The 55,097-nt window shown below is 62.6% G+C and carries 62 protein-coding genes and 1 tRNA gene; 30 read left to right on the top strand and 33 right to left on the bottom strand.

What is annotated here, in order from left to right; translation table 11 throughout:
- The 8 genes from QZ964_RS05055 to QZ964_RS05020 all read left to right on the top strand — a co-directional run.
- On the top strand, positions 1-1,610 hold a 1,610-nt coding region (locus QZ964_RS05055; RefSeq protein ID WP_292529444.1), incomplete at its 5' end, for a DUF3631 domain-containing protein.
- A gap of 425 nt (positions 1,611-2,035) precedes the next feature.
- Positions 2,036-2,302, top strand: a complete 267-nt coding sequence (locus tag QZ964_RS05050; RefSeq protein WP_292529441.1) for a hypothetical protein — start codon at positions 2,036-2,038, stop codon at positions 2,300-2,302.
- A complete protein-coding gene (locus QZ964_RS05045) occupies positions 2,299-2,508 on the top strand; it encodes a hypothetical protein (RefSeq protein ID WP_292529439.1) in 210 nt (69 codons plus the stop codon). Before QZ964_RS05050 ends, QZ964_RS05045 begins: the two co-directional genes overlap by 4 nt.
- Before the next feature lie 400 nt (positions 2,509-2,908).
- On the top strand, positions 2,909-3,661 hold the full coding sequence (locus QZ964_RS05040) for a hypothetical protein (protein WP_292529436.1): 753 nt from the start codon (positions 2,909-2,911) through the stop codon (positions 3,659-3,661).
- A complete protein-coding gene (locus tag QZ964_RS05035; RefSeq protein WP_292529433.1) occupies positions 3,639-3,953 on the top strand; it encodes a hypothetical protein in 315 nt (104 codons plus the stop codon). Before QZ964_RS05040 ends, QZ964_RS05035 begins: the two co-directional genes overlap by 23 nt.
- Before the next feature lie 485 nt (positions 3,954-4,438).
- Positions 4,439-4,645, top strand: a complete 207-nt coding sequence (locus QZ964_RS05030; protein ID WP_292529430.1) for a hypothetical protein — start codon at positions 4,439-4,441, stop codon at positions 4,643-4,645.
- A 5-nt stretch (positions 4,646-4,650) separates the two neighbouring features.
- Positions 4,651-4,884 (top strand): hypothetical protein, encoded by a 234-nt coding sequence (locus tag QZ964_RS05025; RefSeq protein WP_292529428.1) that lies wholly within the window; start codon positions 4,651-4,653, stop codon positions 4,882-4,884.
- 92 nt (positions 4,885-4,976) lie between these two features.
- Positions 4,977-5,186, top strand: a complete 210-nt coding sequence (locus QZ964_RS05020) for a hypothetical protein (RefSeq protein WP_292529426.1) — start codon at positions 4,977-4,979, stop codon at positions 5,184-5,186.
- 952 nt (positions 5,187-6,138) lie between these two features.
- Here the strand turns inward: QZ964_RS05020 and QZ964_RS05015 are convergent.
- Both QZ964_RS05015 and QZ964_RS05010 read right to left on the bottom strand, forming a co-directional pair.
- Positions 6,139-6,216, bottom strand: a tRNA-Pro gene (locus QZ964_RS05015).
- Between the two features lie 47 nt (positions 6,217-6,263).
- The gene (locus tag QZ964_RS05010) at positions 6,264-6,815 is read right to left on the bottom strand and encodes a MerR family transcriptional regulator (RefSeq protein ID WP_292529422.1); all 552 of its coding nucleotides are present in this window, start codon (positions 6,813-6,815) and stop codon (positions 6,264-6,266) included.
- 161 nt (positions 6,816-6,976) lie between these two features.
- Here QZ964_RS05010 and QZ964_RS05005 point away from each other — a divergent pair, with 161 nt between their 5' ends.
- From QZ964_RS05005 to QZ964_RS04990, 4 genes are read left to right on the top strand one after another with little or no spacing between them, the layout of a single operon-like run.
- Positions 6,977-8,086 carry a COX15/CtaA family protein gene (locus QZ964_RS05005; RefSeq protein ID WP_292529420.1) on the top strand — a complete coding sequence of 370 codons (1,110 nt, stop codon included), beginning with the start codon at positions 6,977-6,979 and terminating at the stop codon, positions 8,084-8,086.
- Between the two features lie 9 nt (positions 8,087-8,095).
- Positions 8,096-9,013, top strand: coding sequence for a TIGR04222 domain-containing membrane protein (locus QZ964_RS05000; protein ID WP_292529417.1), 918 nt, complete (start codon positions 8,096-8,098; stop codon positions 9,011-9,013).
- The gene (locus QZ964_RS04995) at positions 8,997-9,836 is read left to right on the top strand and encodes a DUF692 domain-containing protein (RefSeq protein WP_292529414.1); all 840 of its coding nucleotides are present in this window, start codon (positions 8,997-8,999) and stop codon (positions 9,834-9,836) included. The genes QZ964_RS05000 and QZ964_RS04995 overlap by 17 nt, the downstream gene beginning before the upstream one ends.
- Positions 9,827-10,420, top strand: a complete 594-nt coding sequence (locus QZ964_RS04990; protein WP_292529411.1) for a hypothetical protein — start codon at positions 9,827-9,829, stop codon at positions 10,418-10,420. The genes QZ964_RS04995 and QZ964_RS04990 overlap by 10 nt, the downstream gene beginning before the upstream one ends.
- A gap of 73 nt (positions 10,421-10,493) precedes the next feature.
- Here QZ964_RS04990 and QZ964_RS04985 read toward each other — a convergent pair whose 3' ends face one another.
- The gene (locus tag QZ964_RS04985) at positions 10,494-10,898 is read right to left on the bottom strand and encodes a flagellar export protein FliJ (protein WP_292529409.1); all 405 of its coding nucleotides are present in this window, start codon (positions 10,896-10,898) and stop codon (positions 10,494-10,496) included.
- Positions 10,899-11,065: 167 nt separating this feature from the next.
- Between QZ964_RS04985 and QZ964_RS04980 the strand changes: the two genes are divergently transcribed.
- Positions 11,066-11,536 carry a cupin domain-containing protein gene (locus tag QZ964_RS04980; protein WP_292529406.1) on the top strand — a complete coding sequence of 157 codons (471 nt, stop codon included), beginning with the start codon at positions 11,066-11,068 and terminating at the stop codon, positions 11,534-11,536.
- Between the two features lie 25 nt (positions 11,537-11,561).
- Here QZ964_RS04980 and pqqE read toward each other — a convergent pair whose 3' ends face one another.
- The 3 genes from pqqE to pqqB are packed head-to-tail and all read right to left on the bottom strand — an operon-like array spanning position 11,562 to position 14,723.
- A complete protein-coding gene (gene pqqE, locus QZ964_RS04975; RefSeq protein ID WP_292529403.1) occupies positions 11,562-13,034 on the bottom strand; it encodes a pyrroloquinoline quinone biosynthesis protein PqqE in 1,473 nt (490 codons plus the stop codon).
- Positions 13,027-13,797, bottom strand: coding sequence for a pyrroloquinoline-quinone synthase PqqC (pqqC, locus tag QZ964_RS04970; RefSeq protein ID WP_292529400.1), 771 nt, complete (start codon positions 13,795-13,797; stop codon positions 13,027-13,029). Before pqqC ends, pqqE begins: the two co-directional genes overlap by 8 nt.
- Complete coding sequence (gene pqqB / locus QZ964_RS04965) at positions 13,794-14,723, bottom strand: pyrroloquinoline quinone biosynthesis protein PqqB (RefSeq protein ID WP_292529456.1); 930 nt, start codon at positions 14,721-14,723, stop codon at positions 13,794-13,796. The genes pqqC and pqqB overlap by 4 nt, the downstream gene beginning before the upstream one ends.
- 286 nt (positions 14,724-15,009) lie before the next feature.
- Between pqqB and QZ964_RS04960 the strand changes: the two genes are divergently transcribed.
- From QZ964_RS04960 to QZ964_RS04950, 3 genes are all read left to right on the top strand, one after another.
- Positions 15,010-16,155 (top strand): alpha/beta hydrolase, encoded by a 1,146-nt coding sequence (locus QZ964_RS04960; protein ID WP_292529398.1) that lies wholly within the window; start codon positions 15,010-15,012, stop codon positions 16,153-16,155.
- Between the two features lie 61 nt (positions 16,156-16,216).
- Positions 16,217-16,447: an AbrB/MazE/SpoVT family DNA-binding domain-containing protein gene (locus tag QZ964_RS04955; RefSeq protein WP_292529395.1), complete on the top strand. Its 231-nt coding sequence runs from the start codon at positions 16,217-16,219 to the stop codon at positions 16,445-16,447.
- A 14-nt stretch (positions 16,448-16,461) separates the two neighbouring features.
- Positions 16,462-16,815 carry a type II toxin-antitoxin system VapC family toxin gene (locus QZ964_RS04950; RefSeq protein ID WP_292529453.1) on the top strand — a complete coding sequence of 118 codons (354 nt, stop codon included), beginning with the start codon at positions 16,462-16,464 and terminating at the stop codon, positions 16,813-16,815.
- Positions 16,816-16,818: 3 nt separating this feature from the next.
- Here QZ964_RS04950 and QZ964_RS04945 read toward each other — a convergent pair whose 3' ends face one another.
- From QZ964_RS04945 to QZ964_RS04880, 14 genes are all read right to left on the bottom strand, one after another.
- Positions 16,819-17,667, bottom strand: a complete 849-nt coding sequence (locus QZ964_RS04945) for a phosphatidylcholine/phosphatidylserine synthase (protein ID WP_292529392.1) — start codon at positions 17,665-17,667, stop codon at positions 16,819-16,821.
- Between the two features lie 8 nt (positions 17,668-17,675).
- The gene (locus QZ964_RS04940) at positions 17,676-18,446 is read right to left on the bottom strand and encodes a phosphatidylserine decarboxylase (protein WP_292529450.1); all 771 of its coding nucleotides are present in this window, start codon (positions 18,444-18,446) and stop codon (positions 17,676-17,678) included.
- Between the two features lie 12 nt (positions 18,447-18,458).
- Positions 18,459-19,661 carry a gephyrin-like molybdotransferase Glp gene (glp, locus tag QZ964_RS04935; RefSeq protein ID WP_292529389.1) on the bottom strand — a complete coding sequence of 401 codons (1,203 nt, stop codon included), beginning with the start codon at positions 19,659-19,661 and terminating at the stop codon, positions 18,459-18,461.
- Positions 19,662-19,669: 8 nt separating this feature from the next.
- Positions 19,670-19,855 (bottom strand): hypothetical protein, encoded by a 186-nt coding sequence (locus QZ964_RS04930; RefSeq protein ID WP_292529387.1) that lies wholly within the window; start codon positions 19,853-19,855, stop codon positions 19,670-19,672.
- Positions 19,852-20,808, bottom strand: coding sequence for a hypothetical protein (locus QZ964_RS04925; protein WP_292529384.1), 957 nt, complete (start codon positions 20,806-20,808; stop codon positions 19,852-19,854). Before QZ964_RS04925 ends, QZ964_RS04930 begins: the two co-directional genes overlap by 4 nt.
- A gap of 67 nt (positions 20,809-20,875) precedes the next feature.
- Entirely contained in the window at positions 20,876-21,355 is a 480-nt protein-coding gene (gene moaC / locus QZ964_RS04920; RefSeq protein ID WP_292529381.1) for a cyclic pyranopterin monophosphate synthase MoaC, read from the bottom strand.
- A gap of 1 nt (position 21,356) precedes the next feature.
- Positions 21,357-22,196 carry an indole-3-glycerol phosphate synthase TrpC gene (gene trpC / locus QZ964_RS04915; protein ID WP_292529378.1) on the bottom strand — a complete coding sequence of 280 codons (840 nt, stop codon included), beginning with the start codon at positions 22,194-22,196 and terminating at the stop codon, positions 21,357-21,359.
- Positions 22,197-22,313: 117 nt separating this feature from the next.
- Positions 22,314-23,336, bottom strand: a complete 1,023-nt coding sequence (gene trpD / locus QZ964_RS04910; protein WP_292529447.1) for an anthranilate phosphoribosyltransferase — start codon at positions 23,334-23,336, stop codon at positions 22,314-22,316.
- Between the two features lie 67 nt (positions 23,337-23,403).
- On the bottom strand, positions 23,404-24,018 hold the full coding sequence (locus QZ964_RS04905; protein ID WP_292529375.1) for an aminodeoxychorismate/anthranilate synthase component II: 615 nt from the start codon (positions 24,016-24,018) through the stop codon (positions 23,404-23,406).
- A gap of 71 nt (positions 24,019-24,089) precedes the next feature.
- A complete protein-coding gene (locus tag QZ964_RS04900; RefSeq protein WP_292529372.1) occupies positions 24,090-25,202 on the bottom strand; it encodes a site-2 protease family protein in 1,113 nt (370 codons plus the stop codon).
- A gap of 279 nt (positions 25,203-25,481) precedes the next feature.
- Positions 25,482-25,991, bottom strand: coding sequence for a winged helix DNA-binding protein (locus QZ964_RS04895; RefSeq protein ID WP_292529369.1), 510 nt, complete (start codon positions 25,989-25,991; stop codon positions 25,482-25,484).
- Between the two features lie 199 nt (positions 25,992-26,190).
- The gene (locus tag QZ964_RS04890) at positions 26,191-26,697 is read right to left on the bottom strand and encodes a DUF6163 family protein (RefSeq protein ID WP_292529366.1); all 507 of its coding nucleotides are present in this window, start codon (positions 26,695-26,697) and stop codon (positions 26,191-26,193) included.
- Positions 26,698-26,745: 48 nt separating this feature from the next.
- The gene (gene trpE / locus QZ964_RS04885; protein WP_292529362.1) at positions 26,746-28,275 is read right to left on the bottom strand and encodes an anthranilate synthase component I; all 1,530 of its coding nucleotides are present in this window, start codon (positions 28,273-28,275) and stop codon (positions 26,746-26,748) included.
- Positions 28,272-30,179: a SurA N-terminal domain-containing protein gene (locus QZ964_RS04880; protein ID WP_292529359.1), complete on the bottom strand. Its 1,908-nt coding sequence runs from the start codon at positions 30,177-30,179 to the stop codon at positions 28,272-28,274. The genes trpE and QZ964_RS04880 overlap by 4 nt, the downstream gene beginning before the upstream one ends.
- Positions 30,180-30,424: 245 nt before the next feature.
- Here QZ964_RS04880 and ppk2 point away from each other — a divergent pair, with 245 nt between their 5' ends.
- Positions 30,425-31,426: a polyphosphate kinase 2 gene (ppk2, locus tag QZ964_RS04875; protein ID WP_292529356.1), complete on the top strand. Its 1,002-nt coding sequence runs from the start codon at positions 30,425-30,427 to the stop codon at positions 31,424-31,426.
- A 15-nt stretch (positions 31,427-31,441) separates the two neighbouring features.
- Here the strand turns inward: ppk2 and QZ964_RS04870 are convergent, their stop codons facing one another.
- On the bottom strand, positions 31,442-32,002 hold the full coding sequence (locus QZ964_RS04870; RefSeq protein WP_292529354.1) for a hypothetical protein: 561 nt from the start codon (positions 32,000-32,002) through the stop codon (positions 31,442-31,444).
- Between the two features lie 249 nt (positions 32,003-32,251).
- Between QZ964_RS04870 and QZ964_RS04865 the strand changes: the two genes are divergently transcribed.
- Entirely contained in the window at positions 32,252-32,668 is a 417-nt protein-coding gene (locus tag QZ964_RS04865) for a ferritin family protein (protein ID WP_292529351.1), read from the top strand.
- Positions 32,669-32,698: 30 nt separating this feature from the next.
- Positions 32,699-33,427, top strand: coding sequence for a ZIP family metal transporter (locus tag QZ964_RS04860; RefSeq protein ID WP_292529348.1), 729 nt, complete (start codon positions 32,699-32,701; stop codon positions 33,425-33,427).
- A 17-nt stretch (positions 33,428-33,444) separates the two neighbouring features.
- Here QZ964_RS04860 and QZ964_RS04855 read toward each other — a convergent pair whose 3' ends face one another.
- Positions 33,445-34,575, bottom strand: coding sequence for a glutaredoxin family protein (locus tag QZ964_RS04855; RefSeq protein WP_292529345.1), 1,131 nt, complete (start codon positions 34,573-34,575; stop codon positions 33,445-33,447).
- 353 nt (positions 34,576-34,928) lie between these two features.
- Here QZ964_RS04855 and QZ964_RS04850 point away from each other — a divergent pair, with 353 nt between their 5' ends.
- Positions 34,929-35,366, top strand: a complete 438-nt coding sequence (locus tag QZ964_RS04850) for a hypothetical protein (RefSeq protein ID WP_292529341.1) — start codon at positions 34,929-34,931, stop codon at positions 35,364-35,366.
- A gap of 3 nt (positions 35,367-35,369) precedes the next feature.
- Here QZ964_RS04850 and arsB read toward each other — a convergent pair whose 3' ends face one another.
- The 3 genes from arsB to QZ964_RS04835 are packed head-to-tail and all read right to left on the bottom strand — an operon-like array spanning position 35,370 to position 37,306.
- The gene (arsB, locus tag QZ964_RS04845; protein ID WP_292529339.1) at positions 35,370-36,440 is read right to left on the bottom strand and encodes an ACR3 family arsenite efflux transporter; all 1,071 of its coding nucleotides are present in this window, start codon (positions 36,438-36,440) and stop codon (positions 35,370-35,372) included.
- Between the two features lie 3 nt (positions 36,441-36,443).
- Positions 36,444-36,971, bottom strand: a complete 528-nt coding sequence (locus QZ964_RS04840) for an arsenate reductase ArsC (RefSeq protein ID WP_292529336.1) — start codon at positions 36,969-36,971, stop codon at positions 36,444-36,446.
- On the bottom strand, positions 36,968-37,306 hold the full coding sequence (locus QZ964_RS04835; RefSeq protein WP_292529332.1) for a helix-turn-helix transcriptional regulator: 339 nt from the start codon (positions 37,304-37,306) through the stop codon (positions 36,968-36,970). The genes QZ964_RS04840 and QZ964_RS04835 overlap by 4 nt, the downstream gene beginning before the upstream one ends.
- Positions 37,307-37,430: 124 nt before the next feature.
- On the opposite strand from QZ964_RS04835, the gene tpiA reads away from it, so the two are divergent.
- From tpiA to ndk, 3 genes are all read left to right on the top strand, one after another.
- Positions 37,431-38,183 (top strand): triose-phosphate isomerase, encoded by a 753-nt coding sequence (gene tpiA / locus QZ964_RS04830; RefSeq protein ID WP_292529330.1) that lies wholly within the window; start codon positions 37,431-37,433, stop codon positions 38,181-38,183.
- Positions 38,184-38,273: 90 nt separating this feature from the next.
- Positions 38,274-39,359, top strand: a complete 1,086-nt coding sequence (locus QZ964_RS04825) for a hypothetical protein (protein WP_292529327.1) — start codon at positions 38,274-38,276, stop codon at positions 39,357-39,359.
- A gap of 73 nt (positions 39,360-39,432) precedes the next feature.
- The gene (gene ndk / locus QZ964_RS04820) at positions 39,433-39,855 is read left to right on the top strand and encodes a nucleoside-diphosphate kinase (protein WP_292529324.1); all 423 of its coding nucleotides are present in this window, start codon (positions 39,433-39,435) and stop codon (positions 39,853-39,855) included.
- A gap of 94 nt (positions 39,856-39,949) precedes the next feature.
- Here the strand turns inward: ndk and QZ964_RS04815 are convergent, their stop codons facing one another.
- Genes QZ964_RS04815 through purM form a run of 3 tightly spaced genes read right to left on the bottom strand, consistent with a single transcriptional unit; the run spans position 39,950 to position 42,392 of the window.
- Positions 39,950-40,663: a glutathione S-transferase family protein gene (locus tag QZ964_RS04815; RefSeq protein WP_292529323.1), complete on the bottom strand. Its 714-nt coding sequence runs from the start codon at positions 40,661-40,663 to the stop codon at positions 39,950-39,952.
- Positions 40,660-41,331, bottom strand: coding sequence for a phosphoribosylglycinamide formyltransferase (purN, locus tag QZ964_RS04810; RefSeq protein WP_292529322.1), 672 nt, complete (start codon positions 41,329-41,331; stop codon positions 40,660-40,662). The genes QZ964_RS04815 and purN overlap by 4 nt, the downstream gene beginning before the upstream one ends.
- Positions 41,328-42,392: a phosphoribosylformylglycinamidine cyclo-ligase gene (gene purM / locus QZ964_RS04805; protein ID WP_292529320.1), complete on the bottom strand. Its 1,065-nt coding sequence runs from the start codon at positions 42,390-42,392 to the stop codon at positions 41,328-41,330. The genes purN and purM overlap by 4 nt, the downstream gene beginning before the upstream one ends.
- 148 nt (positions 42,393-42,540) lie before the next feature.
- Here purM and QZ964_RS04800 point away from each other — a divergent pair, with 148 nt between their 5' ends.
- From QZ964_RS04800 to QZ964_RS04790, 3 genes are all read left to right on the top strand, one after another.
- A complete protein-coding gene (locus QZ964_RS04800; protein ID WP_292529318.1) occupies positions 42,541-43,620 on the top strand; it encodes a hypothetical protein in 1,080 nt (359 codons plus the stop codon).
- A 173-nt stretch (positions 43,621-43,793) separates the two neighbouring features.
- Entirely contained in the window at positions 43,794-44,507 is a 714-nt protein-coding gene (locus QZ964_RS04795) for a DUF1013 domain-containing protein (RefSeq protein ID WP_292529317.1), read from the top strand.
- 261 nt (positions 44,508-44,768) lie between these two features.
- Positions 44,769-46,427 carry an acyl-CoA synthetase gene (locus QZ964_RS04790; RefSeq protein ID WP_292529315.1) on the top strand — a complete coding sequence of 553 codons (1,659 nt, stop codon included), beginning with the start codon at positions 44,769-44,771 and terminating at the stop codon, positions 46,425-46,427.
- A 131-nt stretch (positions 46,428-46,558) separates the two neighbouring features.
- On the opposite strand, the gene QZ964_RS04785 is transcribed toward QZ964_RS04790, so the two are convergent.
- Positions 46,559-46,726: a hypothetical protein gene (locus QZ964_RS04785; protein ID WP_292529314.1), complete on the bottom strand. Its 168-nt coding sequence runs from the start codon at positions 46,724-46,726 to the stop codon at positions 46,559-46,561.
- 311 nt (positions 46,727-47,037) lie between these two features.
- Here QZ964_RS04785 and QZ964_RS04780 point away from each other — a divergent pair, with 311 nt between their 5' ends.
- Entirely contained in the window at positions 47,038-48,864 is a 1,827-nt protein-coding gene (locus QZ964_RS04780; protein ID WP_292529312.1) for an ABC transporter transmembrane domain-containing protein, read from the top strand.
- Positions 48,865-48,906: 42 nt separating this feature from the next.
- Here QZ964_RS04780 and QZ964_RS04775 read toward each other — a convergent pair whose 3' ends face one another.
- From QZ964_RS04775 to QZ964_RS04760, 4 genes are all read right to left on the bottom strand, one after another.
- A complete protein-coding gene (locus QZ964_RS04775; RefSeq protein ID WP_292529311.1) occupies positions 48,907-49,608 on the bottom strand; it encodes a YdcF family protein in 702 nt (233 codons plus the stop codon).
- 110 nt (positions 49,609-49,718) lie between these two features.
- The gene (locus tag QZ964_RS04770) at positions 49,719-50,678 is read right to left on the bottom strand and encodes an ABC transporter permease (RefSeq protein WP_292529308.1); all 960 of its coding nucleotides are present in this window, start codon (positions 50,676-50,678) and stop codon (positions 49,719-49,721) included.
- Between the two features lie 16 nt (positions 50,679-50,694).
- Positions 50,695-51,357: a cell division ATP-binding protein FtsE gene (ftsE, locus tag QZ964_RS04765; RefSeq protein WP_292529307.1), complete on the bottom strand. Its 663-nt coding sequence runs from the start codon at positions 51,355-51,357 to the stop codon at positions 50,695-50,697.
- Positions 51,358-51,571: 214 nt separating this feature from the next.
- Positions 51,572-52,681, bottom strand: coding sequence for an ATP-binding protein (locus QZ964_RS04760; RefSeq protein ID WP_292529305.1), 1,110 nt, complete (start codon positions 52,679-52,681; stop codon positions 51,572-51,574).
- Positions 52,682-52,808: 127 nt separating this feature from the next.
- Here QZ964_RS04760 and pyrC point away from each other — a divergent pair, with 127 nt between their 5' ends.
- From pyrC to QZ964_RS04745, 3 genes are all read left to right on the top strand, one after another.
- Entirely contained in the window at positions 52,809-54,110 is a 1,302-nt protein-coding gene (gene pyrC, locus QZ964_RS04755; RefSeq protein WP_292529304.1) for a dihydroorotase, read from the top strand.
- A 376-nt stretch (positions 54,111-54,486) separates the two neighbouring features.
- Positions 54,487-54,831: a hypothetical protein gene (locus tag QZ964_RS04750; protein WP_292529302.1), complete on the top strand. Its 345-nt coding sequence runs from the start codon at positions 54,487-54,489 to the stop codon at positions 54,829-54,831.
- Positions 54,832-54,970: 139 nt separating this feature from the next.
- Positions 54,971-55,097 (top strand): GTP-binding protein (locus QZ964_RS04745; protein ID WP_237155033.1); only part of this gene is annotated, 127 nt, incomplete at its 3' end.

The following is a 55,097-nucleotide window of genomic DNA, read 5'->3' as shown; positions in this document are numbered from 1 at the left end:
CGAATTGGCCCGAGGAACAAAAGCCGGAGCAATGGGACGCAGCGGCCGAAGTCGCTGCGGCGAAGGCGTCCCTTCATAAAAAGGCGGCGTCTGCCAAACACCAAGATGAAATCGGTCGCCTCGCCTCGCTCGATCCGATTGCCTATGACGCCGAGCGGGCTCCAGCGGCTGAAACGCTTGGTTGCCGAATCTCGACGCTCGACAAGGAAGTTGGGAAGCGACGCGGCGAACGCGCGGCGACCGACGCCGCATCGCTCTGCGCCGACATTGAGCCGAGCGCCGATCCTGTGAACGTCTGCGAACTGCTGAATGACGTTCGCGCGACAGTGCATCGGTTCATTGTATGCGACAAGAACACGGCGACGGCGACGGCGCTTTGGTGCGCCTTCACCTGGTGCATCGAACACGTTCACGTCGCGCCGCTCGCGATCATCACGGCGCCGGAGAAGGGCTGCGGCAAAACTCAATTGCTCGACGTTATTGGCCGCATGTCCCGGCGTCCGTTGTTCGCATCAAACATAACGCCGGCCGCTACGTTCCGCGCCATCGAGGCCATGACGCCGACGCTGTTAATTGACGAAGCCGACGCCTTCTTTCGAGAGAACGAGGAACTGCGCGGCGTCGTAAACAGCGGACATACGCGGACGAGCGCGTATGTGATTCGGACTGTTGGCGACGATTTTGAAGTAAAGCGTTTCTCGACGTGGGGCGCAAAGGCGATTGCCGGCATTGGGCGGCTGCCCGAAACGGTCATGTCGCGCGGCGTTGTTCTGAATCTGCGCCGCAAGCTCAAAACCGAAAGCGTGCAGCGGCTGCGCCATTCGCCGCCCCGCATGTTTGAGGCGCTTGCCGCACGGCTCGCGCGCTTCGGACAGGATCACGGCAGCGCCATAGGCCGCGCGCGGCCGCAACTGCCGGAAGCGCTGGGCGATCGCGAACAGGACAATTGGGAAGGCTTGCTCGCAATCGCCAACTTGGCCGGTGGCGCATGGCCCCAAGAAGCGATGCGCGCCGCCTTGGCGATATGCGGAGCCAATGATCGCGAAGACCTATCGCTCGGCGAGCAACTGCTTCTCTCGATACGCGACGCCTTTGATCAGGACGGGGCAGACAAGTTGTCACGCGAAGAACTGCTGCGCCGCCTCGTCGGCGACGAAGAAGGACCATGGGCGACTTGGAACAAGGGCAAGCCAATGTCGGCGGCACAGTTCCGGAAGCGGCTCGCCGCCTTTGCGATCAAGACAAAGAAGGTTCGTCTCAACGCCTACACGACGGCGCAGGGGTTCGAGCGCCGGCAATTCGAGGACTCTTGGAGTCGTTACCTTGATGGCGAGGACCATGCTTCCCCTGAGAGCACCCCTCAGAATCGGAACAATGGAACATCGCTGGAAAACCAAGCGTCTGAGCGTTCCGACGGCGTTCCAGTTCCAGTTTCAGAATCGGAACATGCCGACTCCACCCTCAATTCGTCGCCTGTTCCAAAATCAAAGTGGAACCGGAACGCGAATGGAACGACGAATCCCCCGGAAAACCGGGAATGTTCCAATGTTCCATTTTCAGGCCCCCCCTCTAGGGAAGACATACCTGAAGAGGGAGAGGATGAGATATGAGCGCCTCCCACCTTCTCAAAAAAGCAGCCGCCGAAGGCATTAGCGTCAAGCTGGAAAGCGACAATAAATTAAAGGCTTGTGGCCCCGCCGAGGCGCGAGCGAAATGGCTGCCTATCCTTCGCGAGCATAAGTCCGAGCTACTGGCCGAACTAGCAGCGTCAGACAGTCAGACCGTCAGACCGCCGCTCCGCCAAGGTGGGGAAGGCCGGCGGACTTACGACGGCGGCGTCGGTGGCGCTACGGGCGTAGCAGGCGTAGCGGCTGTAGCGCGCTACGCCTCAAAACCCCCGGAAATACGCCAGCTACGCCCGCTACGTGTCAAAAACACAGAGTTCCAAAAAGATGTCTTTGAGGGCGTAGCAGGCGGCGTAGCGAGCCCGCTTGAACCCGCCGCGTCGCCCCTCTCGCGCGACCAAAGGGCCATCGTGACTGTTCCGGCCGGCGCCGATCCATTCGAGACAGTCGCCGAGTTGATCCGCATGGCGCGGGCAAAGGCGACGCCGGGCCGCGCGTATCAATTCCGGCTTGTCGATCAGCGCCAAGCAGGCCGCCAGAACGCCGAAGCAGCGCGCAACCGTTCGACCGACAAATTTTGCGCCTGCGGCCGCCTCGCGACCTTCGCCTGGCCCGGCGTTGATGGCCGGCCGGTGTGGACTTGCGACGAATGCGCCCCGGCATGGGGGCGGGCATGAGCGACTTCGATCCCGAATCGGCGAAAGTCCGCGCCGCGCACAAAGAATCGACGATTTTGCATCTCGCGGATTTGAAGCGGCACGGTTATTCGCCGCGCTTCGTCGAGATGAAAGTCGACCGACGCAGCGATAAGATCGTCCGCCTTCCATCGCGCCGGCCGCCAGAGCCCCCGCCGCCGCGCAAAGCCGAGCGCCGTTCGCGATGACGCCCGCCGAGGCTCGCTTCGCAGAAGCCGCCGAGTATCTCGCGCGCTACGAAGCCGCTTTAGCCGAAGCGCGCCGTCTCCAAGTGCGAGAGCGTCGCGATGCGATCGAATCCGGATTGCAGCTTTACGAAGGCCCGCTGACGACGCGCTCAGCCGCACTGGAGACCGATCTTCAGCACTATTTGGGCGTCGCGTGGCTGCGCGAGCGCGATCTTGAAAGCCTTCCCGAAACTTCGTCGCCATTGCGGCGCGCGCTTCATCGGATAGCGCGATCGCGCAACGGCGAAGGCATTAAGGCGCGAAGAATTTTTGACGTTGCCAAAAAATGCAATTGTTGGTGCTTGCGATTGCATAAACTTCCGGACGAAGCTTCTCCCGAAAATGGAAACGGGGAGACGCAATGAGCGTTCTGGATTTTTTGAAGACGAAGAAGTCTTCGCCCGCAGCAGCAATCCAAGAAATGCAAGCAAGCCTCGAACGCTTGCGCGCAGAGCGTAAAGAATTTGAAAACGTAGTCGAGAGCCATGGAGCCCGGCGCGCCGCGATGCTGCTCTCGGACGTTGCCGACAGTGCCATTGCGGAATTGGACGCCGCCGCCGCCCTCGCGCAAATTCGCCTAGAGCGCCTGGAGATTTGCGAACTTGAGTTAGTCGAGCGCATCGAACGGGCTCGCGACTCCGCCGATCGGGCTCGCCTGGCCGCTGAATTTGAGCGCGCAGCCGCGGCGATCGAGCCGGCCACGAAAAACTTGGAAGCGGCGATCGCGCCTGTCGCGGAAGCCTTCGCCACTCTCGTGAGATCGATTCCGGCCGAAACCTTCCTGCTGAAATATTCCGACGGCCATACGACGGCGCAGCCGGCCAATGCCGAAGCCTTGGCGCGAATAATTCTCGCCGCTGCGCTTTACGACGCCTGCCCCTCGATTTTCGAAATGCAAAGGCAACGCCCGGCTTTTGCTGGCTTTGGCGGCGGCGTCGAGCGCGCGCTGGCCATCCATTCGCTAATCGGCGACGTGTTGGTTCCGCGCCTCGCTGGCTTGTGCGGCGAGGAAAGCCGGATTTTACCAGCATCCGATACAGCCCGATTGCTCCTCGTCTCGCCGCTTCGATCGAAGGCGGCGGCGCTGCGCAATGGCGACGCCGAGGCGGCATGAATCCCGGCGGCGGTTTTTGCTCATAGCCGCTCGCCGGGCGGGCGCGCAGTCTGCTCGGCGGCTGCGCGCCTACCTTTCACAAGAACTGGAGACTGAAATGCGACAAGACAAAACCACCCCCACGCGCAGCCATGCTGACACAACGCCGCACGAACTCTCAGACCAAATGCTCCGGATCGAATTCACCGCCGATCCGAAGGCGCGCGCCGAATTTATGTCGTTCGCCGACTTCGCGGCTTTCCGTCGTGCGCAAGCCAGTGGCCGCGTCCGAATGCTCGTGCGGCCATCGTGAGGCGATGCGACGTTGGTGAGATGGATAGCCCCTCAGTGACTCAGGGCGGCCCACACGTAAGCGAAGGCGCAGAGCGCTTGGGGTAAGAGCGGGCACATGCGAACGCGGGTCCTTCTGGGCCTCTGACGCCATCGAGAGTGGACGGGGCGCGGGGGAGAGACCTATGCAGAATTTATGTAATGGGGTTTAATTCCCATTAATAAGGAGTGAAATCCTTGGCGGCGGGCGAAATAAAGACGGAAGATTTAGCGCGACTGGTAGGAATTACCGTCCAAGCCTTGGGGCAATTCGAGGCGCGAAAAATAATAAAAAAATCGCGCAGGGGATTTTATTCTCACCCGCAGGCTTTGCAGCAGCTCCTCGGCCATTATCGCGAGCAGGCGGCGGGAAGGGCCGGTTCGTCACTAACCGAGGCTCGCACCGCGCTCGCGCAAAGCCAACGCGATGCGCAAGAGCTAAAAAACGCGGCGACGAGGCGCGAGCTTGTGCCAGCTGCCGAAGTCGAGGCCGAATGGTCTGACATTTTGTCCACCATCCGAGCGCGTATGCTGGCGCTCGCCTCCGACATTGCGCAGCTACTCCCGCATCTGTCGAAACATGACATCCTGGCGATCGATTCCGCGATCCGCGACGCGCTCCACGAAGCCGCCGACGCTCTCGGGGCTGACGGCGGGGAGGCAGAAAGCAAATGACGATAATGACGCTCGCCGAAAAAGACGACACGATACGAGTCGTGAATCTCGTTCTGTCGCAGTGCGCGGCGTGCGCGACTGCCGATCAAACGTGCGACCTTGCCATGAGATTTGTGCATGGCGGCGCTGCGGCGCTGGTAACGGCGGCGGGTTACGACTTCGCGATCGACTTCATGAAGAAACTGACTGCTATCCTTGAGAACGAAGTCAAAGAAGATCGCCATGTGGCGATGAACTAAGGAAGGACCCACCATCCCCGCTAAAGCAGGCGTCACGTTACGCCTCGGCGCTGGGGTTCGTCGTTGCGTTAGGGCGCGGAGGGAGAGGCAGGATGGATGGAAATTCGCAGTGGCGTCCAAGCATCTGGTCGCCTTCGATATCGGTAGAAATGGCTGAGGCTGGCGGCTCGGTGCTTGAAGAGGAAGCTGACTACCTTATCGCCGAACGGGCGGCAGTGAAGGTTTACTTGGCAATGGAGGAAGTGCGTCGTCGCCGTGTCGCCGAGAGTTTGGAAGATTTAGAGCAAAAAGATAGCCTATAATTCCACTGAGGTATGCGCATAATTCCTTGAGCTCCGTAGAGATTGCTCTCAGATCCTCAAGAGACGATGGAATGTCCTTAAATACCCAAGATTTTTTTGGGGATCGGTTTTGGAGTCTAATCTCAGTCTTTCTTCCAGAATAATAGGCGTGAACAATCGAATTGCGATTTTGCCTATTAGCTTCGAATAAGTCCGTCGCATAGCAGATCGCATCTCTTAATTTCTCTGCCCTGCCGTCCGGATCGGTTAAAAACTGGCTCGGCATCGTTCTCGCAAGGTTTCGTATGGCCTCAATCAGCGTCCTACTGCTCAATGATTGAAAGGCGGCTGTTGTTCGATCGATATCGAGGCCGCATAGCACCGAAAAGATGCAGAAAATTCCAAATTCGCTCTGGCTCCAAAAGAAATTGATTACGCCGATCGCGTGCAGCCTCTCAGGCTCGATCGGAGAATTCTCTGCAATCCACGGGTCTTTATCGAGCATCTATATAGCCCTCAAACCTACCGCCGTCGGACGCTCCGCTACGATTCCGAAACAGTGACGAGATGCGCCAGTCGCGCGCTATCTGATCCCAAGCGAGCGCACGAGGACTTGAGTGATAACGGCTATGATCAGAAGATCAGTGAAGCGTTAACGAAGCCGAAGCCGATGTGAGGCTTTTAGGGATATAGCGGCACTTTTGCCCCGCCGTCCTGATCCACTTAACAGCCCGGCCGGCGACGACTGGGCTTTTTCGTATGAGAGGGGCAGGCGCAGGGGCGTCTTCGTTTCACTGTGCAACGGGCCGTCCGGCATAGCCTGATTGCGCCCCCTCGACATGCCCCGCGCGAGGCTTTTTTGTGTTTGGCCCCTACCCAAACGGGTTTGAACCCACCGTGAACCCACGGCGCGAGCGGCGGAAACCCCGCCATTTGCCTGACTTCGCAAGTCGCTGATTTTGTTGTCGGAATTTGGTCGGAGTGGCCGGATTCGAACCGACGACCCCTTGTCCCCCAGACAAGTGCGCTAACCGGGCTGCGCTACACTCCGACTGGCGCCGTTATAGAGAGGCGGGGCGGCGCTGGCAACGCCGGCGGCTAGTGTTTGGTCAGCCTGAGCAGGCGCTTGCATTCTTCAATTTCGGCGAGAGCTTCGCGCAGGATACGCGCTTCCCTTTCCGTAAGCGGACGCCGTTGGCCAGAAAGCTCGGGCGGCGTATAGCGCGGGTCGATCTCCAGGATTGCAGCCGCGTCGCCCTGGTCAATGGCTTCATCCGGATCGAGCGCGCGCGCGGACAGGTCCTCGTCGCCGCGCTCGCCCGTCGGGACAGGCGGGACTGGCGCGCCCATCGGCGGCTCCCCCTGTCGGTTCTCTTGCCGGCGGCCCGCGCCGGCGATGACGGCCTCCACCCCATTTTCCTTAAGGATGCGCTGCACGCCGCGGATCGTGTAGCCCTCGTCGTAGAGCAGGCGCCGGATCGCGATCACGAGATCGATGTCGCGCTGACGATAGAAGCGCCGACCGCCGGCGCGCTTTAAGGGGTTGATCTGCTTGAAGCGGGTTTCCCAGAAGCGCAGAACATGCGCGGGAAGGTCGAGGCTCGCCGCGACCTCGCCAATCGTGCGCATCGCTTCTTCGGTCCTGACCACCTGATTCCTCGACTCAAGGCGAGCTATTCATACATCCGTCACAGCGTTCTTTTCAGCCCAAAATCGGGCGGCCCTGCGGGAGCCGGCCGCAGGGTGTGGACAAGCGGGCGCCGCATCCCTTAACTGGCCCCCGTCATCCGGCTCCCAACCCTCGGCGTCTCATGGAAGATTGGCTGCACTTCCCCCATCCGGTCCCGGCGATCAGACACCATGTCACCGAGGCGAACGCCATTGCGGTGCGCAACTGGCTCTGGGTTGTGGCGGCTCTGGTTTTTCTGATGGTCGTCGTCGGCGGCGCGACGCGGCTGACCGAATCGGGCCTCTCCATCGTGCAATGGAAGCCGGTTACCGGCGCGCTGCCGCCACTGTCGCAGCAGGAGTGGCAGGAGGCCTTCGAGGAATACAAGCAGATTCCGCAGTATAAGGAACTGTTCCCGGACATGGACCTTGCCGGGTTCAAGTATATCTATGCCTGGGAATGGGCGCATCGCCTGCTCGGGCGCCTGATCGGCGTCGTTTTCGCCGTTCCGCTGATATGGTTTTGGGCGAGGGGCCAACTGCCGCGCTCGGTGAAGCCGAAGCTCTTGGGCATTATTGCGCTTGGCGCGGCTCAGGGCGGCGTCGGCTGGTGGATGGTGGCGTCCGGACTAATCAATCGTGTCGAGGTGGCGCAGGAGCGCCTGGCGATTCACCTGCTGCTGGCGGCGCTGATCTTTTCTGCTTGTCTATGGGTGGCTGGCGGCCTTGGGCCGCGCGCCGTCGCGCTCGTGCACGACGGGGCAGGCCGATTGAAGGCGGTCGCGCTGACGATTCTCGTTTCGGTTTTTCTGCAGATTTTCGTCGGCGGCCTGGTCGCCGGGCTGCGCGCGGGGCTCATCGACAACACCTGGCCGCTGATGGACGGGGTTTTCATTCCGCCGGCCGACGTGTTGTGGCGCTTGGAGCCGGTGTGGACGAATCTCGTCGACAATCCCGTTACCGTCCAATTCTTCCACCGCATGATCGCCTATGCGATTTTTGCTCTGGCGCTCGGGCATCTCATCGATGCGTGGATGAATGCGGAAGGACGCGTGCGCCGCGGCGCCGGGATTCTGTTCGGACATGTGCTCATGCAGATCGCGCTCGGAATCGCGACTTTGGTGTTGGTCGAGCCGCCCTTCGCCGGCGCGCCGCATCTGGCGCTGGCGCTCGCGCATCAGGCGATCGGCATGGCGGTGCTGGCGGTCGCGACGCTGCAGGCGCGACGTCTTGCGCAATACGTAGTGCGCTGAGGCGGCGGCATGCAAAATTTAGCGATCCTCGATCTTCCCGGCCCGGAGTTCCTCAACGTCTTCGGGCTCGTCGTCATTGGCGTGCTCGCTGCCGTCTATCTCTGCATCCGCCTCGCGGATCGCACGGATCGCCGCCCGCCGCCGCCTGTGCCGCAAAACCCGGATGCAATGGAAGTCGCCTTCCTGCAGGGCGGCGTCAATCAGGTCATCCGAACCTTGATTTACGATCTTGCTCAGCGCGGCTTTGTCGCCCTTGCGCCTGAGGATCACGTGATCCCCACCGAAAACCAGCCGCAACCGGGCGACCTCAACGCGATGGAGACGCTACTGCTTGAAGCCGCGCAGGCGAAGCCGAAGGCGCATGCGCTGTTTGAAGATCGCAGCCTGCGGCGGCCGCTGCTCGAGCAGCTCGCGCCGATCCGCGCCAAACTCGCGGCGGAGGATCTGATCAAACCTCAGTCGGTGAAAATCTGGCGCCGGCGCGCGCAGATCGGCGGAACGCTGATCATCGTCGGCGTGGCGCTTGCGAAGATCGTTGTCGAATGGTCGAAGGGTCCTGCGAACCTCGCCTATCTCATCTTTCTCGCCGCCGCTTCCGTCGCCGCGCTTTTCGCGCTCGCCTATGTGATGACCAGAACGCATGCAAGCCGTCGCGGCCACGCCTATCTCGAAGCGATGCGACTCGCCTATGGCGGGCGCTTGAAAGAGGCGGTCGCGCACATCGGCTCGCCGGGGCCGGAGGCGCGCGCGTTCCATGGTGCCGCGCTGTTTCTTATCGGCCTTTATGGATTCTCGCCGCTCAAGGGCACGACGGAGGCGATGTTCGCCGAAACCTTCAGCCGCAGCTCCCAAAGCCAGGGCGCCAATTGCGGGATGAGCTGCAGCGGCAGTTGCGGCGATGGCGGAGCGAATGGTGGCGGCGATTGACGCGCCAGCGCTAGGTTCCGGAATCGGCTATCGCCCGGAGTTTCGGGCCGATCTCTTCGCTCATCGAGACCGGATCGATTTTCTTGAGATTGTCGCCGACCATTATCTCGACGCAACGCGAGAGAAGCTCGACGAACTCGACCTTCTAAGATCGCACTTCCCGCTCGTCGCGCATGGTCTCGATCTCTCGATCGGCAGCGCAGACGGCGTCGATCCGCGCTATCTCGACAAAATCGCCGCGCTGATCGAACGCATCGATCCGCCCTGGTGGAGCGAGCATCTTTGCTTCACCCGCGCCGGCGGCGTGCGCATCGGCCATCTCGCTTCGCTGCCCTACACGCGGGAGGCGATCGACGCAGTCGCGCGCAATGTCGATTATGTGAGAAGGCGCATAAAGACGCCGCTGATCCTGGAAAACGTCACGACGGTCGTGCGTATTCCGGGCGGCGAAATGGACGAAGCTGAATTTTTGTCGCGCACGCTGGAAGCGACAGGGTGCGGCTGGCTCTGCGACGTCGCCAACCTGCATGTGAATGCGACCAATTTCAGCTTCGATCTCGAAAGGGATTTTAATTGCTGGCCATGGGACAGGCTCGTGCAAATTCACTACGCCGGCGGCCGCGCGCGCAACGGGCTGCTGATCGACAGCCATGACGCTGCGACGAGCGAAGCGGTCTGGACGCTCTACGATCGCGTCGTGGCGCGCGCGCCGGTCAGGGGCGTCGTTCTTGAGCGCGACGAAAACATGCCGCCGTTCTTAGAACTCATCGACGAAGCGGCGCGGGCGCGCGCAACGCTCGTGGAAAATCGACGATGGCGTTAGCCGAAACCCAGGCGCTGCTGGCGCGCCTTTTCACGGAGGAAGAACTGCGCCGCGAATACTTCGAGGCGCCGCTCGCCGTAGCGACTCGGTTCGGTTTGAGCGTGTACGACACGCAGCGTCTCGCCGCGCTCGATCGGTGCGAAACGGAAGCTTTTGCGCGGAGTCTGATCGGCAAGCGCACGCTTTACGCGCGCAAGGCGCTGCCGCTCACGGCGCGCGCATTGGGCGATCGATTCGACGCGCTTCTGTGGGAGGCGATCCGCGGGCGCGCGAGCGACGGAAAGCTCCGCGCAGACGCTGCAGCGCTTGTCGCGCTTCTTGAGCGACGCATCGCGCAGCGCGATCTGGCGCCAGTTTGGATCGTCGATCTCGCGCGTTTCGAACTTGCGTTCGTCGAGGCGGGGCGTTCCGGCCCGGCGCTATTTTTTAGGCGATTCGAGTTCGACATCGCCTCAATCGCAAACTCCCTCGCCAAAGACGAAGACGTCAGCGCTATTCGTCGGGGCGCCGTCGGCGTCTGGGCGCGACTGCCGCGCGGCAGGCTGCGCTGGCGACTCTTCCCGCGCCAGATTGCGCCGCCTTAGATCACGCCGCCCTTGGGCGAAACCGTCCAAAAGGCGAATAATGTGATTGATCTTGAAAGTTTAGAGCGTGTGGCTAGGCGCGACGAAACGCGTCGGGCATTTCGACGTGGCGCCGATCGGCGACGACGTCGATCATGCGCTCGGCGCCGCGATCGCGCGCCTCCTGGCTTTGCGCCTTGGCGTGATCTTCGCTTGCCTCTTTGAACTGCGCCTCGGCCTCATCGAGTTGCCCCCGCAGTTCGGCGATTGACGCGAGAATGTTGTCGCGCCTTGTGCGCGCCGCGCGCGCATAGGTCGGATAGGCGAAATGGTTGAGGTCGCTGATGTTGGCGCGCCGCTCTTCCTGGCCGATTTCGCGTTCAAGCTCATTGGCCACCCGCGTGAATTCGGCGATCATCGCGTTGAGCTGGACGACGCGACGGCGTTTTTCCTCGGCCTGGAACCGTTTGAGACGGACAAGCGTATCCCGCGATTTCATGCGACAAACTCCGCTACGCGACTTATGCGAAACAAATTCTTAACTCCGCGAGACGGGCCTTAATATGCCTCGCGGAAGTTGCTCCTTAGTTACCGGGCGCAATTTTTTTCGCGGGCTTCATTCTGCGCCCTATCTCAAGCGAGGGGCGCGCTTTGGAGGCGCAAACTATGCGGATTCTTGCTGCAATCGTTGCGAGCGCGGCCATAAGCCTCGCAGCGTCAAATGCCCTCGGCGAGGCTCCAGGCTTCGTCTATTCGCAAGACAGACTCGAATGGAAGGCGGGTCCGCCAGAACTGCCGAGAGGCGCCGAAGTGGCGATGCTGTTCGGCGATCCGATGGGAGGCGGGCCCTACATCCTGCGGATGCGCGCGCCGAAGGGATATAAAATTGGGCCGCATAAGCACAACGGGATGGAAACGATGACGGTCCTGTCCGGCGCGGTTCGTTACGGTCAGGGAAATAAGCTTGAGGCAAACGCCGAAAAGACTCTTGGCGCCGGCGGCTTTGCGGCGACGCCCGCGGAGGTCGGCCACTGGGTAAGTTTCGACGACAATACGGTGATTCAAGTGACGGGCATCGGCCCGTGGAATATCACCTATCTTGATCCGCGAGACGATCCTCGGGCGGCTCAGCGGTAACGCTGCGCCCGCTCCAGCTCTAACGCTACGCGGGCTCCTTGGCGCGCGCCGTTGACGCCGCGGCGCCGCCATAGCGGCGGTAGATGAAGTCGGGAGCCGGGGCATGCGATTCGACTTCCGCGTAAGCGGCGAAGCGCGCATGGTCCGGGGAAAGATGACAGGCAGGATCGGTCGCCGCAACGTCGCCGACGATCGCGAACGCCTGACAGCGGCACCCGCCGAAATCGATCTCGCGACGCTCGCAAGAACGACAGGGCTCCTTCATCCACTCCGTGCCGCGGAAGGCGTTGAAGGCCGAGCCGTTTCGCCAGGTGTCGGCGAGCGGTCGCTCGCGCACATCGTCGAATGTCAGTCCCGGTAAAGTTTGCGCGGCGTGGCAGGGCAGGGCCTTGCCTGATGGCGTCACCGCCATGATCGACCGGCCCCAGCCGCCCGTGCATGCTTTCGGCCGCTTGGCGTAATGATCGTGAATAACGAAATCGAAGTTGAGAACGCCGGCGAGACGCTTCTTCGCCTCGTCGACAATTCCGACCGTTTCCATAAAGGTTTCGCGCGTCGGAATCAGCGCAGCGCGGTTCACCTGCGCCCAGGCGTAATATTGGATGTGCGCGATCTCGATGCGCTGCGCGTCGACCTCGACGGCGAAATCGATGATCTGCGGCAGATGCGCGATGTTCTGACGGTGCATCGGCGCGTTGATCGTCAATCCCATGCCGAATTCGCGTGTCCATCGCGCAACGTCGCGCTTCTTGGCGACGCCGCCTTGAAAGCCTGAGATGCGGTCCGCGCTCTCGGCGACGACGTCCTGGATAGAGACCTGCACATGATCGAGGCCGATCTCGGCAAGTCGCTGCAATCGTTCGCGCGTCAGCAGCACGGCGGAGGTGACGAGATTGGTGTAGAGCCCGGCGTCGACTGCGTGAACGAGTATCTCTTCAAGATCGCGTCGCGCAGTGGGTTCGCCGCCGGAAAGATGCAGCTGCAATGCGCCGATCGACGCCGCCTGGCGAAACGTCTCGCCCCATTCGTCAGCGGTGAGCTCCGCATTCGATCGCTCGAGTTCGAGCGGATTTGAGCAATAGGGACATTGCAGCGGACAGCGATGGGTGAGTTCCGCGAGCAGTCCAGCCGGCCCGCCTGCGGACGGCGTAATTGAAGAGGCGAAGGCGGAAGGTGGCGGCGGCGCAAATTCGTCCGGTCCGTCACGCAGCAGCCGCTTGTCGGCGAGCCCTTGCAGAAGCGCGGTGACGTCTCGCGTAATGACGTCGAGCGGCGCGGCATATTGCTGCGCAAGCCGCGCGCAGAGATCGGCGAGGCGCGTCGCGCCGTCGATCGCGCGCAGGACAATGAGTCCGATCGGATCGAGTTCATACGCGCGCTCAGGCGCGAGAATGACCGTTCGCGATCGCGCGCGGTCTTCGTGCAGCCGCGCATAGCGCGTGAAGGCCGGACGCGAGTCCGGGCCGATCACGAACCGCGCGACGCGCGCCTCAGACATTTGCTTCTCCTGGCCGCCATGCGCCGGGCGGGATCAGCCCGGGCGTGACGTAGGCGTGATGTAATGCGTCAAGCTGCGCCCACAAGACGTCGCATTTGAACCGCACCGCGCCGACGCAGGCCTCCTGCTCGGCGCGGGATTTGGCGTTATCGAGCACGAAGCCCAGCGCAAATTCGGAATCGCGCGGCGCCTGGCTCAGGCGGCGCTTGAAATAGGCCATAACGCGGTCGTCGACGAAATCGTAGTTTTCGAGCATTCCGGCGATGCGTTCTCGATGGATCGACGGCGCGAAGAGCTCGGTCAGCGAAGACGCCACCGCGACCGTGAGCGGCTGCTCGACGACGAAGCGGACATAGGCTTCGACCGCGAATTTGGTTGCGGGCAGGGCGCCCCGACGAGAGGTGACGTAATCGCGCGAGAAGCCCAACGCGTTGGTCAGCACCAGCCAGCGCTCGATGCCGCCGCCTTCGTCGCCGAGGCCGTCATGATCGTGGATGCGATGGATCCATTCGCGGCGCAGCTCGCGGTCGTGGACGCGGCTCATGAAGGCGGCGTCCTTCCGTGGCACCGCCTCCTGGTAACAGTAGCGGTTGAGCGCCCAGGCGGCGACCTGCTCCTTCTTGAGCTTGCCGCCGTGCAGCAGCTTATGAAATTCATGCTTGTCGTGATAGCGCTCGGCTCCGACTGCGCGGATCGCGGCTTCAAATGCGTCGCGGGGGAGCGGCGCCGCCTCGCGCCAATCGATGGCTACGATCTCGTTCACAGCTTGACCTCCATCCCATCCTCGCCGACTTCCCAGCCGGCCGCTTGCGCGATCGAATATTCGTCCGAGAACTCGTTGAGAAGCGGATTCGAATTGTTGATGTGCACGTAGATTTTGCGCGTCACGTCGAGCGGCGCGAAGGCGGCGATGGAGCCGTCGGCGCCGCTGACGTTGATATGGCCCATGCGCGAACCGGTCTTGCCCAGCAGACCCTGCTCGATCATCTCGTTCTCGTGGAACAGCGTTCCGTCGAAGAAGACAAGCTTGGCGCCGCGCAGACGGTCGGCGAGCGGCGCGTCGATACTTGCGCAGCCGGGAATGTAAAAGAATGAGTCTCCGGTTGCCGCTTCGATGATCTCCAGCCCGAGCGTGTCGCCTGCGCTTGTGCCGAAGTTCGGCGCGTTGGCGTTCTCAAGGTAGAGCGCAATCTTGCCCGGAACCGGAAAGGCGCGGATGGCGAGCCCCAGATCGAGGCCGGCGCCTCTTATTGCGACCGCTTCGTCCATCCGAAGTTCGATGCGCGGCACGAGCTGCGTCTGCAGTATTGTGAAAATCGGATTGACGCCGAGCGCATCGAGAACGCGTCCCGCGGCGTAAAGGCTGAACGGCTGCGCTTCGCGCATGTTGAGAAGGCCCGCGACGTGATCGACGTCGCCATTGGTCAGCGCCACCGCCTTGATCGGGCTCGCGCGCAAGCCGTCATCAGCGCCGGGCGCGAGCTCGGGCGCAGCTGCGATTTGCTGGCGTAAATCGGGCGAAGCGTTGAGCAGAAGCCAGTCGGCGCCATTGGCGCTGACCGCCAATGACGACTGGGTGCGCGGCGCATATCCCGGCGTTCCAGCGCGGACCGCCCGGCAATTGGCGCAGTTGCAGTTCCATTGCGGGAAGCCGCCGCCGGCACCCGACCCCAAGACCTTGATCCGCATTGGCGTTTTCAACATAGCGAGCGCGCCGCTACGTCGGGTCTCCCTAACGTTATTTTCTTGGCACTATGCGCAGGCGGCCAGCAATCGCGCAAGTGCGACCGATTTGCGCGGTCTTCATGAAATGTCGAGACTTTTTCCCTATTGCGGCGGGCGTCTCGCCCCGCTTTGGTCGCTTTCTTTCGTCAGAACGGAAGGCGGAGAGGCGAGCCGCCTCAGTCGAAGCGCGCCGATGTCCCCGGACAGGCGCCGGATCGAGCCAACCAATTTGCGCAACTTTGGGATGCACATGTTAACGCGCTTTTGCGCGCTCTTGGTCGCGGCGTCGCTTGCCGGCTGCGTGTCGGACGGCATGCGCATGGTCGACGGCCATGTCGGCAACGCCGTTTCTCTTGTCGCGGGGCCGCAGGGCGAGCCGGCGAATGTCGCCATTTTTGTTGCTTCAACCCGCCGGTCGGAAGGCGCGGCGGATGACGGCCGCGCGCATTTTTCGCTGACGTCGATTGGCGTTCCGCTCAATCATCGCGCTGGAAGCGTCGAGCGTCCAAGCTTCGGCGGCGCCGATCGGCGGCGGCATTTCACAGTGATGTCGAAGCGCAACATGGACGAGCCGGAATTTTACGGCGAGGTCGCTTCGCATGTGTCTGGCCGCGTCGGTAATTCTCGCGACGTGCTGCTTTACGTGCATGGCTTCAACACCAGCGCCGATGACGCGCGCTATCGGCTGGCGCAGATCGTCGCCGACGGACGTTTTTCCGGCGTTCCCGCCCTCTTTGTTTGGAATTCCCGGGGCGGGCTGTTCAACTACGAGTCCGACAAGGAAGCGGCGACGGTTTCGCGCGACGCGCTCGAAAGGCTCATCGTGGAACTGTCGCACACGCCCGGCGTCGGACGCATTCATGTGCTCGCCCATTCGATGGGCGCTTGGCTGACGATGGAGACGCTGCGCGGAGTCGCCCAATCCGGCCATCGCGATCTCGACGGGAAACTCGGCGAGGTCATGTTGGCCGCTCCGGACATTGATCTCAATGTATTCCGGCAACAAGTCGCGCGCCTCGATCCGCGCCACGTGTCGATCTTCGTCGCCAACAACGATCGCGCGTTGTCGCTCTCGTCGCGCATCGCCGGCGACCGTCAGCGTCTCGGGGCGATGAATCCAACCAATCCCGAAGACAAGGCGGAACTCGATCGGCTTGGCGTCGCCGTTCACGATATTTCATCCTTCTCGACCGACTTCGTCGGCCATGGCGCATTCGCCGAAGCGCCCGACGTGGTGCGAACGATCGGCGCGCAATTGACGGCGCCGCGGCCGGCCGAGGCCGAGACGCAGGCGGTGATTGATGCGCGCGGGACAGCGGCCGCGTCTGAAGCCGCGCCCGCTGCTCCCAGTCAGAAGGTCGAGACCCAGCCGCTGGCGCCCCTTGCCGCGCGGTGAGGTTGCTTTTTGTTGATCTTCCACTATTTTCTTACGAAGCTACCATCGATCTGATTTCGGTATGAAAATGTCGGACACCGCCACTCTTTCCGCAAAATTTCAGATCTCGATCCCAAAAGCGGTTCGCGAAGCGCGCAAATGGAAGGCCGGTCAGGAGTTCGCCTTCATCCCGAAGGGATCTGGAGTTCTGCTTGTTCCCGTGCCTGAGCGAGATCAACTGGCAGGGATCGCGAAGGGCGCAAAACCAGAGAACTACCGCGATCGTAAAGACCGTTTTTGGTGCGTCTCGTAGATACCTCGGCTTGAATCGAATGGCTTATCGCGTCGCCCACGGGAAAGGCGCTGGGGTCTGCGATTCCCTCGCGGGACGACTGGCTTGTTCCTACGATAGTTCAGCTTGAGCTCTTTAAATGGATGAGCCGCGAGGCAGATGAAGAAAGGGCGGACCAGGTGATCGCCTTCACTCAACTTTGTGTAGTGGCGCCGCTCAATACAAAAATCGCGCTCACGGCTGCAGAACTATGCTCCAAACATCGTCTGGCCACTGCTGATGCTATCGTCTACGCCACATCGCTGGAACACGACGCAGGTGTTCTGACTTGCGACGCGCACTTCAAAAACTTGCCAGGCGTCCTCTATGTCGCGAAGACCAAACTATAGCGACTACGCCTGCGGCGCCTCTGTCGGCGCCGGCTTTTCCGCCTCGGCTTTCGCGAGCCGGTTGTAGCGCCGCACGCTGAGCGGAATGGCCGCCAGAAAGGCGACGCTCAAAACGGCTAGCAGCTCCATCGGATAGATCGCGAGCAGCAGCGCCGTCACGCCGACGCCGAAAAGCACGGGAATGACCAGATCGCGCGGTATGCGGCCGATGCGCTTGCCCGAAAAATGCGGAATGCGGCTCGCCATCAGGAAGGCGATTCCCAGCACGTAGACGATGTAGAAAGGCGTCATCGCCTTCGAGGCCGGCAGTTCCAGGACGGAGAAATGCAGGTAGAGCGGCAATAGCACCGTCACCGCGCCGGCGGGCGCCGGCATGCCGACGAAGAATTCCGCCTGCCAGGCGGGCTTCGTCGGGTCGTCGATCGCCACATTGAAGCGCGCGAGGCGCAGCGCGCAGGCGATAGCGAAGACGAGCACGGCAAACCAGCCAAGCCCTTTGATTTCCTGCAGCGTCCACAGATAAAGGAGAAGGCCGGGCGCGACGCCGAAATCGACGAAATCCGAAAGCGAGTCGAGTTCGGCGCCGAAGCGCGAGGTACCTTTGAGGGCGCGCGCAAGGCGCCCGTCCAGTCCATCGAGCACCGCCGCAGCCATCACCGCGGTGACGGCAGTCTCGAACCGTCCTTCTATTCCGTAACGGATCGCGGTCAGCCCCATTGACAGCGCGAGCAGCGTGACGAGGTTGGGCAGAACGATGCGCAACGGAATATTGCGGAAACGCAGCCGACGGCGTTCCGAGGGCGTCAGCGATCCCTCTTGCGAGTCGCGCCCGGAGAAGAACGGATCGGCCATGTCTTTACCTAACCCGCCTTGAAGGTGAGCGCGGCGGCGCCTGCGGTCATGTCGGCGAGAATGGTCTCTCCGGCGATCGCCCGCGAGCCTACCGCCACCATCGGTCGCGCTGATGACGGCATATAGACGTCGACGCGCGAGCCGAAACGAATAAGGCCGAAACGGTCGCCGACGCCGATCTGTTCGCCTTCCTTGACGAATCCGACGATGCGGCGCGCCACCAGGCCTGCGATCTGCACCACGCCGAAACGCCCGGATGGCGCGTCGATGACCATGCCGCTGCGTTCATTATCTTCGCTCGCCTTGTCGAGGTCGGCGTTGAGGAACAGGCCCGGCTTGTATGCGATCCGCGAGATACGGCCGGTGATCGGCGCGCGATTCACATGCACGTCGAAAACGCTCATGAATACAGAAATGCGCTGCATCGGCTCGGCCCCGAGACCGAGTTCGGCCGGCGGCAGATAGAAGCCGACCGCGCTGACGACGCCATCGGCGGGCGAGACGACGAGCCCGTCTCGAAGCGGCGTGATGCGCTGTGGATCGCGGAAAAAATAGGCGCACCAGGCGGTGGCGATGAAGCCGATCCAGCCGAGCGTCGGCGACAGCCAGTCGAGCAGGAAAGCGGCGACCGCGAAACCGGCGATGAAAACATAGCCTTCCGGATGGATCGGAACGAGCGATTTGCGGACGGAATCGATGATCGACATGCAGGCCTGCTTTCGTGGCGCATCGGCGAGCGCGCGTTTCCTTTGCCATGTTGCGGCGCCAGAGTCACGAATGTGCGGACTCGGTCAAGGCAACCGAAGGATGCGGCAGGGGTCGCCTTTCGCCGCCGCCGGCGCGCCGGGCTCCCGGATCAGCAGCGCCTGGGATTGGACCAACTCAGTGAGCAACGACGAATCCTGCAGCGGTTGCGGCGTGGCGACGAGCGCTCCGTTTTCGTCGGTGGCGAGCCGCGCCCGCATATAGTCCCGCCGTCCTTTGTTGGCGGGAAGGTCGCACCCTGCAAGCGCCAGTTCGGTCCGGTCGGCGCCGGCGTCGGCATCGCCCTGCAGGGCGCGTAGCAGCGGCGCCAGGAACGCCAGCGCGCAGACAAAAGCCGCGACCGGATTGCCGGGAAGGCCGAGGATTCGCGATTCGCCGAGCGTCCCGTGAATCAGGGGTTTGCCCGGCCGCATCGCAATCTTCCAGAAGTCGAGCGACATGCCCTGGCGCGACAGCGCCGGCCGCAACAGATCATGGTCGCCGACCGATGCGCCGCCGAGCGTGACGAGAACGTCGGCGCGCGCCTCGCGGGCAAGTCCGATGCCGCGTTCGAGTTCGGCGAGATCGTCACGGAAAATGCCGAGATCGACGACCTCGGCGCCGGCGTCTTCGGCGATCGCGGCGACCGCCAGATTGTTGCAGGAAATGATTTGCGAGGGACCGGGTTCGGCGCCCGGCGGGACGAGTTCGTCGCCGGACGCTAAGATCGCGACGCGCGGGCGGCGCGCGACGGGAACTGCGGCATGGTTCATCGCCCCAGCGAGCGCGAGTTCGGCCGGGCCGAGGCGGGTCCCGGCGGAGAGCGCGACCGCGCCTTCGCGAAAATCGAGGCCGGCCGCCCGGATATGCGGGCCGGGCGGGGCGCTCGCGGTCAGCACGCCGACGGCGACGCTGGCGTCCTCTTGCAGCAATATCGCGTCGGCGCCGGTGGGAACAGGCGCGCCGGTGAAAATGCGCACGGCTTCGCCCGTGTTGAGCGCCGCGCCGTAGCCGCCGCCTGCGGCGCTTTCGCCGACGATGCGCAGTGGGCCGGCGGCAAGATCAGCGGCGCGCAGCGCAAAGCCGTCCATGGCCGAGACGGCGACCGGCGGCTGAGTGCGCTGCGCGACGAGATCGGCGGCCAGCGTGCGGCCCCGCGCCTGCGCGAGTGGCGCCGATTCTGCGCCAAGGCGCGCAGCGCCAGCGAGCACGCGCGCGAGAGCCTCCGAAACCGAAAGCAGCTTATCCACGCGAAATCTTATCCTCGGTTCGCGACGTGTCGATAGATGAACGCTGCGAGGCTTTCGACCGCGAGCGCGACCAGCACGATCACGGTCGCAAGCGTCGCGTCAATGTCGACGTCGGGATAAGTGAAGGAGAACGCCGCGCCAAGAGCGATCGCCAATAAAAAAACGGCGACGACCCGAGGAAGGGACAATTTCATTTCGGCGCCTCCCCGTCGCTCTTCTTGGCCTCGGCGAAATGCGCGATGTCCGCCACCGCCGCGCGGACGGGCTGCACCCAATCGGCGGCGGTCAGGATGATATTGAGGAGCTGGAGACGGAAGTCGCCAAGACGCGCGCCGTCCGAGAAGTCCGGCCGCTTCACCTGCGCGGCGTATGCGGCGACGAAGCGCGAAAAGGCGCGCGGACGCACATTGGTCAGATCGACGAACAAAAACGGCGGCGGTAGGGGCGAAAGATCGCTGACCTTGGTCGCGTAAGTGAGCAGATAGGGACCGCCGGAAAGATCATTCGCGCAAAGCTGCGCGACCGCCGGCGCCGGCTTGTCGCACAAATGGAACAGCAAGCCCTGCGCCATGGCGAAATCATAGTTCTTGTCAAGAAACGCTTGGACCAACGCCGGCCCGGCGTCGGCGGGGAACGCGGCTTGCCCGCGCGCGCCCGCCTTGGTCGGCAGGTAGAGAATATTGATCCGCTGCTTCGACTCCGTAACGTCCGAGGCTGCGGGAAAGCGACCCACGAGTTCACGCGAAAACGCGACGGCGCGTTCGCCGGGTCGAGGCAGGATGACATAGGAATAGAGGCCATAGCCGTCCGTCTCGGCGCCCGGCGCGTAAAGAAAGTCATAGGCCGTGCCGAGGATGGAGGGCTTTTCGGCGGGGCCGCCGCCGCCGCCGCCCGGTTCCGAAGCATCCGGAGCGCTCGGCGCCTTGACCGATGGCGCGCGGCGATAGGCGCGCGGCTGGCCGCCCCCAGTCGAGGGGTAGCCCCAATAGGAACCCGGGCGGCCATAATGATGAAAGGAATAGCCCATGCAGCGCCGGTAGCAGGCTGCGTCGTCGCCGCACCGGCGCCGGCATTCGCTCGCCCGATCGGCGATCGCAGGCATGCTCGCCAACAACAGCAACGCGAGAGAGAAAAAAAAGCGCCGCATGGCGGCCTCCGCCAATCATTAAATATGTCGAATTGTTACGATATCGAGCTGTGCGGCCCAAGTCGAACTATTCGTCGCGGCGCCAGTCGCCGGACTTGCCGCCGCGCTTTTCGACAAGTTCGACGCCTTCAATCCGCATGCCGCGATCGACGGCCTTCAGCATGTCGTAGATCGTCAGACAGGCGACCGAGACGGCCGTGAGCGCCTCCATCTCGACGCCGGTCTTGCCGGTGACCGATGCTTCGGCAAGCACGCGCAGACCCGGCAGCGCATCGTCGGGCGTGATCTCGACCGAGACGCTCGACAAGGCGAGAGGATGGCAGAGCGGGATAAGCTCGCTCGTCTTCTTCGCCGCCATGATTCCCGCGATGCGCGCGACGCCGAAGACGTCGCCTTTCTTGGCCTGACCGTCGACGGCGAGTTGCAAGGTTTCGCGCGCCATCGTCACCTGGCCGCGCGCACGCGCCACGCGCAACGCTTCGGGCTTTGCCGACACGTCGACCATATGCGCTTCTCCGGCGGTGCCGATGTGAGTGAGCGCGCTCATGTCACGCGCCGGCGGGAGATTTATGCGCGCCCGTGTTATGATTCGCTTGAGCGCCATGCAGCAGTTCGCGCGTGGCCGCTTCGACGTCATGCTTGCGCATCAGGCTTTCGCCGACGAGGAAGGCGAAGATATGCGACTTTTCGAGGCGCAGGCAGTCGTCATGCGTCTCGATGCCGCTTTCCGCGACAATGATTTTGTCGCGCGGAATTTTCTCGGCGAGCTTCTCGCTCACTTCGAGCGACACGTTGAAGTCGTGGAGATTGCGATTGTTGATTCCGATGAGGCGCGTCTCCAGCGCCAAAGCGCGATCAAGCTCGCGCTCATCATGCACTTCGACGAGCACGTCGATGCGCAGATCATGCGCGGCGGTGTTCAGCGCCTTCGCCTCGTCGTCATCGACGGCGGCCATGATGATGAGAATGCAGTCGGCGCCGTAAGCGCGCGCTTCATAGACCTGATAGGGATCGAACATGAAATCCTTTCGCAGCGCCGGCAGATGCGTCGCCTTTCGCGCGGCTTCAAGATCTTCGAGCCTGCCTTTGAACGAAGGCGTATCGGTCAGCACTGATAGACATGTCGCCCCGGCTGCTTCATAAGCGCGCGCCAGTTTCGGCGGATCGAAGTCCGGCCGAATGATCCCTTTGGACGGACTCGCCTTTTTGATTTCGGCGACGAGCGCGATGCGGCGCTCGTTCAGTTTTTGCTCGATCGCATGGACGAAGCCGCGCGGCGGATCATGGTCACGCACGTTGCGCTCGAGCGTCGCCAATGGCATGCGCACTTTGGCCTCGGAAATCTCGGTGCGCTTATAAGCTTCAATTTTGCGTAAGATGTCGGTCATTTGCTCGCCTGCGGCGAAGTCGGACCGCGGCCGCCTCGCTCGAATTCGTTCCGTCAATTGCCGGCTCGCTATGAATAGCCGATAAACGGCCGCAATCCTATCCCGATCGGATGGCGATCAGTTCTCTCTGTTGGAGCAACGGATCAGCGCGTCGAGCTTATCCCGCGCCGCGCCGGAATCGAGCGCCGCCTCGGCGAGCGCGACCCCCTCGCGCAAATTTGCCGCCCGCCCCGAGACGACCAGCGCTACCCCGGCGTTGAGCGCGGCGATGTCACGATAGGCGTTCTTCTCGCCTTCGAGAACGCTGCGAAGCGCTCTGGCGTTATGCACCGCATCGCCGCCGACGAGCGCCTGTGTCGTGGCGCGCGGCAATCCAGCGTCTTCCGGCGAGAAGTCAAAGGCCCGGATTTTGCCGTCTTCGAGCGCGACGACATGAGTCACGCCGGTCGTCGTCGCTTCGTCTAGTCCGTCGCCGCCATGCAGCAGCCAGACGCGCGTGGCGCCGAGTTCCCGGAGCGCGCCCGCCAAGGGTTCGAGCCAGTCGCGGGAGAAGACTCCGATCGTTTGCCGCTCAACCCGCGCCGGGTTGCACAGCGGACCGAGCAGATTGAAGATCGTGCGCACGCCCAGTTCGCTTCTGACCGCTGCAGCGTGGCGCATCGCCGGATGATGCGTGGTCGCGGCCATGAAGCAGATGCCAGCGTCTCGCAGCGAGGCGGCGGCGGCGCTTGGAGAAATTCCGACCTTGACGCCGAGTTCGCCGAGAACGTCGGAGGCGCCCGACAGCGACGAAGCGGCTTTTCCGCCATGTTTCGCGACGATCGCGCCGGAGGCTGCGGCGATGATCGCGGCCAGCGTGGAAATATTGTAGGTGCCGGCGCCGTCGCCGCCGGTTCCGACGATGTCGATCGCGCCCGGCGGCGCTTCGACCGGCGTCATGGCCGCGCGCATGGCCTGCGCCGCCCCGATGATTTCGTCAATCGTCTCGCCGCGCAGTCTCAGGCCCATGAGAAAGGCGCCAAGCTGCGCCGGCGTCGCTTCGCCCCGGAAAATCAGGGAAAACGCTGCTTTTGCCTCGTCGCGCGCGAGCGGCGCGCCGGAGGCGAGAGCGGCGATGTAGGATTTGAAGCCCTCACTCATCGGCAGGCAAGGCGAGGAAATGCCAAGCGCAGGCTCGTAAGCCGACGCGGCGCGGCGCAAACAAGCGTCACGCCGCCTTCTCGCGGCGCCGCGGCCCTTCGTTCCATTCCCGCGCAAGGTCGAGGAAATTCTGCAAAATTTTGTGGCCGTGCTGAGAGGTGATGCTCTCGGGATGGAACTGCACGCCATGCGTGGGCAGCGTCTTATGCGACAGCGCCATGATGAGGCCGTCCGGGGTCTCGGCCGTGATCCGCAGGCTGTCGGGCAGGGTGTCGCGACTAACGATCAGCGAATGATAGCGCGTCGCTTGAAACGGCCCTTCGATGCCGCGAAACACAGCGTCGCCGTGGTGCAGGATCGTCGCCATCTTGCCATGGATCGGCAAGGGCGCGCGAATGACGTCGCCGCCAAACACCTCTCCGATTGACTGGTGGCCGAGGCAAACCCCGAAAATCGGCACGGTCTCGGCGGCGGCCGAAATCAGCTCCATGCAGATGCCGGCTTCATGCGGCGTGCAGGGGCCCGGCGACAGCACAATCGCGTCGGGTCCTCCGGCGAGCACTTCGGCGACCGACACCGCATCGTTTCGGTGCACTGTGACGTTCGCGCCCAACTGGCCGAAATAATGGACCAGGTTGAAGGTGAAGCTGTCGTAATTGTCGATGAGCGTGACGTTGGACATTTGGCTACGGTCCGGCGCTCCTAGCGTGGGGCTGGCGCGGGTTTAAGGAGTGCATAGGCCGCCGGCGGGGCTTAGGCAACCGTCCGAGGGCTGTCGTCGCGCGGCGAGAAGCGCCAGTCCGGCCGAACGTCTTTGATCATCATGATCTCGGTGAGCGATTGGCGGGTGAGAAGACCCAGGAACCGACCATCCCCATCGAGGACCCCGATCACATCTCCCCCGGTGAGACTGGGCAATGCAGCGTCGACGGTGTCGCCGACGCCGATCGTCGCCGGCTCCTGGCGAACGAAGGGCGCGATCGGCGCGCCGGGATCGGAATCGCGCAAGGCTTCGATGATGTTGGCGCGGGACAGGAAGCCGCTCAGCCGCCGCGCGGCGTCGACGACCGGGAATTCGTCCTGAGAAGTGGCCAGAAGGATGTCGATCGCTTCCCGCACGGTCGAGCCGCGGTCAATCACGGCGATGCGGGTCTCCATCGCGTCGGCGGCCTTCAGTCCGCGCGCCGCCTCGGACATCGTGGTCATCTGCGCCTCGCCCGCAGCCGCGATATAGACGAAAATCGCGATGAACAGCAGCAGCGGATTGCCGAACAGTCCCAGAAAACCCAGTAGAAAAGCAAATCCCTGACCGATCTGGGCGGCAATGCGCGTCGCGCGGCCCTTGCCTATCCAGATCGACAGGGCGGCGCGCAGCACGCGACCGCCGTCCATCGGGAAGGCGGGGATCAAATTGAACGCCGCCAAGAAAACATTCACTGCCGCCAAGCGCTTCAAAAGATTGACGGAAGGATCGCCGATCTGGATCGCGTCGGAAACATCTACGGCGCCGAGAAAAGCGATCAGCGCAATCGCGATGACGAGATTGACGGCCGGACCCGCGAGCGCGATCAGCAGCTCCTGTCCGGGCTTTTCGGGCATCCGATCCATGTCGGCCACGCCGCCGATCGGCAACAGCGTAATCACCGGCGAGACGATTCCATAGCGACGCGCGGTCAATATGTGGCCGAACTCATGCAGCACGACGCAGACGAAAATCGCGACGATGAACAAAATGCTGTCGCGCGCCGCGACGGCGCCGCCGCGCTGGTAAGCCGCAAAGCCGATCCAGCCCAACAGCAGCAGGAAAGTGACGTGAATGCGCACGGCGGTTCCCTTAAAGGAGCCGATCGTGACGGACCATCGCATTTGAGCATCCTGGGTCGTGGTTGACAGCCGTTAAGATAGGTCTGAGAGGCGGGTTGCGCCAGATCACGCTCCATTTGGGCGGAATCGCCTCAATGCGGGTCATGTGATCGAACTTAATAGCCTAGAGCGCGCTCGTCGCGAAAAGCCGGATTCTGCAATGTCGCCAGCCGGACTTTGGGGCGCGGGCGTAATCGAAAAACGCCAGCGAAGCGGCCCTGAGGCGCTTGCCGGCGAGAGACGAGAGAGCAGGCGAAAGACGAGAAGAGGCGCGAGACCGGGTCAGAGCCGATAGCGGACCTGATCGGTCCAAAAACGCTCCAGCCGCGAAAGCGAGGCGTTAAGGCTGCGGAACTCGTCGCAGGACACGCCGCCGATCTGCTCAACGGTCAGCGCGTGCTTTTCATAAAGCTGGGCGACGATGTCGTGAATTTGCTTGCCCTTCGGGGTCAAGCTGATGCGCACCGAGCGGCGGTCGAGGCGCGAGCGGGCGTAATGCATATAACCCGTCTCGACAAGCTTCTTGACGTTGTAGGAAACATTGGACCCGAGATAATAGCCGCGCGTGCGCAACTCGCTCGCAGTCAGTTCCTTGTCGCCGATATTATAGAGCAGCAGCGCCTGCACCGAGTTGACGTCGCCAAGATCCCGGCGATCGAATTCGTCCTTGACGACGTCGAGCAATCGGCGATGGAGGCGTTCGACCAGCGTCAGCGCTTCGAGATAAACTGGCCGGATCTCGCTGACGCGATCCTCGCGGGCCTGGGGGGCGGTCTTGGTCACGGCGCTCATCGTCTTCTCCATCAGGGCGGATGCGTCTGGCATCTCTTGATCGGCGTTCGATGAGATCAAATTAGGTCGAGGCGGGTGAAAAGCGGTTTAAGCAACAGCCTGAATCGCGCGTTTACCGCGACAGAGCCGCGTTGCGGTGAATGAGAAATGAACTTAAACGTTCAATTTACGGTAACGCGCCTCTAACAAACCTTGTCGTTCATGAAGGTTTTGGCGGCTTTCTGTCGAATCTGCGGCGGCGGCGCCGTTCGCGCATCCGCTGCGCCTCGACGTCGCGCCCGGCCTCGAAGGTCAGGCCGAAATACATGGCGATCAGCACGGCGTCGACGCCGATCAGCCAATAGCCGCCGATGAAGAAACTCGGCATGCTGAGCGTGAGAAAAATCTGCGCGCTCGCAACCAGCAGCCACAACACGCCGCCCCACGGCGTCGCCAGCCACAAGCCGACGCCGGCGATCAAATCGAGCACCGCAAAAAAGATAACGGCGAAGGCAGCGCTCTGAGGCATGGTTTCGAAAATGGAACGATCAGCGGCGAGAATGATCCGCCACTGCATCAAGCCCTGCACCAGCCAAAAGAAGGCGATGATGCGCATGAAGCGCGAGAGCAGGACTCCCCATTTTGCGGCGTCGACGCCATTGGGCTCGCCGACGCGGATCGCGCGGGAAGGATCATCGCCGTCGTCGTAGATCGTCGGGCCGTCCATGAGATACGCCGCCGCCCTTTTTGCTGTCCGCGCGCGATTCCGGAATCGCTATTGGCTCCGCCGCGGGCGTGTTGCGAAGCGAACCGCTTCCTCGGCGGCGCGAAACAGCGCTTTCGCCTTGTTGACGCATTCGCGGTGTTCGTATTCAGGCTCGCTGTCGTAGACGACGCCAGCGCCGGCCTGCACATGCATCTTGCCATCCTTCACGATCGCCGTGCGCAACACGATGCAGGTGTCCATTTGTCCGCCGGCGCCGAAATAGCCGATACAACCGCCATAGATTCCACGCTTGTCGGTCTCGAGCTCGTCGATGATTTCCATCGCGCGCACTTTCGGCGCGCCGGAGACGGTGCCGGCAGGAAAACCTGCGGCGAGCGCGTCAATGCAATCATGGCGCGCATCAAGTTCTCCTTCGACATTAGAGACGATGTGCATCACATGACTGTAGCGTTCGATCGTGAAACTGTCGGTGACGCGCACCGTTCCCGTCTTAGCGACGCGACCCACATCATTGCGGCCGAGATCGAGCAGCATCAGATGTTCGGCGCATTCCTTTTCGTCGGCGAGGAGATCTGAGGCGAGACGTTCGTCCTCGGCCTTGACCTCGCTGCGCCAGCGCGTGCCGGCGATCGGACGAATCGTCACTTTGCCGTCGGCGACCCGTACGAGGATTTCGGGGCTCGAACAAACGATCTGGAATTCCCCGAAATCGAGAAAGCAAAGAAAAGGCGCCGGGTTGACACGCCTGAGCGCGCGATAGAGCGCAAAGGCGGGCAAAGCGAAAGGCGCGGTGAAGCGCTGCGACAGCACGACCTGAAAGATGTCGCCGGCGCGAATGTATTCCTTGGCGCGCTCGACCATTTCAAGGAAGCGCGAATGTGAAGTGTTCGAGACCGGCTCCTGAGTGAGAAGCTGCGCGTCCGTCCCGCCGTCGCGATGCTCCAGCGGCGCCTCCAGCGTCGCGACGACTTTGTCGAGACGCGCGAGCGCCGCTTCATAGGCCGGCTTCGCCGCAACGCCGGAATTCGGCCGGACAGGCGTGACAATAGAGATTTCGTCGCGGACCGTGTCGAAGACGATCATCAAAGTCGGACGCACGAACAGGGCGTCGGGGACGCCGATCTTATCTGCCTTTGCCGGCGCGAGGCGCTCCGTCTGGCGCACCATATCGTAGCCGAGATAGCCAAACACGCCCGCGGCCATCGGCGGCAGGCCGGCGGCCTGGGGCACGGCGGACAGGGCGATGAGCTGACGCAACGCAACAAGCGGCGGCCCCTCGCAAGGCGTAAACGCGTTCGCGCCATCGAGCGCGGCGCGATTGATTTCCGCCCTGTCGCCGACAACGCGAAAGATCACGTCGGGGTCGAGGCCGATCATCGAATACCGCCCGCGGGCGGCGCCGCCTTCGACGGATTCCAGCAGAAAAGCGGCGCCGCGCCGATTGTGCTTGAGCTTGAGATAGGCCGAGACCGGCGTTTCGAGATCGGCGACGAGGCGCGTTACGACCAGCTGCGGCCGACCGGCGTCGTAATCGGACCCAAAGGCGTCGAAGTCGGGCTCGAACAGCGGGCCGTTCACCTGTCGCGTTCCGCTCCGGTCGCGGCTACGAGCGCCCGTTGGTTGATGTCGACGCCGAGCGCCTTCTCCAGACCGCCGACATATTGCTCCAGCAGGTCGTTATGCAACGCCGGCTGCAATTGCTGAGCGATCGTCTTCGATTCGATTGAATTAGGATCGAAAACAGGGGTCGTTGCGTCGCGCACGAAAAACACCAGTCGTCCATTATCGACGACGACGGAGCCGGCGTTGCGCGGCGCGACGTCGAAGAATTGAACGATCACGTTCGAGGTGAAGTCCGGACGCGCCTCGCGCTTCACGTCATTGGCGCGCTGCGCCTGAACGCCGAGCTGCTTGGCGAGGTCTTCGATCGGCTGGCCGGCGGCCAGCTTGGCGACAATATCTTCGGCTTTGGCGGCGAGCGCCTTTTGCGCCGCTTCGCTGCGCATCGCCTCGGCGACCGCCTCCTTCACCTCATCGAAAGTTTTTTGCCGCGCAGGCTCGATGCCGTTGACCTCATACCAGACATAGCCGCCGTCCCGGGTCGCGACGGTGTCGTTGTCGACGCCGATGTCCGACGCGAAGGCGGCCTTAACGAGGTCCGGACCCGCCGGAAGGCTTGCGATCGGCTTGCCGCTGCGATCATTGCCGGCGTCGTCGACGCCGTCATAGACCTTCGTCTCCAGTCCCACGCCGCTCGCGGCTTCGGCCAGCGTCTTGCCGGAGGCGCGCTGATCTTCGATGGCCTCGTGGAGCTTGCGCACTTCGGGCGTCGCGCGCTGCGCGGCGATTTCAGCGCGAAGTTCCGGCTCCGCCTGTTCGAAGGTCTTGGCGTAGACGGCGGGGGTGATGCTTTTGACTTGCGACACGACGGCGCCAAAGGCCGTATGGACCGGCTCGGTCAGTCCCGGCTGGGGGAGCGCGAAAACGGCCGCCCCGACCCTGGGATCGCCGAAATCGCGTTGCTCGACCAGTCCCAGATTGACGTCCTTGGAATTGAATTTTAGCTCCGCCGCCAGCGCTTCAAAATCGGCGCCGGCTCTCAGCCTGCCGAGCGCCTCTTCAGCTTCCTTGTCGGTCTTGAACACGATTTGCCGCACGTCGCGTTTTTCCGGGGTTCCATAGCGCTTCGACTTCACTTCGTCGTAAAACTTGCGCGCGTCCTCAGCGGAAACGCTTTCCGGCTTGCCGATCGCGGCCGGGCTGACGACCAGCGTCGTCAGTTTGCGATATTCCTTGGCGCGGAAGGTCTGCTCCCGCTCGCCGAAATATTTTTTGAGTTCCTCGTCGGACGGCGCGGCTGCTGCGGCGACCAGGGACGGCGGCAGAATGACGTAGTCGATCGTTCGTGATTCATTGCGGAAGCGGTGGATCGCTTCGATCATGAGTTTAGGCGGCTCGACGCCGGCGACGACGACATCCGTGACCATCTTGCGCAAATAGGCGTTTTTCTGATCGGCGAGGAAGCCGCGCTCGCTGAAGCCGGCGTCATTGGCGATCTGCTTGAAGCGCGCGGCGTCGAATTTGCCATCCGGGCCCTGGAACGCTTTTTCAGACGCGAGCAGGCGCTGGGCGGTGTCGTCGCTGACCGCCAGTCCGAGTTGATGCGCTTTTTGATCCAGCGCGACTTCGGTGACCAGACGCTCCAAAATCTGCAGGTCCAGGCCCGACTGATGCGCTTCCTCGTTGGTGATCGCGCGCCGCATCCGCTGTTGAATGCGTCGAAGCTCGTTTTGATAAGCGGCGCGGTAGGCTTCGACGGAGACTTCGCCGCCGCCGACGCGGGCGAGCCGTTGTGACGTCATGCCGCGAAAAACGTCTCCGACGCCCCAGATCGCGAAACTGACCACGATAACGCCCATCACCAGCGCCATAATGGCGCGGCCGATCCAGTTCTGCGAAGCGACGCGCAGGCCTTCTAACATGAGGAATGCTTCCTTGGGTGCGTTCGAGCCGGCTCTCCGGCTTTTGGCGGCGGACTATAGGGAGCGGGCGCGCGCGTTGCAATGCGCCGCGCCGCGCCGCGACCGGACCGCCGACGCGGCGATATGCGCTATTGCTTTTGAATTTCTAAAGCTTGCAGTGTCGCCGCGCACCTGAAGCAGCGCCTGCGCTCCTAAAATCCGGAGAGCGCCAGGCCGCGCTTGCGCCGAAGAGGGGAGTCGAGACAATGGACGAGACCGTGGACCCCGTCGCCGAAGCCGGCTCAGCGGCTGCGGCGCCGAAAATCGAGGAGGGGGCCGCGGTCATTCGCGGGGTCGAACATGAGGCGCGCGCCCATGCGCTGCACCAGGATATCCGCCGTCTGCGCGCCGACTCCGAGGCGATCCGCAAGGCGTTTGAATCGGGCGAATTTCCCTACAAGACGCGCCTGAGCGAAAAGGTCTATCTGAAGCACATGGAGCTCCTCCAGGTGGAGCTCCTGAAAGCGCAAAACTGGGTGAAGGAGACGGGTCAGTGCATCGTCATGCTGTTCGAAGGGCGTGACGCGGCCGGCAAGGGCGGCACGATCAAGCGTTTCATGGAGCATCTCAATCCGCGCGGCGCCCGGGTCGTCGCCCTGGAGAAGCCATCGGAGCGCGAGCGGACCCAGTGGTATTTCCAGCGCTACATCCAGCACCTGCCGGCGGCCGGAGAGATCGTTTTCTTCGACCGCTCCTGGTACAACCGCGCTGGCGTCGAGCGCGTAATGAATTTCTGCAAGCCGAACGAATATCTCGACTTCATGCGCCAATGTCCCGACCTTGAGCGCATGTTCGTCAATTCCGGCGTTCATCTCTACAAATATTGGTTCTCGGTGACGCGCGAAGAGCAGGAGCGTCGTTTCCGGTCGCGAATGAACGATCCATTAAAACAATGGAAGCTGTCGCCGATTGATCGCGCATCGATGAATAAATGGGACGATTACACCGAGGCGAAGGAGGCGATGTTCTTCTTCACCGACACCGCCGACGCGCCCTGGATCGTCATCAAATCGGACGACAAGAAGCGCGCCCGCCTCAACTGCATGCAGCACTTTTTGTCAAGCCTCGATTATCCGAACAAGGAGCACGGCGTCGTGCACGGGCCGGATCCGCTCATCGTCGGCTCCAGCGCCCATGTCATCGGGCGCGACGAGCACATTTTGGGCAAGTCGCTTGCGATGGATGTCGAGAAGAAGCGCAAGCGCTAGAGTCTAGGCGGACCCTCAGGCCGCCACCACATGCGCGTGAACGTCCCGCCCGGAGTGCCGCGCCAAAATCTCTTTCGCTTTCCGTTCGCGCTCGGCGTCCCAGGTCCGCACCCAGAGGAGCAAGCCGCCGTGGCGCAGCTGTTCTTCGAGGTGTTTCGCGTGACGTTCGCCGATCAGCCTCGCCAACGCCGCGCCGAGCACGCCGGCGCTTCCTCCCGCAAGCAGCGCGCCTGCGATCACAGTGGCCAGGGCGCCGCCTGACGCGAAAATGGCGCTGATCGCCGCGCCGGCGCCGACATATACCAAGCCCCCAATCACGCCGCCTTCCGCATCGCCGATCGACTCCACCGACACATAATGCGTGCGCGGCGCCGCGTTCTGGTCTTCGAGTTCGGTGACCTTCTTGTATTTGTGCCCGAGTTTCTCGTCGACGGCCTCCTCGCTGGCGAGCAGACTGATCTCCGCGCGATCGAAGCCCGACGACATCAACTCGTCTATGGCGTCTTGAAGCGTATCGGCGTCGTTGAACACGCCCACGACCTCGCGCACTTGGCGCCGTTCCGCATCAGTCGTCATCGCCGCGTCTCCTTGAAAAGCGAGTTATCCGGCGAGCACGATGCGCGCTTGTTTGATGGATAAGAGCCGCGCTACGTAAATTCAAGCGTGCGGCTCGACGATGCGGCGCGGCTCGCCGTGGCGAATTGACGCTCTCGCGCGCGCATATTTTCGCCGAAACTCCCGCCATCTCCAGTGCGACGCCTACTTGGCCTCGAGCGCATTACCGCCCATTTTAAGTTTGGCGTGATTTAAATAGGAGATTGCGGCATGTCCGTCGACGAGAAGACGATCGAAGTGCTGCGTGAGGCGCTCGACGACGAATATAAAGCGCGCGCGACCTACCAGAGCGTGATCGACCGGTTCGGGCCGGTCAGACCTTTCGTGAACATCATTGAAGCTGAAGAACGCCATGCGAGCGCGTTGCTTGCTCTGTTCAGACAGTTCGGTGTCGAGCCACCGAAGGACAGATGGGCGGGATGCGTTCCGGCGGCGGCGAGCCTTCTTGAAGCGTGCAGGGCGGGCGTCGAGGCCGAGATCGAGAATGCAGCGATGTATGGTCGGCTGATGACGCAAGTCAGCGATCCACGGGCGCGCGAAATCCTGCAGCGGCTCCAGCAGGCGTCGCAAGAACGCCATCTGCCCGCGTTCCGCCACTGTTTGGACCGCGAATCGCGCTCATTTTGAGCGCTACTTATGTCAACGTACGCTGCGGTTTTGACCCTTTCGCTCCTTTCGGTCGTCACGACCGTCATGGGCGTCCTGCTGGCGTTGCTGATCCGAGAAAACGACAGGGCCATCGCGGCAGGCATCGGCTTCTCGACTGGAATCATGCTTTTGATTGCGGGGTTGGAGCTAATCCCCGAAGCGTGCGCCAAGATCACGCCGCCGCATGCCGGTTTGACCGTGGCGATCGGCGCCGCAATTCTTTGGCTCGCCAATTTCTCGATACCCCATATTCATCTTATCGCCGAGCACGGCGAAGCTGACGTTCGCCTTGCTAATTCCGTTTATCTGGTGGCGATGGGCCTCATCCTTCATGACGTCGTTGAGGGCTTCGCCATGGCGAACGCCTTCCTTGCATCGCCATCGCTTGGCGTTTTCGTGGCTATAGCGATCGCTCTCCATAATTTGCCCGAGGAACTGGCGGTCGCCGTTCCGGCAATCACTCTCAGAAGCAAACGATTTCTGATCAGCGCTGCGATACTCTCGGCCTTCGCGGAGCCGGTCGGAGCCATCGCCGGTCTGCTGGCGACAGACGCATACGCCGAGCTGAATCCCTACTTTCTGGCCGTTGCCGCTGGCGCGATGATCTTCGTCTCGCTCCATGAGCTCATGCCGATGGCGCAGCGGTATGGCCGAGTCGGCTGGTTCGCGGCCGGCTTCGCGCTCAGCATAGGCGTCCACCAAGTCCTCGCATGGAGCCTGTTACATGAGGTTCGCTAATGGGCTAACTCCTCGCGTCAACGCGCCAGCATCCAACCGCCGAGGCCAATAAGGATGACTCCGCCGATTGTGCGGCTGATGGCGGCGTAACGGGTATTGACGAGTTTCTGCACGGCGAAGGCCGCGAGCCCGAAGATTATGAGATCGTCCAGCATGAAAAACACGACATAGAGCCCGATGTAGGCGTAATGCAAAGCGATGGGGAGATCGGTCAACGCGAGCAAGTGCGTGTAGATCGCCGGCAGCGCCGCGGAGCAGATGAACTCGATCGCGTTCACCGCAAAGGCGAGCGCGATCACCATGACGAGACTTGCTATCCCCACGGGTGCCGCGACAATTTCGCGCCCCCATCGCATTGTGCGCTGGCGTTGCTCTATGTTGTCCACTTCGCAGACGACCTCGCCGCGCGCCGCGACGAGGCCGATGAGATGGTCGAGGCCAAATCCAATAGCCGTGAGCGCGATGAGCTGCGTGAGCGGACGAATATATCCAATGAATAGAAAAGTGTTCAGCCATGCGGTCATGAACAGGAAGTATAAGACTCCCGACGCGAGCACGAACGTGCCGACCAGCCACCAGATTTTTTGCCGATCCTGAATATTCACGATAAGAGATATCAGATAGATCAACACCCACATCGCGCATGGATTGAACCCGTCGGACAGGCCCATCAGCGCAGTAAGCGCGAGAAGAGAGTGGTGTGTCGGATCGATTTCCCCGATGAAAGGAATGACGATTTTCGACTCGGCCGCGCGTCGCGCGACAGTTTCTGGATTTGAAAGCAGCGCGAGAATTTCGCGCCCCGTCGTTTCGACTGAGTCGAAGCCGATCACATAACGCGAGCCGTGCACGAAGAGGGGAACGGCCGGGTCTTCTATGCCGTAATGCTTCACGACGCGTTGAAAGAGCGCCTCGCTCGAGGGCTTCGAAACGTCGTGCAGCACGTAATCGATCTTGCGTCGCTCTTTCAGGAACTCGATGGCTTCATGGCAATGCGGGCAGTCGGGCGAGAAAAACACATGCAGACGGCCATCTTCTCGCCATTCGATTTGCGCAGGCTGCGAGACGAGTCGCTCTGCGAGTTGCAGCCACGCGAAGGCGAGGGCGAGAAGAACGCCGAGTGCGACGCGAAATGGAAGGAGTCTCAAACCTTTGGCGCCTTTGCGAATGCGGGAAAAATGAATATAGCGCTTTGGGGGAATGGATCAGCCGCGGTTGTTGAGGGCCATTCCTTCTGGGGTCTTCTTGTCGAGCTTAGGGCGTTAGGGCGGATTTCGAACTCGGCAAGCGTCATCTTCAAAAAAATTTAACCACAAAGTTAAGGCCCCGCTTGCAGTGCAATTGGCCTTTAGTTTAGAAATGAAACGCTGAAGCTGGAGGAGGCGCGAGTCGCAGCCCTTCCCCTTCCCGAAGGGCCCGAGACATGCGCTCGGTCGACTGAGCCCTGACAGCCATTCGGCGGCGCGGCCGCCACTAACGAGCGCCCCAAAAAGGAACTCCTATGCTGCGATCTCTCGGTCTTGCAGGAATGATGACGGCTGTACTTTTGACGGCTCCAGCGCACGCTTTCGACGTGATGGCCCCGGACTACGGCGGGCGCGTGGAGAAATATCAAGCCAGGCTTGCGCGGGCGGAGGCTCGGGGGGAGCATATTCGGATCGGCCCGACCGAGTGCGATTCCTCATGCACGCTCTATTTGGCGTCTCACAATTCATGTGTTTCCGAGGGCGCGGTGTTCGGCTTCCATGCGCCTTGGTTTGGCGGGCCCGAGGGGGGCGTCATCGATCCTCGCATGACCGCGGTGTTCGCCGCCCATTATAAGCCCGCCTTGCGACGGGTCTTCATGGCTCACGTCTACCGCAACGGCAATCAAGCGCCCGGACCGATGCTGCGCATCACTGGCCGGCAGCTCGCGGCATATGGTTACCGCCTCTGCTGATCGTTAAGGCAGATCGATGGGTGGCGCGGAGATTCGATCGGGCGATCGAAGCGCTCCGCGCTCATACCAGCCCTTGCTTCGATTCACGATCCAGACGACGCTCAGCATTACCGGAACTTCAATCAGGACCCCGACGACCGTGGCGAGCGCGGCGCCAGAATCAAAGCCAAACAGGCTGATCGCCGCCGCGACCGCGAGTTCGAAGAAATTGCTTGCGCCGATCAAGGCGGAGGGGCCGGCGACGCAATGCGCCTCTCCCGCCGCCCGATTGAGCAGATAGGCGAGCCCGGCGTTGAAATAGACCTGGATCAGAATCGGCGCCGCGAGCATGGCGATGATCGCCGGCTGCCGGATGATCTGCTCTCCCTGAAAACCAAAGAGCAGGACGAGCGTTGCGAGCAGCGCGATAAGCGACGCCGGGCCGACATGCGCGAGCAACTGTGCGAGACGCTTTTCGCCGCCCGCCGCAAGCAGCCGTTTGCGCATGATCTGAGCGGCGATCACCGGAACGACGATATAAAGGACGACCGACAGGAACAGCGTGTCCCAAGGCACGACGATCGACGACAGTCCAAGCAGCAACCCCACGATTGGCGCGAAGGCGACGATCATGATCGCGTCATTGAGCGCGACCTGGCTCAAGGTGAAATGCGGCTCGCCCTTGGTGAGATTCGACCAAACGAACACCATCGCGGTGCAAGGCGCCGCCGCCAGCAGGATGAGGCCGGCGATATAGGAATCGATCTGGTCCGCCGGCAGATAGGGTCGAAACAGATAGCCGATGAAGACCCATCCGAGCAGCGCCATCGAAAAAGGCTTCACCGCCCAATTGATGACAAGCGTCACGCCGATGCCGCGCCAGTGACGCCCGACTTCGGCAAGCGCGGCGAAGTCGATTTTCATCAGCATCGGCGTGATCATCAGCCAGATCAGCGCGGCGACCGGCAAATTGACCTTTGCGATTTCGATCGCGCCGATCGCGCGAAACACGCCCGGAACGAAATGGCCGAGCGCGACTCCTGCGATAATGCAGAGCCCGACCCAGAGCGAAAGATAACGTTCGAAAGTGGTCATGGCTTAGTCCGCTATGGCGTTCGGCGGCGTTGCGCCTTCCATCTCGCCGATCTCGCGCAGACGCTTGCTGAGCGCGAGTCGGTCAAGACGATGCAATGGAATCGCGCAGAACTGATCGACCCGGTTGCGCAGATAGCGGAAGGCGGTGGCGAAGGCGCGCTGCTTCTCTATGTCGGTGCCTTCCACCGCCGCCGGGTCTTCGATCCCCCAATGTGCGGTCATTGGCTGACCGGGCCAGGCCGGGCAGATTTCGCCGGCCGCGCTGTCGCAGACGGTGAAGACGAAATCCATGCGCGGCGCGTCCGATCCGGCGAACTCGTCCCAGCTCTTTGAGCGAAAGCCCTCAGCAGGAAGGCCCATCGTTTCCAGCGTTGTCAGCGCGTAAGGATTCACCGCTCCCTTGGGGTGGCTGCCGGCGGAATAGGCGTTAAACCGGCCGCCGCCGCGCGCGCGCAGCAGCGCCTCGGCCATGATCGAACGCGCGCTGTTGCCGGTACAGAGAAACAGCACGTTATAAATCCTGTCTGTCATTGGTCAGACTCGCATTTGATGGGTGAAACCCAGTCGGCGGGCGCGCATGCCGTTCCGCCGCAACAGTCTTCGGCGAGAAAGCGCGCCAGCGCATTGAGCCGCGAAAGGTTGGCCCGATAGACGATGCGGCGGCCGCTGCGCGCGCTGACCACGAGCCTGGCCTGCGACAGGACGTTGAGATGCGCCGAAAGCGTGTTCTGCGGCACGCAGAGCGCGCGGGCGACGTCCCCGGCCGGCAGACCTTCGGGCTCATGCCGCACGAGCAGTCGGAACGCCTCGAGCCGCGTGGGCTGCGAAAGCGCCGCGAGGCAGCCGAGGGCCGTTTCGATTTCCATAAATCCAGATATATCGAAATAAATGACGGCGCAATGACAGCGCGTCGCTGACGGCTGCGCTTCAGGCGCATTGTTGCGCGCCCGCTGCTCTGTTACCCATTTCGAACGTCAAGGAGCGCTTTGCATGACCCGCCGTCCGATCGTCGCCGGAAACTGGAAAATGCACGGGCTGCGCGCCTCGCTTGCCGAGATCGAGGCGATGGGCGCCGCCTATGACCAAGCGCTTCGCGCGCGCGCCGAGCTGATCGTCTGCCCGCCGGCCACGCTGATCGCGCTCGCCAGCGACATTGCGGTGCGCGGCGGCTTGGGACTTGGCGGGCAGGACTGCCATGCTGCGTCAGGGGGCGCCCACACGGGCGATATTTCCGCCGAGATGCTCAAAGACGCCGGCGCTTCATGCGTCATCGTCGGCCACAGTGAACGCCGTTCGGATCACGGCGAGACCGATGCGGACGTGCAGGCGAAGGCGGCGGCGGCCCTGCGCGCCGGGCTCACGCCGATCATCTGCGTCGGCGAGACGCGCGCCGAGCGCGAGGCTGGCGACGCGCTGTCGGTGGTCGGCGCGCAAATTGAGGGATCGCTCCCCGCCGACGCGCCGGGTCATATTGTCGTGGCCTATGAACCGGTCTGGGCGATCGGCACGGGCTTGACGCCGACGGCCAAGGACGTCGCCGAGATGCACGCCTTCGCGCGCGAGCGGATTGAGACCCGGCTCGGCGGCGGCAAAAGTGCGGACGTGCGCATTCTCTATGGCGGCTCGGTCAAGCCGTCGAACGCGCGTGAGTTGCTGTGCGTCGCTAATGTCGATGGCGCGCTCGTCGGCGGCGCGAGCCTCACCGCCAAGGATTTCATCGGCGTTGCGAAGGCTTATTGCTGAGCGAAGCTGGACAATCGGACTAAGGCCGATAAAGTCGTTCTGTTGGAGGAGCCCGGCGCTCTCAAAATTGATTGGATGAAGGGACATACCATGGACCCGAACGATTTCGGCGCCATTGGGATCGTCGAAGACGATCACGACTATCCCGGCTCACGATTCAGCGAGGTTCGCGACGCGGTTTTCGCCAATCCCTATCAAAGGGTCTGGGGCGCGTCAGGAGAGCCGCCACTCCCCTTCGTGATGCCGAGTTTTCTCGACATGTTGCGTATGCTGTGGAAGGGGAGGCACTTCCTGACGGAGGCCGCCCAGCGATCAGTCGACGCGCGCAGCGATCTGAGGTGGGGGCCTGACAAAAAAGGCTTCAGACGCATCGTCCATCCCTGGGGAGTCGTTCTGACCGGACTTTGGGAAATCACCGAAGACAGCGGCTATACTGGCTATTTCCAGAAGGGCAGCAGGGCGCTTATTGTCGCGCGCTATTCGAACGGCGGGGCCGTGCAGCGCGGCAAGCCGCGTGGACAGGGGCTCGCCGGCAAGCTCTTCCCGACAACCGACCCCAACCATCAAGCGCCGTTGCAGACGGCGAATTTCTTCACGGTCGACGATATCGTCGGCGCGTCGACGCGCCACATCAACGATGTCGAATTCGTCAATGCGCCGAACGTCACGCTTTCGAACGATTGGCCGACGTCGCCGATCATCATGGCCGCGGGCGTCGTATTCACCATCATCGATACGAACGCCACCGAGCGCCAGCTCCATGAAATCGCCGAACTCGGCAAGCCGCGCAACCTTCCGACGCGCGCGCCGCGCTTCATGCGCTTGAGGCTTGCGCCTAACCATCCGCGAATTGAAGGAGAGGGACTGGATTCGCGCGATGAATTGCTGGCGATGATGTTCGACAAGGGCGATCCGACCCCCAAGCGCAAAATTGTCTTGACCATCGAAGTCACCGACCATGGCGAAGTGACTGGCCGACCCGGCTTCAAAAAGGGCGCGTTCCGTGAATGGCGAAGGATCGGCGCGATCACCTTCGATAACGCCGTCGCCTCCTATAACGGCGATCGCGTCCTGCATTTCCACCATCCCTATTGGCGAAAAGATCGCAACGATCCCGCGACACAGGTCCGGCCGGGGTCACGGAGCAGCGAAGTGGAAAAGGCCGAGGCTCTGTAGGCTTGCCGCTTCGCGGGACGCCCGATATAAGCGCGACGCCTACCATACTCAAACGATGAGGCGATGCGCTCCAATGGCGATCGAACGCACTTTTTCCATCATTAAGCCTGACGCAACGAAGCGCAATCTCACCGGCAAGATCAATGCGCTGATCGAAGACGCGGGCCTGCGCGTCATCGCCCAAAAACGCATCCGCATGACCCGCGAGCAGGCGGAAGCCTTTTACGCCGTGCACAAGGAGCGCCCGTTTTTCGGCGAACTCGTCGACTTCATGATTTCCGAACCTGTCGTCGTGCAGGTGCTCGAAGGCGAAAACGCCATTGCGCGCTACCGTGAAGTCATGGGCGCGACCAATCCGGCGAACGCCGCGCCGGGAACAATCCGCAAGGAACATGCGCTGAGCGTCGGCGAGAATTCGGTGCATGGCTCCGACGCGCCGGAAACCGCCGCCGTCGAAATCGCGCAGTTCTTCTCCGGCAACGAAATCGTCGGCTAAGCGGGCGGGTCATGCCCGCGCTGGTCGTGAGCATCCACCCTTGGACGGCGTGGATGGCCCGGGCCAAGCCGGGCCATGAACGCTCGCGGGGAAATTAGGCCGCCGCGCTCTCAGGAAAATATGTTCGCATCATCCTGTCGCGATAGGCCACGAGATTGGCTTTCGCGAGCGCCGCGTCTCGAATGGCGCTCTCCGCCATCGGCGATAAGACCGACGCCACAAAGGCGAAAACCGTAGCGTCGGCGCCGCAGGACTCGTCACCGAATAGGTACGGCTTATCGCCGATCAGCGTCGACAGCGCCTCAATATCACGCACGCCGAGCGCGTCGACTTCGGCTGGGCTGTGACGGCCCATGCCTTGGGCCCATAGCGATTTGGCGATCCTGCGACGAATGAACCATTTCGCCAGCGGGCGCGCGACGGCGGGCACGCTCTCGAAAAAACGCGCCGCACCGCGTTCGAAATTTGCGTCATCCATCCAGCGCATACGAACGATGATCCAATAGAGATGCTCTTCGCACATTTTCTCGACGCACCAGCCGACGGCCTCTTGTTCGTCGGATAGATGTGCGTCGAAGTCCTTTCCGTATTTCTGTTCGATATGAAAGCGGATGAAGGTCGAGTCGGCGACGATGTCGCCATCGTCGTTGATATAGGGCTGTTTGCCCTTTGGCGCTTTTGAAAACCCGTTGCGGTCTTCGACATAGTCGAGCCCCGCCATCTTCAGAAGAACCATCGCCTTCGTCACGAATGGCGATGCGTCCGGCAGGCCGGCGGCGGGACGAAAGCAATAGAGCGTGATCGTCATGAAATCCTCCTTGGCGCCGCCGCGGCGTCAGGAACGATAAGCGCCGTCTCATGCGGCGCAAGCGCGCCGAGCACGCGATTGCCCTCGATCCGCAGGGCGCCTGACGCGACCAGCCGCAGCGCCATCGGATAGACGACATGCTCCTGGGCGAGCACGCGCGCGGCGAGCGTTTCTGGCGTGTCGTCGTCGAGCACCGGCACGGCCACTTGCGCCACGATCGGACCTTCGTCCATTTCGGGCACGACAAAATGCACGGTGGCGCCGTGAATCTTCACGCCGTCGGCGAGCGCCCGCTCATGCGTGTCGAGGCCGCGGTAGGCGGGCAGCAGGGCAGGGTGGATGTTCAGCATTCGCCCGCGCCACTGTTTGATGAACCAGGGCGTGAAGAGCCGCATGAAGCCGGCAAGGCAGATGAATTCGATGCGATAGGTTTCGAGCGCGATTTGCAGCGAGCGCTCGAATTCTTCGCGGCCCGCGTAGATCTTGTGATCGACCGCAGCCGTGGCGACGCCCGCGGCCTTCGCTTTGGCGAGGCCGGGCGCATCGGGGCGGTTCGAGAGCACGAGCGCAATGTCAGCCGGAAAGCTCGGGTCTTTGGACGCCGCGATCAGCGCGTCCATGTTTGACCCGCGCCCGGAAATGAGAATTGCGGTGCGCAACCGCGTCACAACGCCAGAGTCCCTTGGGTAACGACTCGCTCGGCGCCGTCCGTCTCGATGACCTGGCCAATGCGCACAGGCTTCTCTCCTACGGCGCGCAACGCAGCTTCCACCTCGCTGGCGGCGGGCGCAGACGCGACGACAACCATGCCGATTCCGCAGTTGAAGGTGCGCAGCATCTCGCCTTGGGCGATTTCTCCCGTTTGCGCCAGCCAATGGAAAACCGGCGGGACGTCGAAAGCCGACAGATCGAGCGCCACGCCAAGCCCGCTCGGCAGCACGCGCGGCAGATTGTCGGGAAATCCGCCGCCGGTGATGTGGGCGAGGGCGACGATATGCGGCGTCGCCTTTAGGGCGGCGAGGAGCGGCTTCACGTAGATGTGCGTCGGCGTCAACAGCGCCTTGGCGAGATTGAGGTCACGGGCGAAAGGCGCCGTGGCGCTCCACGCCAGTCCGGCGCGCTTCACAATGCTGCGCACGAGCGAAAAGCCGTTGGAGTGGACGCCGGAGGAGGGAAGGCCAAAGACGACGTCGCCTGCGCAGACGTCGCGGGGCAGGAGACGATTGCGCTCGGCTGCGCCGACCGCGAATCCGGCGAGATCATAGTCGCCGCGCGCGTAGAGGCCGGGCATTTCCGCGGTCTCTCCGCCGAGCAATGCGCAGCCTGCCTCGACGCATCCGGCGGCGATGCCCTTCACCACCGCCGCGGCGGCTGTAGGGTCGAGCTTTCCGGTTGCATAATAATCGAGAAAGAACAGCGGCTCGGCGCCTTGAACGACGAGGTCGTTGACGCACATGGCGACGAGATCGATTCCGATTGTGTCGTTGAGACCGGATTCGATCGCGATCTTCACCTTGGTACCGACGCCGTCATTGGCTGCAACGAGCACAGGATCGGAAAATCCCGCCGCCTTGAGGTCGAACACGCCGCCAAAACCGCCAATCTCGCCGTCGGCGCCGGAGCGGCGAGTCGAGCGGACCGCGGGACGGATCATGTCGACGAGCCGGTTGCCTGCGTCGATGTCGACGCCGGCTTCTGCGTAGGTAAGGCCCGGAACTCTCTGTTGCATTTCATCCTTCGCGCAGTGGGCGCCGGCGGTTAGATGGGCGCAAGCCGCGGGTGCTGTCAAATCCGCTTGGAAAGGCTACGCTGTTGTGCGTTTGCACAATTTTTTTCGTGGCGCGTCATGTTGAATGCCGCTGCAAAGGAGTGGCGCCATGAAGTTCCGTTTCACTATTGACGATATCGCGGCCGCCCGAGACGCGGGCGCCATTGACGCCGTGACATTCGAGCGGCTGTCGCAATTTTTGGCGTCGCGACAAGCTGCGGTCGCGGAGGCGACGTCCCAGACGCCGCGCTATGACGTCGTCAATCTGCTTTGGTATGCCGGCGCGCTGATCGTGCTCACCGCCATGGGCATGTTCTCAACAACGGCTTTCGGCCTCTGGGGCGACAAGGCGCTGCTCGCCACGGCGATCGTCTATGCCGTCCTGTTCGCCTTGGCCGGCGCCTATCTGTGGCGCAAACGCGATCTGCACACGCCGGGTGGCTTACTCATCGCCTGCGCGGTCGGCATGACGCCGCTCGCGATCTTCGCGCTGCAATCCATGTTCGGCGTCAACCCGGCGGGGGAGGCGCGTCCCTATGGCGACTTTTACGTCTGGATCAAATCGAGCTGGCTTCCGATGGAGCTGGGAACGATCGCTGCGGCCTGCGTCGCCCTGCTCGCCTTCCCTTTCCCATTCCTTGTCATGATCATCGCCTTTTCGCTGTGGTTCATGTCGATGGATCTGACGCCCTGGCTGATGGGCGTCCAAGAATTTTCATGGGATCAGCGCGCGAGCGTGAGCATGTATTTCGGCCTCGCCGTGCTTGCCGCCGCATGGCTCGTCGATCTTAAGCGCTGGCGCAGCGGCGATTTCGCCTTCTGGCTGCATCTTTTCGGACTGATGGCTTTTTGGGGCGGTCTGACGGCGCAGCACAGCGGCGACGAACTGGGCAAGGCGCTCTACTGCGCGATCAACGTCATGCTGATTTTCCTGTCGGTGTTCCTGATGCGCCGGGCCTATGCCGTGTTCGGCGCGGTCGGGGTCACGATCTATCTTGGCTATCTCGCCAGCAGCGTTTTCCAGGATTCGATCCTCTTCCCCTTCGCGCTCTCGGGGATCGGCGTTCTGCTGATCGTCTTCGGGCTCATGTTCCATCGCCATGGCGCGGCCATCGGCGCGGAGATCGGCGAACTGCTGCCGGCGCATTTGCGCGGACTCCGCCCGGCCCATGCGCGCGAGCCAGGGTAAGCATGGGCGGAGCCCCCTGCGACGTGGACGGCAGGCCAAGGATTGATTGCGCTTTAGGCGGATGCGGACTATATAGGCGGAATCCCAACATGTACGGTCGTTCTGTGGGTCGCTGGCGCCGAGTGGCGCGGCGCCGGACGCCGCTGCTGTGTCTCGATCGAGGAGTTTCCAGGATGGGCAACGCCCCGTTGATGCCGAAGGCCACGGCCGTTTGGCTCGTCGAAAATACGTCGCTGACGTTCGACCAGATCGCCGATTTCTGCAAATTGCATCCGCTCGAAGTGAAAGGCATTGCCGACGGCGAGGTCGCGGCCGGCATTCGCGGGCACGATCCGATCACCTCCGGGCAGCTCACGCGTGAGGAAATCGAGAAAGGCGAGAGAAACCCTGACAATCGCCTCCATCTCTCCGTCTCGAAAGTGGTCGTGCCGGAGGTCAAGAAGGCGCGCGGTCCCCGCTATACGCCGCTTTCGCGCCGCCAGGATCGTCCGAACGCCATTTTGTGGCTCGTGCGCAATCACCCCGAGCTGAAGGACGCCCAGATCATGCGTCTTGTCGGCACCACAAAGACGACGCTGAAGGCGATCCGCGAACGCACGCACTGGAACTCTGCCGCGCTGACGCCGATGGACCCAGTGACGCTCGGACTTTGCTCGCAAATCGAGCTCGACTTTGAGGTCAACCGCGCGGCCAAGGACAAGCCGGCGGTCGAGGATCATGGACAGACGCTGGTGCCGGCGAGCGTCACCACCAGTCCGCGGGTCGAGCCGACGACGACCGAGGATGTCTTCGGCAAGGCCAAACCGGCGGCGGCGCCGGACGAGGAAGACAATTTCGACGCCGACCGGGTGTTCAGGCGGCTGAAAGACGTCGATTTCGGCGAATAGCGCTGGGCTGAAACGCGGACCGATTGATCAACCTCCTGCTCGCGCGTATCCTTTGGGTTGTGACGTCTTCCGCGCTTGCATTCGACCGGCTCGCGTATGTCGATCGCCTCAGAAATGGGGGCGCCAGCCGCGAATCTTCGCGTCGAAATTCTTCGCTGGCTCAACGTGACGCAAATCGCGCTCGCGGGTTCTTGTCTTCGCGGCGATTAAATTCGTTCGTTAACCGGCGCGCGGCGCCCTTTCGGATCATGGACTCGCCGGATGACCGATTCGCCTTATGATCGCGACCTCGAACGAAATCCCGCGAATTTTCAGCCGCTGACGCCAATCACCTTCCTGGAGCGGGCGGCGGCCGTCTTTCCCGAACGCATCGCGATCGTTCACGGCGCGCTGCGACGCAATTACCGGGACTTTTATGCGCGCAGCCTTCGGCTCGCTAGCGCGCTCGAAAAGGCCGGCCTTGGCCGTGGCGACACCATTTCCGTCATGCTGGCCAACACGCCGGCGATGCTCGAATGCCATTACGGCGTTCCGATGATGGGCGGCGTGCTGAACACGCTGAATACGCGGCTCGACGCTGCAATCCTGGCCTTCACGCTGGACCATGCCGAGGCGAAGGCGCTGATCGTCGATCGGGAGTTCTCGGGCGTCATTCGCGAGGCGCTTTCGCTTGCGAAGGCGAGGCCCTTGATCATCGACTACCACGATCGCGAATATGACGGGCCCGGCGAGCCGCTGGGCTCCGTCGACTATGAGGACTTCCTGCTATCGGGCAACGCCGATTATCAATGGTCGCTGCCGCGCGATGAATGGGACGCGATCTCGCTCAATTACACGTCCGGCACGACGGGCGATCCGAAAGGGGTCGTCTACCATCATCGCGGCGCCTATCTGACCGCGCTCGGCAATGTGCTCACCGGCGACATGGACCGACATCCGGTCTATCTGTGGACGCTGCCGATGTTCCATTGCAACGGCTGGTGCTTCCCCTGGTCGATATCGGTCAACGCCGGCATGCATGTCTGCCTTCGGCAGGTGCGCGCCGGCCATATCTACGAACTGATGGCCGAGCACGGCGTCACGCATCTCTGCGGCGCGCCCATCGTCATGTCGACGCTGCTCAACGCCAGCGAATCGGAAAAGAGGCCGCTGAAGCGGACCGCGCGCTTCTTCACCGCCGCTGCCCCGCCGCCGCAGGCGGTGCTCGCGGGCATGAAGGCCGCCGGCTTCGAAGTTACGCATCTTTACGGATTGACCGAGACCTACGGTCCTGCCGCCGTCAACGAATGGCAGGACGACTGGGATTCGCTTGATGGCGGCGCGCAGGCACAGCTGAAGGCGCGTCAAGGCGTGCGTTATCTCGTTCTCGAAGATCTCGACGTCATCGACCCCGATACGATGCTGCCGGTGCCGCGCGACGGCGCAACGATGGGCGAAGTCATGTTTCGCGGCAACGTGGTCATGAAGGGCTATCTGAAAAATAAGGCCGCCTCGGACGCGGCCTTTAACGGCGGCTGGTTTCATTCAGGCGATTTGGGCGTGCGTCATCCCGACGGCTATATCCAGCTGAAGGACCGGTCGAAGGACATCATCATCTCGGGCGGCGAGAATATCTCCTCGATCGAGGTCGAGGACGCGCTGTTTCGCCACCCCAAGGTTCGCGCCGCGGCGGTTGTCGCCGCCCCCGATGACAAATGGGGCGAAACGCCTTGCGCCTTCGTCGAGCTGAAGGATGGCGAAGCGGTGACGGCGGAGGAGCTGATTGACTGGGCGCGTCAGCACTTGGCGCATTTCAAATGCCCCCGCCACGTGGTCTTTTGCGAGCTGCCGAAGACCTCGACGGGCAAAATACGCAAATATGTTCTGCGCGAACGCGCGCGAGAAATCTGGCCGGCGCGAGCGACTACGGCGTCACTTTAAAAAACCCTGAAAGATTGACGCCGAAGCTCCAAAAGGCGTCCAAAACAAAAAAGCCAGCAGTCTTCAAGACTGCCGGCTTCGCGTCGAGGGCGGAAGGCCGAAACTTTCCGCGCCTCGCTAATCTCGCTAAATTAGAAGAACAGGCCGAGGCAGCCGCCCGCGAGACCGCCGACGACAGCAGCCGCGACCGTGTTCGCGATGCCGCCAAGCGCGACAGAAGCGAGACCGCCGAGAATGACCGCGCCGATGCCAGCAAAAACGTAGGTGTTCGTGGTGATTTCGAGTTCTTTCTGAGCCATTGTTCTTCACTCCTCTTATTTTCGTTCCCTGAGTCGCGCCTTGTTCGCCGGCGAGTTCTCATCACAAAAGGGCGCGTCATTTCGACGCAGGCGGAGGTTAGCATAAGTTGGCGCTGAGTCAATCAAACATGCGGTAGGAAGTTGCTTATGTAATTATATGATATATAACCATATTCTATGGACGATAGCGTTTTCGCGTTTCGATGAGCAAACCAAATTTCGGTTTCACCGCCGTTTCGTGACCGCGCTTCGGTCGACGCGCCACCCGCCAAATTCGTTTTCGTCGAAGACGGACGCTATACCCGCTGCCGATGACCAAAAAGAACGCTGACGTCGACTCCGCCGATCCTGTGGCTCGCAAACCCGATCGCGGTCTCAAGGCCACTCTCGCTCCGCTTCGGCCCCTGCTGCCATACGCGCTGCGCTACAAGCGAACGATCGTTTTCGCCTTCATCGCGCTGCTCATGGCCGCGGGCGCGACTCTTACCTTGCCGCTCGCCGTGCGCGGAATGATCGATCACGGCTTTTCTTCTGATAGCGCCGGCGTGGTGAACGCTTATTTCGGGGCGATGATCGCGGTCGCCGCGACCCTCGCGATGGCTTCCGCCACCCGCTATTATTTCGTCATGACGCTGGGCGAGCGCGTCGTCGCCGATCTGCGCGCCGCCCTCTTCAAACATCTCACGACACTCGACGCGTCCTTCTATGACACGGCGAAAACGGGCGAGCTTCTTTCGCGGCTCACAGCGGATACGACGCAGCTGAAATCCGCCTTCGGCTCGTCGGCGTCGGTCGCGTTGCGCAATCTCTTCATGTTCTTCGGGGCGATCGTGATGATGGTCGCAACGAGTCCCAAGCTTGCAGGCCTTGCGCTCGCGGCAATCCCGATCATCGTTCTGCCGCTCATCGCTTCCGGCCGCGCGGTGCGCCGCCGTTCGCGCCACGCGCAGGACACGCTGGCGCAGGCTTCAGCCTATGCCGGCGAAAACCTCTCGGCCGTGCGCGCGATGCAGGCCAACGGCGCGCAGGCCTATACGACCGGGCGATTCGCGCGCGCGGTCGAAGCCGCCTACGACGCCGCGCAGGCCGCGACGCTGCTTCGCGCCCTCGTGACCGCGGGAGCCATTCTCGTTGTCTTCACCAGCGTGGTCGGCGTTTTGTGGCTCGGCGCGCAGGATGTGCTCGCCGGTCGCATGACGTCGGGGGTTCTGTCGCAATTCGTCCTTTACGCGGTGCTCGGCGCGAGTTCATTGGGCGAGCTCTCGCAGACGTGGAGCGAACTCTCCGCCGCGGCCGGCGCGGCAGGTCGCATCGCTGATATTCTCGCCATTCACCCGCGGATCGTCGCGCCGCCGCAGCCGGTTCCGCCGCCGGCGCGCTGGAAAGGACGCATCGCCTTCGATCATGTGCGCTTCGCCTATCAGACCTCGCCGAACAGGCTGGCCTTGCAAAATTTCTCGCTCGTCGTTGAGCCTGGCGAGCGAGTCGCGCTTGTCGGACCTTCGGGCGCGGGCAAATCGACGATCTTTGCGCTGCTCCTTCGCTTCTACGACGTCGACTCCGGCGCCATCAGTCTTGACGGCGTCGACCTGCGCGACCTCGATCCGGCTGCGCTGCGCAGGGCGGTCGCGCTTGCGCCGCAAGACCCGGTGATCTTCGGGCTTTCGGTGGCTGAAAATATCGCCTACGGCCGCGAGCAGGCGTCGAGCGAAGAAATCGTCGCCGCGGCGAAACGCGCCCAGGCGCATAATTTCATCATGGCGCTGCCGATGGGCTACGACACGCTGCTCGGCGAGCGCGGCATAACCCTCTCGGGCGGCCAGCGCCAGCGTCTCGCCATCGCGCGCGCGATATTGGCCGACGCGCCGGTGCTGCTTCTCGACGAGGCGACATCGGCGCTCGACGCCGAGAATGAGGCGCTGGTGCAGGCGGCGCTGCATGACGTGATGCAGGGGCGCACGAGCCTCGTGATCGCGCACCGGCTCGCGACCGTGCTTGAAGCCGATCGTATCATTGTCATCGATGAAGGCCGTATCGTAGAGCAGGGCACCCATGCGAGCCTGAGCGCCGCCGGCGGCCTTTATGCGCGGCTGGCGAAACTCCAGTTCGACACCGACCGCGCCGGCGCCGCCGCCTGAGGACGGGCGTTGAGCGGGCTGAAACCGACGAACGCCAGACGCTCAACCGAGATCATACGTCGCGGAGGCGACGCTGCGCCGAAGCTGCGGCGGCGGCTCAGAATCGTCGAAGTCTCCAAATACTTTGGTGCGCAACAGCGACCCGAGATATTTCACATATTCCTTGCCGATGAAGCGTGCGACGCGGAGATTGCTGGCCCAGTCCGCGACATCGATATGCTCGCTGACGACCGGAAACGGATAGAGCTCGACATCTGGCAAGACGGCCGCGATTTCGACCAGAGCGCGCGGCATATGGTAGTTCGAGGTGACGACAATGAGCGTTCGGGTAATGTTGTGCTGGCGCGCCCAATCACGCGTTTCCTTGGCGTTTCCAGTGGTATCGAGCGCCTGGTAGCCGAGATCGACGCAGCATTCGAAAAGCTCGCGCGACACCGGCAAAATTTTGGCGATCACGGCGCTGCGTGTGGCGCGATTGACGCCGGTAATGAGCATACGGCGCGCCTGTCCGCTCGCAAGCAGGGTCGCTGCATCGAGCACCCGATCCGAGCCGCCGGTCAGCGCGACGACACCTTCCGCCTGCACCGGAACGGCGAATTCCTCGCGCGGCAGCGACAGCGCGAAGCCGGCAAAACCGAAGAGAAACGCCGCGCCGAGAAACGCGCCGCCGGCGCAGACTGCGCAGGCGATCTTGCGGATGGCGCACCACCCAATCTTCACTCCCTGGGGCGCGGGGGTCGTCAATATTGGAATCCTTCGCCCATCCTTCGAACGCGCGAAGCGCGATTCTCATGCGAATATAGGCTGATTTTGGCGCCGATGTTATTGGCGCCGGCAGTTTCGGGATGCCTAATTTAACCGAGATGCCGCAGGTGGCGCAGCACGATGAACTGCGACAGATATCCGGTCAATGCGGCGACCCCGCCCGCGAGCAGCAAAATCACGACGATTCCGCTTGGACTAAGCGAAAAATCGCCGAACATTGCTTCCATCTGCTCGCCGCCGCCCGTCGCGCGCCATCGCTGCGCCAGAAACTGCGCCAGCAGGAAAAAGGCGATCGCGCCGCCTCCGCCGATCAGCGCGCCGCGGAACCCCAGCGCCATGAAGCGACGCTGAAACTCCCGAGCTATGAAAGCGTCGGCGGCTCCGACCATATGCAGCACTTCGACGATCTCGCGATTGGTCGCGACTGCGGCTCGGGTCGCTGACGCCACGGCGACGGCCATGGCCGCAAGAATCAAGATGAAGATCAGGGCGGCGGCCGCCACGGCGGCGCGCGCCATGTCGCCAAGACGCTCGATAAACACATGGTGATCGTCGAGCACGGCGTTGGGAACGACGCGCTCGAGCTCCATGCGCAACCTCTCGAAATCAGCGCGACTTTCGGATTCGAGCTTCAAGACGATCATGCGGGGCGTCGGGAGTTCGGAGAGGTCCAGTCCCTCGCCGAGCCAGGGCGTCAGCAACGCCGCTGATTCGGACTGGGCGTAGATTCTCGCTTCTCGGACGCCGGGCGTCCGCCGCATCGCCTCCGCCGCAGCGGCGACGTCGGCCTCAATGTCGCGGCCTGGGCCCGGACGCACCTGCACCGTCGCTTCGCGCGCAATATCGCCGCGCCATTCCACGCTGGCGTCGGCGACGAGAATGGCGACATTGGCGGCGAGCGCCGCGAGAAACGTCATGATCGCAATGACGATGACGAGCGAACGGCCGGGGACGGAATCCGCAGGCACCAGCGCGTTTTGCGCCGGAAATTCTTCGACGTCGGCGTCGATGTCCGAAGCAGTTTGGCGGGTCGAGGACCAAAATCGCATCACGGCCATCGTCCGCTCATTCGAAAATGTGAAGCCGGCCGTCGGCAAGGACGAGACGTCGCGCTTCCTCATACTGATCCATCAAGGTCAGGTCATGGGTTGCGATGATGACGGCGGTGCCAGCTTTGTGAAGCTCGACGAACAGGCGCAGGATCCGCCGCGCGAGCGTCGGGTCGACGTTGCCTGTCGGTTCGTCCGCAAGCAGCAGTTTGGGCTGCGAAATCAGCGCGCGGGCAATTGCGGCGCGCTGCTTTTCGCCGCCCGAAAGGATTGTCGGGCACGCATGCGCGCGTTCGCCGAGGCCGACCCAGCGCAGGAGTTCGGTCACTTCGGCGCGATAGGTCGATTCTTCGCGGCCGAGCACGCGCAACGGCAGGGCGACGTTTTCGTAAAGCGTCAGATGGTCCAGTAGCCGGAAATCCTGGAAGACGACGCCGAGCCCGCGGCGCGTTTCGGCGACTTGCTCATTGCTGAGCGCCGCCGTGTCCTTGCCGAAAATGTTGATCAATCCGCGCGTCGGCCGCAGCGCCATGATGATCAGGCGCATCAGGGTGGTCTTGCCTGCGCCCGACGGGCCAGTCAGAAACTGGAAAGAACGCGGCGCGATCTGAAAATTGATGTCGCGAAGGGTTTCGGCGCCGACGCCATAACGCAGGCCGACGTTCTCGAAGCTCAACACGAAGCCCTCTCCGCAAAAGATTCCAATGACGCTTGGGACGCATGGCGCGTCGCGAAACAATAGCAGTTCCTGCCTTCTTAGCCACACTCGCCTTGCCGATTGCTTACGCCGAGCCGCTTTGCGGCTTCAAAAGCGCGCGAACCGTTTCGGCGCGCTCGCCGACAGCGTGATTCTCACAGCATTATTCTCAATGACTTCGGGGCTGGCCGCGCGGTCAAGAATCCGCCAACGGCAACATGAAGCTGAAGACGGCGCCGCCGCCCGGATTGGGCTCCGCCCAGATTTTCCCCTTATGCGCTTCGATGATCGAACGCGATATGGAGAGCCCGACGCCGAGACCATGCGGCTTGGTCGTCGCGAATTGCTCGAAGAGCCTGGCTTTGATCGCCTCTGGCACGCCAGGACCGGTGTCGGCGACATCGGCCCGAATGAAATTGCCCTCGACCAGGCGAGTCGAGACCCTCATCTCGCGCCGCTCGCAGTTCTGCATCGCCTCGACGGCGTTACGCTTGAGATTGACGACGACCTGCTGAATCTGAACCTTGTTGATCACGACGAGGTCCGGCGAGGCGGCAAGGTCGATCGTCGTTTTGACATTGTGTTGCTTGGCGAGCGCATCGGTGAACTCGCAAGCGGTTTGGATAACGGCATTCAAATATTGCGGAGACTTCGCCGTCGCTCCCCGGGCGATGAATTGTCGAAGATTGTCCATGATTTGCGAAGCGCGGAAGACCTGCGCGTCGGCGTTGTCCAGCATCTCCGCAACCTTCTCGACGGAAAGGTTTTTCTCCTTTAAGTGGCGGCGGGCGAAATTGAGATAGGCGCCGATCGCCGCCAGCGGCTGCTTGAGTTCATGCGCCAGTCCAGCCGCCATGTTTTCGATCAGATCAAGCCGGTTCGCCTGAAGTTCGTGCACGCCCTGCGCGAAGCGGCCGCGCTGACTGAGATCGCGGATCAAACCGATAAACAGTCGCTTCCCGTCGCAAACGATTTCGCTGAAGCCGAGCTCCATCGGGAAGATCGACCCATTCTTGCGCAAGCCATCGACGCGCCGGCGAACGCTCGGCGCTCCGGGACGCAGATCATCGCGATAGCTGCGGTCCGACTCGGGCGTCAGCATCCCGAAGTCCCGGCCGATGACGTCGTCCGCCGCATAGCCGAACAAGGTCGCCGCTTCGCCGTTTATCGCGCGCACCGCCCCCCGCTCGTCGAGCGCGACGATTCCGTCGAACGCGGCAGCCATCGTCGCGGTGAGGTCGACGCGTCGCTCGCCGTCCGCCGCGTGCGGTGCAAAAGGGGATTCGGGATGGCTGAGGGAACGCATACTTTGCCCCCGGGGCGCTGTCCGCGCTTCTCCCGTCTTGCAGTAGCTAGGCTCTTGGGAAAGAAGGTCAAGCCCTATTGCCACAGGGCGCATTTGCAACCCCCGACAAATAGCCTAAGCAAGCGCCATGTCGCCTCCCCAAGCTCCAGCGCCGCTGCTCTTTTATAACGCCCGGCTGATTGATCCCGCCTCTGGACGGGAGTTGCGGGGCGGCCTCGTGGCGCAAAACGGCGTCATCGCGGAACTCGGCGAGTCCGTAAGACCGGCCGATGCTCCAGACGGCGCGCGCCTCATCGACTGCGCCGGCGAAGTCGTCGCGCCCGGCCTCATCGACATGCAGGCGTTCGTCGGCGAGCCCGGCGCCGAACATCGCGAGACCATCGCGAGCGCAACTCTCGCCGCCGCGGCGGGCGGGGTGACGACGCTGGTCTCGACCGCGGCGACGCTACCGCCCGTCGACGATCCCGCCGTCGTCGATTTCGTCCTGCGCCGCGCGCGCGACACCGGCCGCGTGCGCGTTGCGCCGATGGCGGCGCTTACCAGAGGCCGCGAGGGCAGGGAGATCGCCGAACTTGGCCTGCTCCAGCAAGCCGGCGCCGTGGCGTTCTGCGATGGCGCGCGTTCGGTGAGAAACGCGCTGGCGATGCGCCGGGCGCTGACCTACGCGCGCGATTTTGACGCGCTGGTCATCCATTTCGCCGAAGACCCGGATCTCGGCGCCGGCGTCATGAATGAGGGCGAATTCGCGCATCGGCTTGGCCTCTCCGGCGCGCCGCGGGAATCCGAGGCGATCATGCTCGATCGCGACTTGAGGCTCGTCGCCTTGACGGGCGCGCGCTATCACGCGGCGATCGTGACGACGACCTTGTCGCTCGACGCCCTGAGAAGGGCCAAGGACGCGGGCTTGCCCGTGACCTGCGGAACGTCCATCAACCATTTGACGCTGAACGAGAACGACATCGGCGACTACCGCACGTTTCTCAAGCTGAAGCCGCCGCTGCGCCATGAGGACGAGCGCAAGGCGCTCGTCGCCGCGCTCGGCGAAGGCCTCATCGACGTGATCGTCTCCGATCATGATCCTCAGGACGTGGAAACGAAACGGCTGCCTTTTGCAGAAGCCGAATATGGCGCGATCGGCGTCGAGACGATGCTTGCCGCCGGCCTGCGCCTCGTTCATTCGGGAGACGTGGCGCTTTCCCGCCTGCTCGACGCGATGAGTTCGCGCCCGGCGAAAATTTTGGGGCTGCCGCAGGGACGGCTCGAAAAGGGGGCGCCAGCCGACATTATGCGCTTCGATCCTGACGCACCCTTCGTCGTCGATCCCGCCGCGCTGCATTCGCGCTGCAAGAACACGCCATTCGACGGCGCGCTACTGCAGGGCGTGGTCAGAACGACCGTCGTCGGCGGCGAAATCGTTTACGAAGAATAATCGTCACGCGTCCCTTCGTCGATCGAGGCTGCGCCGCAGCGTTTCCTGAAGATGGCTTTAGCCCATCGCGATCGCGAAGCGGTGACGCGCCTTCAGCGCCTCCATGCTGAGCCAGACCTCAGCTTAAATACAAATAAAATTAGCGATATGTAAGTTAAAGTTCGTCATTAACATGAAGACTTCGAGCGCGCGTAAGATCCTGTCCGGATCGGCGATCGCGATCCCGATGAGCGCCGATTGCGGCGGCGTGTTCATGGGCCGGTGTGGCGACATGCGCCGTCGACGTCGTTCGTGGGAATGTTCGCCGGCGGCTCTTGAGGAATGCGTCAGCTGCATTTATGAACATACGACTGCTTCTAGGAATTAGGAGTATTCTATGAAACCGCTTTTCGCCGCGACCGCCGTTTTCGTCACAATGTCTTTATGTTCAAGCGCCTTCGCGCAGGTCCCGAGCTTTCCTAACGACGCGCCTTACGCCAAGGCGCGCAAAATTCTCTTGAAAAAGGGCTGGAAGCCTGTGCATGAGCCAGAGGCGGGTTTCGTGTGCCAGAAGGACGATCCTCGCTGCACAGGACGCCCAGAGACGGTCTCTTGCGCCGGCACGGGCGCCGCTAATTGCATTTTCCGCTGGAAGCGCAAGGGCGTCGTCATCGACGTCAGCACCGTCGGCGAAACCGCGCCGGTGATTACCGAAGTGACCTGTCACTCCGGATGCAGCTAGTTCCAGCGATTGTTCCTGCGCGGCCGAAGTTTTTGTCGAGATCCTTGGGCTCCAACCCTTCGCCCTTGAAGAATCCCGCCAATAGCCTTAAAGCCTCGCCCCGCCGGGCGCGGGCCCGCGACCATTCGGAACAAGGATCATGGCCAAGGAAAAGTTTTCACGCACGAAGCCGCACTGCAACATTGGGACGATCGGACACGTCGACCATGGCAAGACGTCTTTGACGGCGGCGATCACCAAGGTTCTGGCGGAGACGGGCGGGGCGA

The sequence above is a fragment of the Methylocystis sp. genome, from assembly GCF_021731785.1.
In the GTDB taxonomy this organism is placed as follows: domain Bacteria; phylum Pseudomonadota; class Alphaproteobacteria; order Rhizobiales; family Beijerinckiaceae; genus Methylocystis.
This window is presented reverse-complemented; position numbering and strand designations above follow the sequence as displayed.

Coding starts and splice junctions, on each gene's coding strand:
- QZ964_RS04815 (WP_292529323.1), bottom strand. CDS start 40,663: ATGACGATCACGCTCTATTGCTTTCGTCCCGCCGCCGGCCTGCCGGAC.
- QZ964_RS05020 (WP_292529426.1), top strand. CDS start 4,977: ATGGATGGAAATTCGCAGTGGCGTCCAAGCATCTGGTCGCCTTCGATA.
- QZ964_RS04835 (WP_292529332.1), bottom strand. CDS start 37,306: ATGGAAATCGAAACGGCCCTCGGCTGCCTCGCGGCGCTTTCGCAGCCC.
- QZ964_RS04870 (WP_292529354.1), bottom strand. CDS start 32,002: ATGACGACTGATGCGGAACGGCGCCAAGTGCGCGAGGTCGTGGGCGTG.
- QZ964_RS04930 (WP_292529387.1), bottom strand. CDS start 19,855: ATGAAATTGTCCCTTCCTCGGGTCGTCGCCGTTTTTTTATTGGCGATC.
- QZ964_RS04865 (WP_292529351.1), top strand. CDS start 32,252: ATGTCCGTCGACGAGAAGACGATCGAAGTGCTGCGTGAGGCGCTCGAC.
- trpC (WP_292529378.1), bottom strand. CDS start 22,196: ATGACCGACATCTTACGCAAAATTGAAGCTTATAAGCGCACCGAGATT.
- purM (WP_292529320.1), bottom strand. CDS start 42,392: ATGCAACAGAGAGTTCCGGGCCTTACCTACGCAGAAGCCGGCGTCGAC.
- pyrC (WP_292529304.1), top strand. CDS start 52,809: ATGTCGCCTCCCCAAGCTCCAGCGCCGCTGCTCTTTTATAACGCCCGG.
- QZ964_RS04780 (WP_292529312.1), top strand. CDS start 47,038: ATGACCAAAAAGAACGCTGACGTCGACTCCGCCGATCCTGTGGCTCGC.
- QZ964_RS04750 (WP_292529302.1), top strand. CDS start 54,487: ATGAAACCGCTTTTCGCCGCGACCGCCGTTTTCGTCACAATGTCTTTA.
- QZ964_RS04985 (WP_292529409.1), bottom strand. CDS start 10,898: ATGAAATCGCGGGATACGCTTGTCCGTCTCAAACGGTTCCAGGCCGAG.
- QZ964_RS04900 (WP_292529372.1), bottom strand. CDS start 25,202: ATGCGATGGTCCGTCACGATCGGCTCCTTTAAGGGAACCGCCGTGCGC.
- ppk2 (WP_292529356.1), top strand. CDS start 30,425: ATGGACGAGACCGTGGACCCCGTCGCCGAAGCCGGCTCAGCGGCTGCG.
- pqqB (WP_292529456.1), bottom strand. CDS start 14,723: ATGCGGATCAAGGTCTTGGGGTCGGGTGCCGGCGGCGGCTTCCCGCAA.
- QZ964_RS04890 (WP_292529366.1), bottom strand. CDS start 26,697: ATGGACGGCCCGACGATCTACGACGACGGCGATGATCCTTCCCGCGCG.
- QZ964_RS05035 (WP_292529433.1), top strand. CDS start 3,639: ATGGCGACGCCGAGGCGGCATGAATCCCGGCGGCGGTTTTTGCTCATA.
- QZ964_RS04785 (WP_292529314.1), bottom strand. CDS start 46,726: ATGGCTCAGAAAGAACTCGAAATCACCACGAACACCTACGTTTTTGCT.
- QZ964_RS04880 (WP_292529359.1), bottom strand. CDS start 30,179: ATGTTAGAAGGCCTGCGCGTCGCTTCGCAGAACTGGATCGGCCGCGCC.
- QZ964_RS04995 (WP_292529414.1), top strand. CDS start 8,997: ATGGTGGCGGCGATTGACGCGCCAGCGCTAGGTTCCGGAATCGGCTAT.
- QZ964_RS04945 (WP_292529392.1), bottom strand. CDS start 17,667: ATGGCCGATCCGTTCTTCTCCGGGCGCGACTCGCAAGAGGGATCGCTG.
- QZ964_RS04800 (WP_292529318.1), top strand. CDS start 42,541: ATGAAGTTCCGTTTCACTATTGACGATATCGCGGCCGCCCGAGACGCG.
- moaC (WP_292529381.1), bottom strand. CDS start 21,355: ATGAGCGCGCTCACTCACATCGGCACCGCCGGAGAAGCGCATATGGTC.
- QZ964_RS05040 (WP_292529436.1), top strand. CDS start 2,909: ATGAGCGTTCTGGATTTTTTGAAGACGAAGAAGTCTTCGCCCGCAGCA.
- QZ964_RS05045 (WP_292529439.1), top strand. CDS start 2,299: ATGAGCGACTTCGATCCCGAATCGGCGAAAGTCCGCGCCGCGCACAAA.
- QZ964_RS04925 (WP_292529384.1), bottom strand. CDS start 20,808: ATGCGGCGCTTTTTTTTCTCTCTCGCGTTGCTGTTGTTGGCGAGCATG.
- QZ964_RS04760 (WP_292529305.1), bottom strand. CDS start 52,681: ATGCGTTCCCTCAGCCATCCCGAATCCCCTTTTGCACCGCACGCGGCG.
- QZ964_RS04795 (WP_292529317.1), top strand. CDS start 43,794: ATGGGCAACGCCCCGTTGATGCCGAAGGCCACGGCCGTTTGGCTCGTC.
- trpD (WP_292529447.1), bottom strand. CDS start 23,336: ATGAGTGAGGGCTTCAAATCCTACATCGCCGCTCTCGCCTCCGGCGCG.
- QZ964_RS04960 (WP_292529398.1), top strand. CDS start 15,010: ATGTTAACGCGCTTTTGCGCGCTCTTGGTCGCGGCGTCGCTTGCCGGC.
- QZ964_RS05005 (WP_292529420.1), top strand. CDS start 6,977: ATGGAAGATTGGCTGCACTTCCCCCATCCGGTCCCGGCGATCAGACAC.
- QZ964_RS04980 (WP_292529406.1), top strand. CDS start 11,066: ATGCGGATTCTTGCTGCAATCGTTGCGAGCGCGGCCATAAGCCTCGCA.
- QZ964_RS04850 (WP_292529341.1), top strand. CDS start 34,929: ATGCTGCGATCTCTCGGTCTTGCAGGAATGATGACGGCTGTACTTTTG.
- QZ964_RS05025 (WP_292529428.1), top strand. CDS start 4,651: ATGACGCTCGCCGAAAAAGACGACACGATACGAGTCGTGAATCTCGTT.
- QZ964_RS04895 (WP_292529369.1), bottom strand. CDS start 25,991: ATGAGCGCCGTGACCAAGACCGCCCCCCAGGCCCGCGAGGATCGCGTC.
- QZ964_RS04825 (WP_292529327.1), top strand. CDS start 38,274: ATGGACCCGAACGATTTCGGCGCCATTGGGATCGTCGAAGACGATCAC.
- QZ964_RS05000 (WP_292529417.1), top strand. CDS start 8,096: ATGCAAAATTTAGCGATCCTCGATCTTCCCGGCCCGGAGTTCCTCAAC.
- QZ964_RS04905 (WP_292529375.1), bottom strand. CDS start 24,018: ATGTCCAACGTCACGCTCATCGACAATTACGACAGCTTCACCTTCAAC.
- QZ964_RS04990 (WP_292529411.1), top strand. CDS start 9,827: ATGGCGTTAGCCGAAACCCAGGCGCTGCTGGCGCGCCTTTTCACGGAG.
- QZ964_RS04840 (WP_292529336.1), bottom strand. CDS start 36,971: ATGACAGACAGGATTTATAACGTGCTGTTTCTCTGTACCGGCAACAGC.
- ndk (WP_292529324.1), top strand. CDS start 39,433: ATGGCGATCGAACGCACTTTTTCCATCATTAAGCCTGACGCAACGAAG.
- tpiA (WP_292529330.1), top strand. CDS start 37,431: ATGACCCGCCGTCCGATCGTCGCCGGAAACTGGAAAATGCACGGGCTG.
- pqqE (WP_292529403.1), bottom strand. CDS start 13,034: ATGTCTGAGGCGCGCGTCGCGCGGTTCGTGATCGGCCCGGACTCGCGT.
- arsB (WP_292529339.1), bottom strand. CDS start 36,440: ATGACCACTTTCGAACGTTATCTTTCGCTCTGGGTCGGGCTCTGCATT.
- QZ964_RS04770 (WP_292529308.1), bottom strand. CDS start 50,678: ATGCGATTTTGGTCCTCGACCCGCCAAACTGCTTCGGACATCGACGCC.
- QZ964_RS04790 (WP_292529315.1), top strand. CDS start 44,769: ATGACCGATTCGCCTTATGATCGCGACCTCGAACGAAATCCCGCGAAT.
- QZ964_RS04955 (WP_292529395.1), top strand. CDS start 16,217: ATGAAAATGTCGGACACCGCCACTCTTTCCGCAAAATTTCAGATCTCG.